Raw genomic sequence first — 57,671 nt, 5'->3', positions numbered from 1 at the left:
TTGTAGCCCAGTACTATGGCGCCAAAGAATTTAATAAAATTGGACCCGCAGTATGGCAGTCCCTTTACATTAGTGTTTTGGGTGGATTGTTATTCCTGCTTTTGATTCCGGCAGCAATTCCCTTGTTTACAATCATCGGACACTCCGAGAATCTGATTGGACTCGAGGTTCAATACTTTGAAGCCATCTGTTATTCCGCTCTCCCCGCCGCCGTTGTCGCGGCGGTCAGCGGCTTTTTTACAGGACTCGGAAACACAAGGATCATCATGGCGATCAACGTTGTGGGACTCATTGCAAATATCATCTTGGATTACGTTATGATTTTTGGGAAACTCGGATTCCCGGCAATGGGCGTAGCCGGCGCCGGCTACGCGACCGCGTTAGCCAATTGTGTGAGCGCGGCCTTTGCGCTTTATCTTATTTTTAAAAAGAAGTTCGAGATCGATTACAAAATCTTTTCCGGCTGGCGCTTCGATTGGGAACTGACCCAAAGATTCCTAAGATTTGGATTACCCAGCGGAATGCAATGGGCTCTTGAGGGACTCGCATTTACGGTATTTCTGATTGTTGTCGGACGGATGCCCAACGGCGATGCCGCGCTTGCCGCGAGCAGTATCGTCCTGACCGTGATGATGTTATCGGTTCTTCCGCCCATGGGTATCGCCCAAGCGGTCTCAGTCTTGGTTGGTCAGCATCTCGGCGAAAAACGACCTGAGCTTGCAGTGGGCAATGTGTGGGGAGGTCTTCAACTGTCGTTGATGTACATACTCCCCATGGGAATTTCTTTTTTACTTTTCCCCACTTTCTATCTCAATTGGTTTTTTAACGACACCAACCCGTTACTTTGGAATCAAGTCAGCACCATAGTTCCTTACCTATTAATGTATGTCGCTCTCTTCACCAACTTCGACAGCATGAATCTCATTTTTTCGTTTTCACTTAAGGGCGCAGGTGACACTCGTTTTGTAACTCTTGTTGCTTTACTTATGCCGTGGCCTTTTATGGTATTACCGACCCTACTTATGAAAGACTGGGACGGGGCCGTATACTGGGCCTGGGGCGCTGCAAGCTTTTACATTATCCTTCAAGCCTTTGTATTCTGGCGTCGGTTTGAGGGCGGAAAATGGAAATCTATGAGTGTAATTCATTGAATAACGTCCATCTACTGAACACTGGACTCGACCTCGTTGAGTCGGAATCAACTGTTGGTTTCCGAGAGAGCCCAATCAACACTTAGGACCTCGACTCGACTTATAAAAATGTCGTGTGTTTCCGATACTTCTTTATAAGAAAAAGAGGGTTATCATGAAATACTTTTCTGTTAAATTCGCATTCATTTTATCGAGCGCTGCGGTTATTACCAACTGCTCTTCGATTCCAGAGATGGAAATTAAACCTTACGCTATGCCCGGCTATACAGTTGAGGAACTTCAAGGAAGTGAATCGGACCGTGATTCTATTTTCCAAATTGAGCCGATGACAGACACTGTGACCCAAGCTGAAAAAGAGCTTGCTCCCGTCAATGAGGAGCCATCGCCGGAGATTGCACTAGATCCAGTTCCCAAGGTCGAAGAAGAAATGTCAGAGGAATTAGATTCCACGCCAGCTCCATCACCCAAAAAGAAAAAATCTGAAAAATCAGCGGCCCGTAAACAGGCTTCAGTTTTTAAAAATGGCTTCTACACCTTCTCGTCCTCTTGCCAAATGAAAACTCAACCTGATGAGTCCAGCCCTGATGCCGGTGCGGTCACCGAGGGAAAAAAGCTATGGCTCGATTCTCATAATCCTCAGTGGCTCAAAGCTTATAAAAAAGCAGGCACCGTTTACGTTCCAGCCAGCTGCGTTCAGTAATCTGACCTACGACACATCATCTCTCGGGTTGACCCGTCCACCCAACAGAGAGATGGTGATGTCATGACTCTTAATACATTATTTCTCGGCTCATCTCTTGATCTTACAAATTTCGCATCCCTGATCATTCGCGTGTTCATCGGAATCTGCTTTGTCATCCACGGCATGGGCAAACTCGGTCTCGTCGGCCCTGGAAATATGGCCGGTTTCGAGGCTTGGCTGAAGAGTCTCAATATCCCCTTCCCAGCCCAACAAGCGCGCGCAGCGATGTTGAGCGAGATCATCGGTGGCGCTCTCATCACCTTAGGATTTCTCACGCGCCTCGGAATTTTAATGTGCTTCTTCGTCATGGTGATCGCTGCCCTCATCGGCCATAAAGGTGGCGGCTATCTAATTACGAATAATCCTCCGGGGAACGAATATACCGTCAACCTCGCGGCGATTTTGCTGGCTCTCTTTCTTTTAGGCCCGGGCTACTACTCTTTAGATGCATTTTTATTTTCATGAGCGACCACGTCTGGATTGATCACTACAAAATCACGTCCTACCTGGTCAATCTTAGAGGTCAAGCGGGGCTCTACGCCCTTCTTAATCTGATTCAAGATGTCGGTTGGATGCACGCTTTACACCTAAGGGTTAAGTTGGACAAAAACGAAGGCTGGGTGTTTACCCGCCAAAAACTGACCATGCAGGAATGGCCCGCTTGGAATCAAACCGTCACCGTACGCACATGGATTAGACCCCCATCGCACGAAGCCTTCCTTTATCGAGATTACGAGATTTATGTGGGCGAAAAAAAATTAGGTGAATGCACCAGCACTTTTACCGTGATGGATATGAACACTCGAAAACTTGCCGTTAAGGACTGGCGCTCCTACAGTCATATTTGGAGGCCCGAGGGACATCTGAATCACATGCCCGAAAAAATTGTCTACACCAACGATTCGGAAAATCTCTCCCAGTTTCAAGTGCGTAATAGCGATATCGATCTAAACAATCACGTCAACAATACAAAGTACGCACAGTGGATATTAGACGCTATACCCATCGATAGGCTTCGCGGTGGAGTTCATCTCTATGGTTACGAGGTGAATTTTTTAGCCGAAGCTAAAACGGGCGACGTGGTGAATGTCCAGAGAGGGCTTGACGAAGTGAAAGACGGAATCTTCACATACAATCAATTCCAGGGAGTTCGCACCACCGATCAAAAACCCATTTTTACTGCACGTCTCAAGTTTTCTGAGACCTAATTCATCAGCGCAATATAGTTCATGTATTCATAGGACTTTAGAGGATGATCGACGGCATTGAGTTCACCCGATGAGGATATGCTATGCATTCTGTATCCCAAACTTTTAAGATGTTTGAAAATTTCCTCACCCGAAGTTCCGGTATCGATCAAACAAGGCTCATTCAATTCGATGCAAATCTGCGGCTTAAATTTAGCGATCACATTTCTTGCGCCTTGAAGCACTTTAAATTCGTAACCTTCCACATCAATCTTGATAAGGTCACACTGATTTATTTTCCGCTGTAGAAAAAAACTATCAAGAGTGATGACAGAGCGTTTTATTTTTTCACCTGAAAATAAATCGCGATGAGCCATTCTTCCCCAACCACTCTCTCCGGCGGGAGGCAAAAGAAACTCAGTTTCGCCAATTTGGTCGCTCAAACACGCCTCAACAAGCTCAATTTTAGAAAAGGCATTCAGTTTTAAATTCTTTTTGAAATTTTCGATGTTTTTAGGAAGAGGCTCGAAGGAATAGATTTGTGCCTGAGGCTCGAGCTGTTGCGCCAAAAAACTGAAATAGCCGAAATTGGCTCCAATATCGCAAAATACTTTAGCCTTGGAGATTAATTTTTTAAGGACTTTCTCCGTCTCGGGCTCGTGGCAACGCTTGATGTAGATCATTCGCTGCATTCGATCCTGAACATCTAAAGAAAGTTTAAATCCATCCTGCATCTCTTGATCGAGAAACATTTGGCCCGAGAGAGTACGAGCGAATACTCTCTGACCTAGAAAGTTTTTTCCTTTAAAGTTCGGAAGATGAGAATAAAGTTTAAGCAGTTCTAGCATTTATTTTTCTGTGATTTTTACGGATTTAATGAAAACTTTTTCCTTGGGAGTACTCATCTCACCTTGATCATTCCCTTTGACCGGAGTTGCTGCAATTTTATCGACTGTAGCCATGCCTTCCTTAATTCTCCCAAAAATAGTGTAATTGGGCATACGGTTGAGATTGGCGGAGTCAAAACCCGTGCAAACAAAAAACTGGCTTCCGTTGGTATTAGGTCCCGCATTCGCCATTGCCACAATCCCGGGGCCGTATTTATGAGGACCATTGAGTTCGTCCTCAAAATTATAACCAGGACCACCGCTCCCATTGCCTTGAGGATCTCCAGTTTGGATCATAAAAGATTTAATAATTCGATGGAATACGATGTCTTTGTAAAATCCCTCTTTCGCGAGAAATACAAAGTTGTTCACGGCCTTAGGAGCATCTTTTGCGAAAAGCTCTATGGTGAACTTACCTTTGTTGGTTTCGATTTCGGCAGTATACGTTTTTTTTGTATCGATCTTCATCGCCGGCGCACTGCTGTAGCTTTTTGCAAAGACTTGAGGACTAAAGACGAAGCTAAAAATTAAAATAAAAATAATTTGCGCTAATGATTTCATGATCTCTCCCTTTTGCGGTGACATTAATACTATGAGATCTCCTGCTAAACTCAAGCGTTTTGCCATAGCGTTGCGCGACGGTATTTCTCGATGACAATTCTCCTGGACTTCCCGACCGGTCTCTAGAAGAATAATCTTAATGCATAATATAACAGCGTATATTAAATTTTTATTTTTCCCGTTACTTCTTATTTGCGGTTTATACATCAGCTTCTACTTCTATAATTCCCACCCTGAGCCCGTGGTCCAACAAAATCTCCCACCAGAGGTCGTTGATCTTCCGATTGTGCCCTTAGAAGAGGCTTTTCCTCACGTTATTCCGCCACGCACGACTCTGTTTACCGAATTGCGCGAACAGGATGTTTCGCCGGTCACAATTCAAGCCATCGTTGATGCGGCAAAACCGATTCAAAATTTGGGGAATTTAAAAGCAGGCATTCGATATCAGATCACTAAAGATCCTCAAAATCCCGAGGATATTTCCTCCATAGAGTTTAGATATTCGGCCACAGAACGTTTATTAGTTAAAAAAGATGAAGCCGGTTTTTGGAAGGCCGAAAAAATTGAAGAGAAAGTAGATCTCCGAGTTGTTTCCTTTACTGGGACGGTCACGTCAAGCTTGTGGGAGTCTGCGATTCGCGCCAACATGGATCCCGATTTGATCTCCGAACTGGCCGATATTTTTGGCTGGGAGATCGATTTCTCACGGGAAGTTAGAGTCAACGATCGGTGGCGCATTACCGTCGAAGAAAAAGTGGTGCGCGGAATGCCCGTCGGATGGGGCGCCATTCTCGCCGCAGAGTATGAAAACGCGGGAACTCCTTACCGAGCGGCGATCTTTCGCGCCAACGGAAAAGAAATGGGATACTTTACTCCTGAAGGCGCAAGTCTCCGCAAAATGTTTTTAAAGAGTCCCATTCGTTACGGTCGCATTACTTCTACTTTTAAACGAAAGCGCTTTCATCCCATCATGCAAGTCTTTCGCGCGCACAACGGCGTGGATTATGGAGCCCCCATCGGCACACCGGTTCGTTCGGTGGCGAGTGGCACTGTCACATTTGCGCAAAGAAGTGGTGGCGGCGGAAATGTGATCAAGGTTCGTCACAACGCCACCTACGAAACCGCTTACAAACACTTAAATGGTTATGCAAAAGGAGTTCGTGCCGGAGCTCATGTCCAGCAGGGACAGGTGATCGGTTACGTTGGGAACACAGGGATGTCGACAGGTCCACACTTGCACTTCGAATTTTATCAGAATGGAAGATATATAGATCCGTTGAGCAAAAAATTTCCTTCGGCGGATCCAGTTCCAGCATCCAGCTTAGACGAATTCAAACAGCAGGCCCGACTTCTCCTTCAGGATCTTCCTCAGTGGCGAGAGACCGCTTCTCAAGACAAAACCGCCACTCAGCAACAATGACCTTGCCCGTCATTTTCCCATAACAATTTTTCCAAAACCAAACTCAACACCGCAGAGACATTGTCTTTTCGCAAGGCTCTGCCTATAAGTGCCCAACCAACACAAAGGAGATTTTATGAAGATGGCTTTGATTCTTTTTTCTTTACTGCTCGCCCAAGGAGCTTCCGCCCAGTTGAATGGATTTAACCGCATTTCTTGCGCCTACAACCAGCAGGGCATGGTCAAAAGACCGGTAGTGACTCTTTCGACAAAATACAAAGGCAATCAACCCGTCGTCACGCTCTCTGTCGCTTACGTCTGGAATGGAAGCAAAGTGATCGAAAATGCCACCGTTACCAGTGCTGGATACACCGAGAACTACGAAGGCTACGGGGTCACCGCGATCACCACTTCTGGAAAAACTGTCGACATCTCGATTTACATTCAAGAGGGCTCTAACGAATCTTGGGTTTCTGTCAATGGTCAGCCTCAAGACCACATGAACAATCTGAAGTGTAACTTCGCAACAGCAGGATAAAAATGATTATCACGGCTCGAGATAGAGACCTCGGCGGGTTTTCCGTAAGACGCCTCCTTCCCTATCATTCTCATCGCATGGTGGGTCCGTTTATTTTTTTTTGATCATATGGGGCCCGCGCAGCTTCCTCCCGGTCACGGGATGGATGTGCGTCCCCATCCTCACATCGGTTTAGCCACAGTGACTTATCTCTTCGAAGGAATGATTGAGCACCGAGATAGTCTCGGGTCATTACAAGTGATTGAACCTGGAGCGATCAACTGGATGACGGCCGGTCGAGGTATTGTGCACTCGGAGAGAACTCCGACGGAGCTTCGTCAAAGTGGATCCCGCATTGAAGGAATTCAGTGTTGGGTGGCTCTTCCTCAAGAGCACGAGGAAACCGAGCCCACCTTTGCTCACCACCCGGCCGACACTCTTCCTGAATTTGAGAAACAGGGAGTTGTTTATAAATTATTGTTAGGCAAAGCTCTCGGTCATGAGAGTCCTGTAAAAGTTCACTCCGATCTTTTCTATATCGACTCTACGATCAACAAAGACATCAAATTCACTTTCCCCACCGAGAATCGTGAAGGCGCGGTTTACGTGATCCAAGGAAGTTTAAAAATGAATGGACAAATCGTAGAGAAAAATTCGCTGGCTGTCGGTGAATCCACTGAAGATATTGAAATCGAAGCGACTTCCGACGCGAGGGTTTTGTTCCTTGGTGGCGCTACCGTCGGGCCGCGATTTATTTACTGGAATCTCGTTTCCAGCTCCGAGCAGAGATTAGCTGAAGCTCAACAGCAATGGAGCCTTGGACCTGGCAATAGTGAACGATTTCCCTCCATTCCCGGAGATGATCAAGAATTTATCCCTCTCCCTACCGACGGCTTGCAAAACCCCAAAGGCACTCCTCTTTGACGGAGTGCTTCTTTTACTTGATGTCAGTTTAACGTAGCTTCCACGGTCATGGAGGCCAACTATGACTTTTTTAATCACCGGAGCCGGACGTGGAATTGGTTTGGAATACACGCGCCAACTTCTCGCCCTTAAGAAAAATGTAATCGCTTGGGTTCGAAACCCTAGCAAATCTACGGATCTTGAAAATCTCCAAAACCAGTATCCATCTCAACTCAAAATTCAAGACGTCGACGTCACTCAAGAGCAGAGTATCATTCAAGCTGTGGCCCAAATAAAGTCGGTCGACGTCCTCATTAATAATGCCGGCGTCCTTTTAGATGGCGAAGACAGCTTCGAAGAGCTTTCTCTCAGAAAAATTGAGGATACTTTTAAAGTGAATGTCCTGGCGCCGATCGCAGTGACGCAAAAATTAATGCCGCTTCTTTTAAAAAGTCCAACTCCAGTTGTAGCGAACATGTCGAGCCTCATGGGGTCCATTAAAGATAACTCAGGTGGCGCTTACTATGCTTATCGCATGTCGAAAACAGCACTCAATATGTTTACGAAGTCACTGAGCATTGACTATCCCCAGGTTAAAACACTTTGTTTACATCCGGGATGGGTGCAAACCGATATGGGTGGACCAAATGCCCAAATTACCATGGAGACCTCTGTGAAAGGTCTGCTCCATGTTATTCTAGAGCCGCAAAAGTACGACAGCGGAGCTTTTGTCAACTACCGTGGGATTGAACTGCCTTGGTAAAAACATCTTTTTATCGACATACATTTAGAGAGTTACAAAAACTTTGTGGCTCTCATCAACTCGTGCCGGACACGTCTCGGCACCTTTACAATTGGTATTATAAAAAGAAAAGACGTGATTTTTGTCAGATTCATAATTTTACCGAAAAAGCCAAAACCTTTGTTCGCGAAAAATTCCACTTTGATCTTCCGGAAATCCATACGGTTCGAGAATCGCACGACAAAACCGTAAAGTTTTTATTTCAACTCCACGACCAGCAAAAGGTTGAAACCGTACTCATCCCGTTTCAGAACAAGTATACGATTTGCCTATCCTCGCAGGTGGGTTGCGCGATGAATTGTTCGTTCTGCTTCACCGGCGAACAAGGATTTAAAAGACACCTCTCTACAGACGAAATTATCGGGCAGTTCCTCCAGGCTCAACTCTGGTTGAGTGAAAAACGTCCTGATGACGATCGTATTCTTAACATCGTCTACATGGGACAAGGAGAACCTCTTCATAACTTTGATGCGGTCAGGGACTCTGCAGAGATCTTTATTTCCCAACACGGACTGAGTCTTGCGGATCATAAAATTACGATCTCCACGTCTGGTTATCTTCCCGGCCTCGAGCGCTGGAAAGCAGAGATGCCGGACGTGAATATCGCTCTATCCCTCCACTCTCCGTTTACGGAAAAACGAAATGAGTTGATTCCGATCAACCGCCGCTTTCCTTTGGCGAGTGTCATAGAAAGAGTGAACGCGATACCGACGGGAAAAAAACGCTTCGTCACTTACGAATACCTGCTCATCAAAGGCTTTAATGACAGCGAGAGGGATGCTCGAACGACCGGTGAACTTTTAAAAGGCAAAAAAGCGTACGTTAACCTGATTCCGTTTAACCCCTTCCCCAGCGCGAAATACGAGCGCCCCTCCGATGAGGACGTTTTAAAATTTAAGTCCTATCTGGACGAGTATAAAATTCCAACTTTGATCCGAACGACCAAAGGAGATCAGATCTTGGCCGCCTGCGGGCAACTCAATACGTCTCAAGCCCATGCCCTTTAACGATCTATTGTAGAATTTATAATTTTAGGCCGCGAAAACAGTTAATTTGCTTGTTTTGACCGGCGAAAACCTTAAGTGAGTGAATCGATTACCAGATGCCTTCAAGGCCATTTCTTTTTGCCAACGAAACATTTATAAACTCGTCAACTCCTACAAAGGATTTAAGTTCATGGTTAGATTATTGGCCCTTTTTATCGCCAGTTTGTTGTTTTTAACGGCTTGTAAAAGTGGTGACGGTGGTGGCGGCAACCCGCCCCCTCTAGCCCTTCCCGATGGATTATTTAATCCCGATGATTTTAACATTCCCCTCTCGGAAGAAAAGTGCGCATCGCCGGGACCGATTGGGCCGAGTTCATCTTGGGTAGAAATTTTTATTCGCGACATTCGCTTCGGAGACGCCGCGTGTGTTAAACGTGATATCCAACTTGGTAAAATCGATGTGAATGTTCCTTTAAAAGAATTTGGGCAATCTGCACCAGCCCTTCCCATTTGGATGGCTCTGCGAAGCTCCTCTCTGTTCTTCGCATCTTCAAAAAACGGAAATTTTGCGGTCGTTAAAACTCTTGTTGAGGCGGGCGCCGACATTAATGTTAAAAACTCGTCGGGAGAAACTCCACTTCATCACGCTCTTCAGAATGATGAAATCTTTATTAGATATCCCAAAGTTGCAGCCTATTTAATTCTGAGCGGCCTTACTGATGATAAATCCTATAATGCCAATGGAGAAACCGCGTTTCACGTTGCACTCCGGAGAAAAAGCGCCGCTCACATTAAGCTCTTCGTCGACAAGAAGGTGGATATCAATATCCCCATGCAAAACGGACAAAAGTCTTTCCTTGTCGCCATCAATAGTGATGTCGATCAATCAACGCTAGAATTTTTACTTGCCAGCGGAATTGATCATCAAATCAAAGATCAACAAGGGAACTCGGCACTTTATCTGGCGATCTCTAAAAAGCACGAATCGTTGGCGCGAGCACTGATTGTGACTCATAAAGTAAATGTGAATGAGTTAAACCACCTCTCCGAGACTCCGTTGCTCCAAGCGATCAGTTCCAATTTAAGCCCAACGATCCATTTGCTTTTAGATAATAATGCAATGGTGGACCTTCGCCCATCAGCGACGACCGCCCTTCACGTCGCTATCGAGAAACAAAACGCAAGTGTGGTGGACCGACTGATCGAGCGTGTGCAGAAGTTCAACGAGCGGAACCAGGCTCAGCAAACGGTAATGCACCTTCTCGCCTCTCAAGGAACAGATCAACAACTGACGCGGGCGATTGCGCGCGGATTTGCGAGGGATGAAAAAGACGTGAATGGCGACACTCCCCTATCTGTCGCTGTCGCCAAAGATCTCCTGGCGCGCACCCAGATCCTTATAGATGCGGGCGCCAATCCCAACTCCCAGGACAACAAGGGACAAACTGTTCTTAGCAAAGCCCGTAGCCGTGCTGTCGCCGAACCGCTCGTCCAAAATAAAGCCTCGCTCAACGTCGAAGACAATAGAGGCTACACAGCAATGTCCAACTTTATTGCTCTTGGAAATGCAGAGCTCGTCAATTACATCCTCGAGAGTGGCGCTGATTTTAAATGGGCGCACAAAGCCAGCGGAGAGAACTACCTCATGGAAGCCCTTCGCAACAATCATCTCAGCATTGCTCAGCAGTTCTTAGAGCGGCAACTCGATCCTAATTCCTTGGATCAAAATAAACAGAATGCCGTATTTTACGTAAAATCCACGGAGGCTCTTGAGCTCCTCGCAAGATACAATGGCAATTTCAATCAGTTGCGGATGGATAAAAAATCTTTTTTCGCTGTGCTGATTCAACGCTATTTAGACTCATCGATTATGGCTTCCCAAGACACCGAGAGTCTGATCATGAAGATTACCGAGCTTGGAGCTGACGTGAACTGGACGACAGTTGATGGAAAAAATGCTCTCCATCTCCTTCTCCCCCAATTCAATACTCCTTTCGACGGCGTCTACCCTGCAGGTCCCAAAAAATTATTGAGTCAGTTGTTAGCTAAAGGGATAAATCTTGGGCAAAAAGAGTTTGTTACCCAAAGCACACCCCTACATTTGGTCAACGATGTGGACGAACTTCAACTTCTTCTTCAGTTTAACCCACCGTTGAAGGCTGTAAACAAAGACAAATATACAGCGAAGGAAGAAAAGAAGTACGAACTCCATTTAGTGGAGCTGGACATCAAAGGCGAAGCTGAAAAGCTTCAACAGCTTCGCGTCACTCTGGAAGAACTGAAGAAACAGAATCCACCAAAGAACGTGGCCATTCAAGATCTCGAACGGCAAATTGATCAAAAAGTACGCCTGCTGAGAGTCCTGGAATTTAGGGCTTCTCATCTCAAGATGATCATCGCCACTCTCGACGGAGTTGGTGGATAATTTTCCCTTTACTTAGGCCGCGAATCGATGAATAACAGCGATTCGCGGAGCAGAGTATGGCCGAACTTTTAAAGAATTATTTAGATCGAAGTTTTGTCGAAAATCTCTCGCTCCAGATCAAAAAAAATTGTGGCCCATTTGATACGAAAAAGTTTAATAGAACAGTCCTTGATTCGACCTGGTCAGATCTAGAGCTCAAACAACGTATTCGCAAAATAGCCCAGCTGCTTTTTGACTTTGTTCCAGGGAAATACGAAGAAAAAATTAACGTTTTAAAAAAGACGATCCCCCACGTTAAAGGATTAGGCGCTCTTCTATTTCCTGATTTCGTGGAAGTCCACGGACTTAAAAACTGGAAAACTTCGATTGAGGCTCTCAAGTTTTTCACTCCCTTTATATCTTCGGAATTCGCAATACGTCCCTTTATTGCTCAAGATCCAGAAGCGATGATGCCTCTTCTCCTCAAGTGGTCGTCGGACAAGAACGAACACGTCCGTCGGCTCTCCTCCGAAGGATGCAGGCCTCGACTCCCCTGGTCCTTTAAGCTTCGAGTCTTTATTGAGGATCCGTCTCCGGTTCTTAAAATTTTAAACAATCTTAAAGACGACAAATCGCTATACGTTCGAAAAAGCGTCGCTAATAATCTCAACGACATTGCCAAAGACCACCCCGATCTCGTTTTAAAAGTGGCTCGCCAGTGGATCGGCAAAAGTGTAGGCACGGACTGGATTTTAAAACATGGCTTGCGTACCCTGTTAAAAAGAGGAGACCAAAAAGCTCTAGAAATTTTTGGACTGAGCTCGGTAAAGCACGTTTCGGTTCCCCAACTTTACGTCTCTGAGAAGCCCTTTAGGATAGGGGGCGATTTCGAATTTTCATTTGATCTTGATTATAAAAGTCGCGAAACTCGGACCCTTCGGGTGGAGTACGCCATTCATTACCTTAAAAAAAATGGATCAACATCTAAGAAAGTTTTTAAAATCAAAGAGTTACTCTTTAGTGAGGGCAAACATTCGATAAAAAAGAAACACTCCCTAAAGCAAATGACCACACGAATTCACTACCCGGGTCAGCATCGTATTGATATTATTATCAACGGCCAAACTAAAGCCTCAAAAACCTTCAATGTTAAATAAAGAAAGCGACGCTCAATGTCTGAGGCGATTCCCAAAAAATCTCTAATCATTCTTATCTTAGGCTCTTTAACTGCGCTAAGCCCTTTTTCCATTGATATGTATCTCCCGGCATTCCCGGAGATCGCGAAAGATTTTAATACGACGGTCGCCAGCGTTTCTCTTTCGTTATCAAGTTACTTCATTGGCCTTTCGTTGGGGCAATTGTTCTACGGGCCCCTTCTCGATCGTTTCGGAAGAAAGAAACCTTTATGTGTCGGACTCGCTCTTTATATTATATCTTCGCTGGGCTGTTTGTTGGCGCAATCGATTGAAGTTCTTATCTGTATACGTTTCTTGCAGGCCATCGGCGGTTGCGCCGCTGGTGTGGCAACAATGGCTATGGTGAGAGATTTATTCTCGACGCAAGAAAGCGCCAAGGTCCTCTCTCTTTTGGTTCTTATTCTCGGAGTATCTCCTTTATTAGCCCCGACAGCAGGTGGCTACATTTCCACTTACTTTGGTTGGCACTCTGTTTTTATCGCTCTGGCCGTCATCGCCGCTCTCCTTCTTCTCACGGTATCAACACTGCTTCCTGAAAGTCATAAGGCGGACCCCTCCGTTTCCTTAAAACTGGGGCCCATATTTAAAACTTTCGGAAAAATCTTAAGGGAACCTCAGTTCTATACCTACGTGTTTTCGGGAGCGGTCGCGTTTTCTGGGCTCTTCACTTATCTCGCGGGTTCGCCGATTATTTTTATGGACGTTTTCGGTCTGAGCGCACAAACCTACAGCTGGATCTTTGCCTTTATCGCCGCTGGGCTTATCGGTTGTAGTCAGCTTAATATTCTTTTATTAAAAAAATACAAAAATGAACAAGTGCTGCAGTTTGGTTTTATCTTACAGGTCGTCGCGGCCATCTGTTTATGCTGGCTGACCTCAATGCGTTGGATTGGTGTTGTGGGAACAGTTGTTTTTCTCTTTACCATTCTTTCGTGTCTCGGCTTAACCAATCCGAACTCCACCGCTCTCGCCATGGCCCCCTTTGGAAAAACAGCCGGGAGTGCATCCGCTCTTATGGGATTTATACAAATGGGTATTGGCGCCCTCGCATCCACGGTTGTAGGGGTTCTCGGTGTTCGAGACATATTTCCTATCGTCGTTGTGATGGCGACCACTTCAACTTTGGCACTTTGCATATTGCTGGTAGGTCGCCGAAAAATTTCGCGCCAAATCATTACCACCTAGACCTATTGATTCCAAAAATTTTCCACTTTGATTTTTGGGAAAATCGCCCCGGAGCCCGTGGCGATTTGTAAACAGAAAATTGAGACCCTCCTATTAAACCGTTTTAAATTCAATTTGGGTCGAATTTAGTCGTTATCGAGCATGGCCTGTTCGTTGCACAACCTGATGCCATGTTATCTCGAGTCTTGAACTTCACGTTCGACGAGATGACGCAAATGGATTTACGTCAAAGGAGTTTTTATGGAAAAAAGAGATTCACAGAATCAAAACAAGAAGATGAGCTCTCACGATGCAGAGAACCAACGGTTTGCGGGATCAAAAGATCAACAATTTGCTGGCGGTAAGTCAGAAAAAGCATCTCAGTACGAAGACGATGACATGGATTCAGATCTCGAAGATGAGTCTGATATTGATGCTCCCTCTCGTCGAGAAGATAAAACTCAGTCTCGCAAAAATGCACAAACTCCTCAGCAACGATAAGAGTCAGTGCATATGAATTAAAAGGGGGCATTTATCGCCCCTTTTTTTTATGGAGGATAGTTATGAAATTTCTATTAACAATTTTTACGATCATGTTTGTTTCTTCCCTATTTATTCTCTCGGCTCATGCCATAGAAACGAGCGTCGCTGATGAAGTGTCGGCCACGAAAACGAATGAGAGAACGAAAAGCACTGAGAGCACGGGTATCAATGATAAAAGCTCAATCTCTGTAAAATCGTATCGGAGTGACTCTCGAGACGACATCATGATGAAGAATAGAAAGATTCAGTTCTCCGATTCGAAAGACCGCCATCCCGTTCCATCTTCGAACTCATCAGGTGAGCCCACAAAGCGATAGTCGTAATGACTTTTAGTTATTTTTCCAGGTCCTTAAGGTCGAGCATACGTAGTCGCGGCGAGGCGCATGCGGCTACGGCCACGGTGATCAGGCAAATGATTCCACCAAAATAAACGGCGGGAACGGTTCCCAGAATTTTCGCCGCAATTCCCGACTCGAGTTCTCCCAGCTCATTGGACGATCCTATAAAGATAGAATTCACTGCAGAAATTTTCCCCCGCATATGATCCGGAGAGAAAAACTGCACTGCCGATGAGCGAATCACCATACTTATACTGTCGAACGAACCGCTCAGTGCGAGAACTCCAAGAGATAAATAAAAGTTTTCGCTCAGGCCGAAGATCAAAATACAGATTCCAAATCCAGTAACGGCAGAAAACAACCAGTGACCTGATCTGCCCTTGAGTTGATGGCGCGCCAAATAGAGACTCATGAGCGCCGCACCCACTGCCGGTGCGGCCCGCAAGGCTCCCAGTCCCTTGGGCCCGACAAATAGGACTTCTTCGGCAAATATAGGAAGTAACGCCGTCACTCCCCCGAATAATACGGAGACCATATCTAAAGAAAGGGCCGGCAATAAAATGGGGTGATTAAATACAAACCTTATACCCGATAAAAACTCATCGCGAATCGAGGCATGTTTATGACGAGTATCTGGAGGAGGTATGTCCTTTTTGACAAGCAACATCGACATACTGGCGCATATGAGTAACACACAAACGATCGACGAAGAAACGATCGCCCCAAAAAAACCAAAAACCAAACCGCCACAGGCGGGACCTGCGATTCGCGCAATCTGCATCGCTGAGCTTGTCATCGCCGTTGCCCGCATGAGCTGATGACGTTCCACCAATCGTGGCACAGAAGCATAGATCGAGGGCTGCGCAAACGACCGTGCCAGTCCTGTTAAAAACGCAGCTCCGTAGAGCAATCCTGCCTGAGTCACCAAACTCATTCGCGCCTCCCATATATGCTCGGCGAGAACTATAGCCCCTGATAAAAAACTCACGTACATGACTCTGCGATAGATCGCCAGTGGACGAGAGCGATCCACAATGTAACCCGCATACAACGCTAAGCCGATGGCCGGAACCGCTTCGGCCAGACCTATAAATCCAAGGGATAAGGGATCTTTAAGTAGTTCGTAGATTCTCCAACCGAGAACTACGGCTTGCATTTGCACGGCAAAAGTAAATAGAAATCGAGCGGAAAGGAGCTTTTTAAAGTCGAGAGGCATGTCGCTCAGCATTTTATGCGAAACCCCAAATCTGTCAATCTCGTCCGTGACGAGACACTCAATTTAGCGCATACTCTTTAACTCTAACGAAAGGATCTCTCATGACTTGCCATTGCGGTAGCGGAATCAATTTCTCTCAATGTTGCGAACCCTTCCTTAAAGGATCCGCGCAGCCTCAGACCGCCGAAGCTCTTATGAGGTCGAGATACACAGCTCATGTGGTTGGTGACATCACTTACATTAAAAACACTTTAACACCTGAAGCCCGCAAACGTTTCGTCGAAAAAGATGTTAAAGAATGGGCGAAATCAGAATGGCTCGGTCTCAATGTGATTGCAGCTCAAGGAAACACAGTAGAGTTTATTGCAAAATACAGAGCTGATGGAAAAGTGATTGAACATCACGAGGTTGCAAAATTTAGAAAACAAGGGGACCGTTGGTTTTTTGCAGAAGGTGACTCTCACACCCATGCGGAGGGACAAGGTCATCACCATCACCCTCCTCAGACACCTATTGTACGAGAGGCTCCTAAGGTCGGTCGCAATGACCCCTGTACCTGTGGTAGCGGATTAAAATATAAAAAGTGTCACGGGGCTGCTTAGGATTAATCTCGCTCAAAGATCAGCGAAACGACCGAGCGACCATTGAGCTCGAAAATGTGAACATCTTTGATTTTGCTAAATCCTATAGAAGAGAGCTCCTGAACAACGGCATTGTCCTTGAGAGCGGATGTCCCCATTCGCTCTAAAACAGAGATATCGTTAGCAGATATAAAACGTTGATCAAGGGTGATCAAAATCTGTTGGACGTGATTGTTTTTTTGAATCGCTCTTTCGAGAACCGAACGATAGACTTTGTTCCCATAAAATTCAGGGTTATCCACCACTCGGTCAACCTTGAGAGTATTTTGCGACAATGTATATTCAATTCCACCGAGGATGGCGCTGCGGCCCGCATGGAAGCCCATAAGAAGTACGTAGCCCTGCTGGCGCTGTTGACCGTTTTGAATCCCGTTCATTGGGGACTGGCTTTCTGCAAATCGGGGGGAGTAGGACCCAATCTTACTAAAGAGCTCAAAACAAACAGGAGCACTTTGCGCCGCCTGAGTTCCAAAAATAGTCACTGTAAACGCCAATAAACTCGTCGAATTCAACTTATTCATTTTAAACCTCTGTACCCCCGAATGAATAACAAGATCTGTACCAAAGATCAGTCCCCCACAAACCCGACCTTTGTCGGTAATTCGAATTCTCCCGAGACCCCTCCTTTCGAGATTGCTAGCATGGACACGTGGAAATAATAAATACCCAACGAGAACTCTGTCGTCGCTGCCGCCAACCCCGATTCGGATGCTTTTGCGAACATATTCAATGCTTCGATCCTCAATTAAAATTTGTAATTCTAATTCATCCTATTGAAGTTCGGCGGCGAATCGCGACGGGGCGAATGGCGCATCTATGTCTGAAGGAATCAGAGCTGATCGAAGGGCAAGATTACACTCACGATAAAAAACTCAACACACTTCTCGCCGATGACCGCTACTCTCCCATAGTTTTATACCCGGGCGCCCAGTCCTTTGATATTTCTCGCGCCAGTCACGACGAAAAACGCGCCCTTTTTCCAAATGGCAAAATTCCTATGATTCTAGTTATCGATGGAACCTGGTGTACGGCGAGAAAAATGATCCATCAGAGCAAGAACATTCAATCACTTCCACGCTTTTGCTTCACTCCAGATAAGCCCTCGCGTTTTAGAGTGCGAAAGCAACCTCGAGAGCATTGTTATTCGACGATTGAAGCCATCCATCACACCCTAGAACTCCTAAGCCCCGCACTAGGCACTCCCACTGGCCAGCACGATGCGCTTCTCTCCGTTTTTGATGTGATGGTGGAAAAGCAAATCCAGCTGGTGCAACAGGCCTTTGATAACCCTCGCCCTAACTCTTACCGAAGGCTAAAAACTCGACTGGTTTAAACTTGGCGATCAGATTCTGATTCGATCGCGTCCCCGAAAAATCGCTGACCATCCTCCCAATCGAATTCGTCATCATAAATATATTCTCTGACTTCGGCCGAACGAAACTGAGCGATGTTTATCCCGTAGTAAACTATCGCGGAACCAATCCCAAAAATAAAACCAACGAAATGGCTCAAATAGCTCACCTCAGGCTTATAGGTTTCCGGAACAAAAATCATTAAAGCTAAAAACAAAGCGTAAGCAAAGCGTCTCTTAAAAATCTTTCTTCGATCGACTAGCAAAAACAAAGTGAGCCATGCAGCTCCCATCCAATAGACAACTCCTGAGATTCCTATCAGAAAAGTCTCCGGTGCCATTGTTTGTAGAACGACCGCGTTAATCAATCCTCCCAGGAGAAGCGCCGCCCATGGGAAAAATAAAAAACTAAAGTGAGCCATAAGTAAATAAGACAGGGGAAAGAATAATAGGGCGTTTCCCAACAAATGATCAAATCCGCCGTGAGCAAAAAGCGAAGTCCATAGCCTCCAGTACTGTCCTTTTGTAAAAACTAAATCCCTCGAGGCCATCATGAAATCATGAATACCTCTGGTGTTGACGACGGAACTCGCTCCCAAGAGCAGTACCAGTCCAATCAGGAGAATCGAAAAGAGTGCTGCAGACTCTTTCGGTTTTTGCGTCAACCAGTTTTCTTTGATTAAGATTTCGGTTTCCATGGTTAAAAGATCGGTCGCTCCTCGAATAAAACAAGGTCCTCGTTGACGTTTCGTGGGATTCTCAACGGAATTCCACAGCTTGCGATATATAATAATTTACTTTGTTAAAATGTTCAGCCATAACTTGTCTATGGAACCAACAAATCTAAAAAAGGATGAGATCCCTCCCATAGAGGTTCCGCCCTCCGCGCTGTCGGAGGAGGCGTTGCACGGAATTATCTCCAATTTTATCCTTCGCGAAGGCACGGACTACGGCTCCGTAGAAGTGTCTTTGGAAACAAAAATAAAACAGGTGGAACGGCAAATTCAAAAGGGTGAAATCATCATCGCATTTGATCCCAACACGGAGACGGTCACGCTACTCACTCAGCAGCAGTGGAAAAAAAATCCTCAATCGTGATACTTTGGTGGTGTAGAATTATGCCCCACGATGGGTTTTTCTTTCGCACAGTCTGTTTGAAGTTCGCTTTATTCGCCGTACGCACGGGTCCCGGCTTTGCAAATTAGGATTTTAGGATTGCGGTAGAACCGCCATCCTTACCAGGAGGAAATTCGTGGAATCCGTAATGTCACAAATCACCAGTAAAGATATTTTGCAATCTGGAACCGGCAGGATGCTGACGTTGTCAGAGGCCATTAAAGAATTTGAAAAGCAGGGGTACACCGAAAACATCGTACCGAAATATGACCATCTCGAATGTCAATCCGGGAAGGTCATCGCTTTTCCAAAAGATTTCGAAGTGGATTGCATGCGTCGAATTGAGAACTCATCGGATCCTGATGATCAATGTATAATCTATGCGATCTCAATCCCCGGAAAAGATTGTAAGGGACTTTATGTAGAGTCTTATGGACTCTACCATGATGAACTCTCAATCGCGATGCTGGATCGACTCAAGCAGAGAGCTACACTCTGCCCTTAATCGACCAACGACTCACACAGGATCAGGTCCTTGTGTGAGTCGAGCGTCTTCCTCCTGCTGCTGCTTCTTCCACATCGAGGCATACTCCCCCTTCTTTGCCAAAAGCTCTCGGTGAAGGCCACGCTCAACAATTAACCCGTCTTTTAAAACTAAAATTTCATCGGCGTCGACGATCGTCGACAATCGATGGGCTATGACTAGGGTCGTGCGATTCTTGGAAACCTCTTTGAGCGACTCCTGAATCGACTTTTCTGTATGAGAATCTAAAGCCGACGTCGCCTCGTCAAAGAGCAGAATCTTAGGATTTTTGAGCATGGTGCGAGCGATGGCGACTCTTTGCTTTTCCCCGCCCGAAAGCTTAAGTCCACGCTCGCCCACTTCCGTATTATAGCCATCTGGTAAACTCATAATAAAATCATGAATTTTAGCCATCTGCGCGGCTCTGCGAATTTCTTCATCGCTGGATCCCGTTTTCCCGTAAGCGATATTGTATCCGATCGTATTATTAAATAAAACTGTATCCTGAGGGACGATACCGATATTCATTCTTAATGAATGTTGAGTCACATCTTTCAAATTTTGATCGTCGATAGAAATGGCTCCCTGTTGAGCATCGTAGAATCGGAATAAGAGCCGCGAGATTGTTGATTTTCCGGCACCGCTGGGACCGACGATGGCGGTCGTCTTTCCGGGACTGACCGTAAAACTGATTCCGTGTAAAATAGTTCTCTTTTCCGAATATCCAAAGACGACATTCTCGAACATCACTTTGCCCTGATGGACCTGCAACTCTTTGGCATCTTTATTTTCTACAATATCGGGACTGACATCGAGAAGTTCGAACATTTTATCCATATCAATCAGACTTTGCTTGATTTCCCTGTAAACAAAACCTAAAAAATTCAATGGAAGATAAAGTTGAATTAAAAAAGTGTTCACTAAAATGAAGTCACCGACAGTCATGGTCTTTTCAACCACACCCTTTGCGGCCAAATACATTAAAAGCACCAATCCAACGCCGATAATAATTCCCTGCCCCATATTGAGCAAACCGAGACTGCTCTGACTCTGAACTGCGGCCGACTCATACCGAGCTAAGGAGGCGTCGAATTGTTTGTATTCGTGCTCCTCATTTCCAAAATACTTCACCGTTTCGAAATTGAGCAGACTATCTACGGCCTTGGTGTTCGCATGGGTTTCTTCTTTGTTCATACGTTGCCGAAATTTTGTTCGCCACTCCGTCACTGCGAGCGTCAAATATACATAGAGAACAATCGTGGTCAAAGTTATAGCCGCAAAAAGAATATTGAACTTAAAAAATAACACCGCGGTAACAAGAAACAGCTCTAGCAGCGTGGGAACAATATTAAATGTCATAAAATGGAGAACAAACTGTATACCGCGAGTTCCGCGCTCGATGACCCTTGAGAGACCTCCCGTTTGACGACTCAAATGAAACTGCAAAGACAAAGAGTGAAGATGTTTAAACGTCTCAAGCCCCACCGTGCGTTGAGCATGCTGCGCTACTTTTACAAAAATCATATCTCGAACTTCGCCAAAGGCCTGCACACTCACCCGCGCCAGTCCATACGCAACGATGATTCCGACGGGGATGGTGAGCAATGAAGACTCCACAGAAAGAGCATCAATAGCGTATTTCAGAAAAAAAGGAACCCAAACGTTGATCACTTTTGCGAGTATCAAGAATAGCATTGCAAAGACCACACGAGTTCTTAGGTTCCAGCGCTGGGCCGGCCAAAGGTGTATTGCCAACTGTCGTAGGGTGTTCCAATGGCTGCGTTCATGTTTTACAGAGGAAGGATCAAATGTATTTTGCATAATGCATGCAGTTTAGCGTGGGAGAAGTTCCAATTCACTCTTTATTTGCTGGTCTAAATGAGTCATCCATGGCGGGTTGGAGACGACAAATGTCCTCGCCTGAACTCTTAAGTCTGTCGGAGCAGAAATAACCGTCCACTGACGGTAATCCACCTTGCTCGCCAGAAAAAAAACCTCCTCGATTCCTGGATCACCGATGGCAATACAGCCCACAGAAACATTTCGGCCATGAATCATGATATCTCCACCTAGATTCGATCGGTTTTCTTTTTTGGCCATTTCACGATCAAACTCATTGGGGTAATTTAAGCGCAAGGATAAATGATAGGAGCTGTTGGGATTCAAATAGGTAATTTTATAAATTCCCTCGGGGACCTGATAATCGCCTTGCTTGAGCTTTGGCCCTGGTTTCCCGCTCGCCGCCAAAACTTTATAGGATTTAATCAGTTTTAATTTCGCTTTTTCGTCACCCGCGTAAAGCTGTAATGATTTTTTATCCTTGAGAAACAGCAGCGTCACCGACTTGGGGGGATAGGAGACTTGAACTTGCGTAAAAGCAGCCTTAAGTCGTTCCTCTGTCGATCGGTGCTCCTCGATGCGCTCTTGAACCGTCTTCGCAGGAAGGCCACGCACTTGGAAAAAATTTCTCAATCCGGGGTGGAATGAAATAGAAACGAAAAGCCCAATGAGTAATAAACCGAGATAAGTTTTAGGCCTCAATGCGTCACTCATGCGATCCATTTTCCCCTTAAAGTGAACTGACTTTCAACTTCAAAAATAAAGATGGCTTTTCTTTTTCTAATGGTTCTTGGCTCACGGACAAAGCTGGGTAATACTATAGCCATGAAAAAAGTGAGATCGTTTTTTTACCGGGTCACCGATGAGTTCATCACAAAATTCAATAAAGATGAAACCACCACATTAGCGGCCTCATTGGCTTTTTATACAGCTCTTTGTTTGGCTCCCACTTTGATTATTTTTGTGACGGTCACCTCTCAGTTTACCTTTGATTTTAAAAATGTGTTTTTAGAGGAAGCCCAACGCTTAGTTGGGGTTGAAGGAGCTCTCGCTTTACAAATGGTGATTGAGAACGCTCAACAGCGCTCCGATTTGCGAGGGTTTGCCGGAGCCCTGGGAATTTTAACTTTATTAATCTCATCGAGTTTCGTTTTTGGTGAACTTCGATTTGCTCTGAATCGAATTTTTCGTTGTCGTACGGAAGAGACCCCTTATATTTCGCTGGTGCACACGACGGTACTGTTTCTTCAAGAGCGTCTTCTTCACGTTATTCTGGCATTAAGCTTTATCTTTATTCTCGCCGCATCACTTATTATATCCTCATATATTTCATCTCCATTTTCTGGAGATCGATCGACGATCATTATAACGGTAAATATATTGATTTCGATTATTCTCTACGGGTCATTTTTTACCGTGATGTTTTTGTATGTTCCCTTTCCACGAGTTCCATTGATGCAAGCCGCCCGGGGCGGTCTCCTAACCTCGGTTCTTTTTGTTATCGGAAAAGAAACAATTGCCATCTACTTGGGCAACAACGGAATGGGCTCTGCCTATGGAGCTGCAGGGTCTGTGATCTTTTTTATGGTTTGGATTTATTATTCGGCTCTGATCACTCTATGTGGAGCGCATTTGAGCTATATATTGAGCCATGTGCGCCAAAAGAAAGTCTCGTGACATGTTTGGGTTAGAACTTTCGTCGCAGGATAAAAATTTTTACTTTTCTCGCTCGACCGTGGCTTTCTTTTTTCTTTTGATCTTCGCGATCACGTCGTTCCCCAGCACGAGTTGGATCAGTAATATCACCAACAACTATCTCCCCATCCATATGGTTCTCGAATTTTTGGGAATTCTTGTCTCGTTCGGAATATTTACCGTGGGCTGGGCGACTTATAAAAACGTGCGCTCCACTGACATCCTCATCCTTGCGGTTGTCAGCTTTATGGTAGGCTGGCTTGATTTTGGACACACCCTTTCATTCTCGGGAATGCCCGACTTTGTCACCGCCAGTGGACCGAACAAAGCCATTTATTTTTGGCTGGCGAGTCGCTTTGCCGGCTCCTTCGGTTTTCTCTATGTCAGTCTATTTAAGCCCGGCGAAAATTTTGACCATCGTCTTCGTGGTTGGCTTATGCTATTTGCGACGTTGTGGATTGGCGGATGGTATTACGTTTTACTTTTCAACATTGACGATTTACCCGTCATGTTTGTGCCCGGCCAGGGACTCACTCCATTAAAAGTAAGTCTGGAGTGGACGATTGTGCTAATTAACCTCGTCGCTGGATTTCTTTTCTTCAAGAAGGCGCGAAACAACGTTGTCAGTTATCACTGGCTCGGGTGCACGTGTTTTATCTTCGCCATGAGCGGTTTCTTTTTTACCAGATATCGAGACTTTGACGACCTCTACAACTTTGCAGGCCACCTTTATAAAGCCATTGGTTTTGTCTTGTTATATCGCGCCGTCTTTATTGAGTGTGTGTCGAACCCCTATCTGGAGGCTCAACGGGCGCGAGACGAAGCGCTCGCGGCCAATACCTCCAAGAGTCGCTTCCTCGCTAACGTGAGCCATGAGCTTCGCACACCGATCGCGGTCATCAAGGGTTTTACCGATATCCTTAAATCGCAGACGCTCGGTGCCGAAATGCGACAATGGGTCGAAGTCATTTCCCGGAACTCCAAACAATTGGGTCTCCTCATCGACGATTTGCTCGACCTGGCCAAAGCCGAAAACGAGAAGATCAGCATTCGTCTTTCTAAATTTAGCGCCGTCGAAATCATCGATGAAATTATTCAAGGATTAAAGCTCCAGGCCGAGAAAAAACAGATTCAACTGACTTTTACCACCGAGGACACACCTTGTTTTATTGTGAGCGATAAGCTTCGCTTCCGTCAGATTCTCACCAATATTATTGGCAATGCCATTAAGTTCACTCACAAGGGATTTGTAGCTGTGAGCCTTAAACGAACCGACGGAGAAATGCTGGAGATCACCGTAACCGACAGCGGGATCGGAATCTCCGCGGAACACATTCAGAAACTATTTAAACCCTTTCATCAGGCTGACGACCCCAATTTGCGCCGCATTGGCGGGACCGGACTCGGCTTAGTGCTTTCAAAAAAAATGGCCAACCTTCTCCATGGTGATTTACTCATCGCCCAAACCGAGATGGGAAAAGGGAGTTCCTTCGTGTTTACATTAAAAAACCAAACTCTGCCGGAAGGCAGCGAAGCTCCCTCCCGGGAGACCGCGACGATTCCTTATGACTTTTCTCATCTGAAAATTCTTGCCGCCGAAGATTCCGAGGACAACCAATACCTTCTCGAGATGTTTATGGCACCGACGAATGCCAATTTAACTTTCGCTAATAATGGACGCGAGGCGGTTGACCTCATGAACCGCGAACAGTTTGATTTAATACTGATGGATATTCAGATGCCGGAGATGGATGGCTTCGAAGCCGTTACTCATATTCGTCAAAAAGGTTGGACCGGACCGATCATTGCTTTATCGGCCCACACCCATCAATACGAACGGGATCGCGCCCTCTCGGTGGGCTTCACTTCGTACCTGGTAAAACCCATATCTCGAGCGAGTTTATGGGAAGCCGTCTCCGTCTATAGCCGAGGACTCAATGCTCCATAAAATCTTCGACGTGAAGCGCTCCGAGCTTTCTCTCTTACTTTGGTCATGGATCTACTTCTTCGCGATTCTTTCCGCCTATTATATTTTACGACCTCTTCGAGAAGAGATGGGAATTGCCGGTGGAATTCATAATCTTCCTTGGATGTATACCGGCACTCTACTTACAATTTTGGTGTGTAATCTACCTTTTGCTCTCCTCGCTAAGAAGTTTTCACGCTCCTCATTGATCACGATCATTTACCGTTTCTTTACTTTAAATCTTTGTTTGTTTTTATTTTTATTTTTTTACTTAGCTCCGGAACAGATCGTTTGGGTTGGTCGTGCATTTTTCATTTGGATTTCCGTTTTTAACTTATTTGTGTGTTCTGTTTTCTGGATGCTCATGGTGGACGTGTTTAATTCCGAGCAAGGCACCCGATTGTTTGGAATTATCTCTGCCGGAGGGACGCTGGGTGGAATTGCCGGATCAGCCGTCACCGCCTACTTCGCAAGTCGCATCTCTCCCTACTATTTGCTTTTAGCCTCGATCTTCTGCATTGAAGTTTCTATTCTCTGTGCGCGAAGAATTTCTAAACTTTCTAAATCGCGGGCGAAAAAAGAAATTCCAACCGAGGCGGTGGGCGGCTCTTTAATGTCAGGTTTGACCCATACTCTTAAATCCCCATATCTCTTAGCCATTTCGGCGTATGTCTTGTTATTTACAATCACCTCGACGACACTCTACTTTCAGCAAGCCGAGATCGTAAAAGCCAACTTTTTAACCCCTCAAGAGCAAACCACCGCCTTCGCAAAAATTGACCTTTGGGTCAATATTCTAACTCTGGTTTCACAAATGTTTTTGACCAGTCAAAGCCTACGCCTGCTTGGAGTCACTCTGACTTTAGCGATCATGCCACTACTGACCCTCGCCGGTTTTTCGATTTTAGTATTTTTGCCCACGATGACCGTCCTGATGATTTTTCAAGCGGCAAGACGAGCCGGAGAGTTTTCGTTAGCCCGACCTACTCGTGAAATCCTATTCACCGTCGTATCTCGCGAAGACAAATACAAAGCCAAAGGATTTATTGATACCGGAGTTTACCGATTGGGTGACCAGGTCGGTGCGTGGTCGCAAGCTTTGATTTACTCTCTCGGACTTGGAATCACCGGAAGCTCTATGGTGATATTGCCGATCACTGGCGCATGGCTCTTGACCACGTTTTGGTTAGGGCAAAAATATAAAAGACTTGCGAAGCCTAAGTCGGCCACATCTGTTGAAGAAGTTCAGAACCGAAACGTTCAATTTTAGCCTCTCCCACACCGTAAACATTTTTAAGTTCATCCAGGGACTGCGGATTCACCACGGCAAGATGGCGCAGAGTTTTATCGCTAAATATAATAAACGCGGGGGTATCTAGCTCTTCCGCTTTTTTCTTTCTCCACGCACGAAGATCTTGAAACCGTTGCTCTTGTTCCCCATTTAAAACTGCGTCTTCAGATTTATCTCTTTTGAGTTTCCCTTTTTTAGCGCTGGCGGGCTTAGCATGCCCCAACTTCAGTGGCTTGATCGGAGCCTTAATTTTACGATCCGACTGAGGATCACAAACATCACAGTGCCCACAACTCACAATTCTTTGAGAGTCTCTGTAGTAGGTCAAGATTTCAGCGTGACGACACTCTCCACCTTCCGCATAATTCACCAAGGTATCAAGGGTCTGCCAGCGGGAACTTTTGATGTTGGCGGGCGCATCGGATCGCTGAATAAAAAAGGACTGAAGCCCCTTATCTTTTTTGGAATAAAGCATAAGACACGTTGAGGGCTTCCCATCTCGGCCCGCTCGTCCCATCTCTTGATAGAGCGAATCGATATTTCCCGGCATCTGAAAGTGAACCACTAACCGCACGTTGGGATGATCGATCCCCATCCCAAATGCGTTTGTCGCTACTAATATTCGAGTCTCACCACGCTGGTAGGAATCCTGAGCTTCCGTTCTTTGTTTAGGAGTCATACCGGCATGGTAGTAGCCGACTCCCGAAAACTTCTGCTGAAGGATGTCGGCGACCTCTTCGGTGATTTTGCGAGTTCCACAATAGATTAAGATTCGGCCCTCAAGATTTTGCGTAAGACTCTGAAACAGAAATTGATACTTCTCACCATCATCGGCACACGTCTCTACTTGATAATACAAATTGGGGCGATAGAAACCGTGAATATGTCGTTCGGCCCGCTGGATCCCCAATTGGCGAGAAATGTCATTGAGCACGGCCGGTGTTGCCGACGCCGTCAGAGCCAGAACCGGAACATCGGGACGGAGTTGTTTGAGGACTCCCAGAAGGGCGTATTCAGCTCTAAAGTCGTGCCCCCATTGCGATACACAGTGGGCTTCGTCAATGGCGAAAACGGCAATATTTTTATTCATAATCCACTGTTGAAAACCAGGCTTTTGGGCCCTTTCTGGCGAAAGATAAAGAATAAATGTTTTCGACTGCTGTTGTTGACGAAACACTTCGCGTTTCTCATCATCAGACTGACCTGAGTACAAACATCCCGCAGGAATATTTTGGCGATGAAGTGATGCCACTTGATCCTTCATCAGTGCGATCAAGGGCGAAATCACGATCACTAATTTTTGTTGTGCGACGGCGGGGAACTGAAAGCACAAAGATTTTCCGCCCCCGGTCGGTAGAACGGCCAACACGTCTTTCCGGTTAAGAACCGCAGAGATAATCTCTCTCTGCCCCGTGCGAAAAGCCGTAAGGTTAAAATGTTCCTGGAGTGTGTTCTCGAGACTCGTCATGGTTTAATGTCGCAATTCAGTAGCAAATCATGTTCTTGGTTATGGTCGACCATAATAAGGCCATATCTACTAAAAAACAATTCCCGTCTCGGAATCCACCGATCTTTGGGTGTTTTCATTGACGATAATCAAAAGATTCTCCATATATGATTCATGAAGACGATACTGCATCTCTCTGACCTTCATTTTGGCAAAACCCATCCGCCCGCCCTAGCGGCCCTGGAGCGCTTTTTGAAGAGTCTAGAGAAAAAGCTCGATCTCATTATCGTCAGTGGAGATTGGACGCAGCGAGCCCGAAGATCCCAATTTAAAGAAGCGGCCGACTTTATCGATCGCATTCAAACGCCAATTGTGTCCGTGCCCGGGAATCATGATATTCCGTTGTATGACGCCTTAATACGGATGGCTAATCCTTTTTCGCGGTATCGAGAGTTTATTAAGCCTCGCACTCTCTCGGAGTTTAGCGACAACAGTGTCGCCATCGTTGGACTTAATACGGTCACTCGCTGGCGGACTGTCGAGGGACACATTTCACAAAAAGACATATTGCGAGCTCAAAAAATTTTTAAGGAAGCCTCGCCCCAAGCTCTTAAAATTATAATCACCCACCATCCGCTGTCGCGGGGACAAAAACATACCAAACTTCGCCCGAAAAAATTAGCCGACGAGCTGTTCGAACTTCAACCTCATCTTGTACTTAGCGGTCACTATCATCGTACCACCGTCGAACACATTGAGCGTAGCGAACATAAAACTCTTCATCTGGCTGCTGGGAGTGCGATCTCCAATCGCCTAAGAGGAGGAGTGAATGAGTTTCATCTGATCGAAACACATCCATCAGAAATTCACGTTACGAATTACTCATTAAAGGACGAAGGCTTTTTAGCACTCAAAAGCACGGACACCTATAAATTATAAAAAAAATGCCTCCCCGGTGAGGGAGGCATCAACATGAGAGTGTTGCCGAGAGTGGTGAATTAGAACCAGTATTTAACGATACCATTCATAGAGAATGTATCAGGTCCACCGCCACTGCTAATCAGGTATTTGGCGTTTAAACCAAGAGAGAGATACTCTCGGGCTTTTTCCTGAAGTGGGATATCGAATCCGACGACAGGCATGACACCTAGATAAATATTGTCATCACCAAGAAAGGATTCGAAGATTGGGCCAGCACCTAGTCCCACAAAGCTATCTCTGAGAAGGACAATATTACCACCGAAGTTGTAAGTCCCCTTCATCAATAACTTTGTACGAGTAAGATCCTCGCTCGTTCCCGCATCTTCAATTTCGTTGGACGACGATGAGAGCTCCATACCCAATCCGAAAGGAATGTAGGGTTGGAATCCTACATCTAAACCATATTCTGCTGCCGATTGAAAACGACCCTCAGGATCAGCGAACCCTGCGATAATACCAACGTGGGGTTTCCACTCTTCAATGCCTTGGGCATCGGTAGGTTTTGGAAAAGTCCCTACACTTTTGTTACCGGCATCTGTTTGTGCATTTGCCATTGCAGAAATGAGTAGAACAATAAACCCGATGGAAATCAGTTTCATGCTCGTACTTACCCAGTTATAAATCGTGTTCGCTGTCATTGTGCCTCCTCAAGCGCGTTTCTTAAACTTTACTCGTTTCTGCAATTGCAAAACGAAGTCCAACTTCACTTAAAGATTTTTTGCCAACGCAATGAGCAGAAGTTCGATAAGATCAATTTAAAGAGGTGAAGACGCAATCAAGACCATAGTTGTAAGGCAATTCTCCCAAGAAATATCGGGGCATTTCTCCTCTTGCTCGTGGACTCAGGCTCCTATACATCTCACTCATGCTTATTGCTCATCCCACCCAACATCGTGATAAAAAAATAGTCGTCATCATCGGGGGTGGGTTTGCCGGTCTTAACGCGGCAAAAACCTTAAGTCGAAATTCAGACACCTACGTCATTCTCGTCGATCAGAGAAATCATCATCTGTTTCAGCCTCTTTTGTATCAAGTGGCAACGGCGGGCCTCAACGCCGCAGACATTGCGGTGCCTATACGGAGTCAGTTTGCTCATATTAAAAATGTCGAAGTTCATTGGGCGAAGGTCACCGACGTCGATTTAAAGAATCGGAAAATCAGTTCTAAAATCGATCAGTGGGAACTGGCCTATGATTATTTGATCATCGCCTGCGGAGCTCAGCACAGCTATTTTGCCCATCCCGAATGGGAAAGCTTTGCTCCTGGACTCAAAACATTAGAACAAGCCACAGAGATTCGTCGCCGAATTTTATCGACGTTTGAGAATGCGGAAAATGAATTAGACCCCGAAAAACAAAAACCGCTGTTAAATTTTGTGGTTGTGGGTGGAGGCCCGACCGGCGTTGAACTGGCTGGAGCTATCGCCGATATCAGTCGCACAGTTCTCATCAACGACTTTAAACGCGTCGATCCTTCTCAAGCGAATATTATTCTTGTAGAAGCGGGCGATCGAATTTTGTCGTCTTTTTCTGAGGATCTTTCTGCAAAGGCCGAAAAAGATTTAAAAGAACTGGGAGTGGATGTTCGAACCTCCTCTCGAGTGAATAATATCACCGCGGAGGGCGTGCAAATTGGCGACACCTTTATTGCCTCTCAATGCGTGTTCTGGGCGGCGGGTGTGCAGGCGACACAATTAAATATTCATCCTCCGCTCGAGATGGATCGGGCTGGGCGTATCTTAGTCAATAAAGACCTCACTGTTTCCGAATTTAAAAATGTTTTTGTCACTGGAGACATGGCCGCTTTTGACATCGCACCCGGGAAAACTCTCCCCGGTTTAGCTCCTGTGGCCATACAGCAAGGTCGACACGCAGCTCAACTCATCAAAGCGGATCTTCGTGGCCAAAAAGACAGACCGGAATTTAAGTACAATGACAAAGGTCAAATGGCGACCATCGGTAAGAATAGAGCGGTTTTAATTTCGGGAAAATTAAAACTCTCTGGACGATTGGCCTGGCTCGCTTGGTTGTTTGTTCATGTTTTTTACCTCATCGGCTTTAAGAATCGCGTGGCCGTAATGGCGCAATGGGCGTGGTCTTATTTGTTTTCTAAGCGCGGAGCGCGATTGATTACCGACCGGGAATGGCGACTTAAAAAGTAAGCCCCGACCAAAGTTTTAAAAGTACGTCCAGCGGCGACTAATGTTTTAGAAAACTGCCAAAAATTACGATACGTTATCGTGCCGTGGATTCTTTTTTTTATATTTAGTTTTACCGTCTCTCTTTCTCCGGCGGAGGAGTTGCCAACCCTTTTGGAAAACACCGCGAGTGTCGAAAAAATTGAGGCCGATGTTTTATATGAAAAATATAAAAATCTTGTCACTCGAATTTTAGTTCGCGGTCAAAAGAGTACAGATCGGAAGAGTCAGGGAACGGCTTTTGTAGTCAACGGAAATGATGGGATTTTGATGACGTCCTATCGACTAGTTGCTGATAAAGTCACAAACGCTTCCAAATACAATGTCTCAATCAGCTATCTCAATTCAGAAATACCCGTTGATATCATCTATGTGGATATCGTGACGGACCTCGCGTTACTAAAGACTTCTCAGGGAGTCCAATTTCCGAGTCAACTTAAAATTTCTAACTTAGCGCTCTCCGCCTCCGGCGAAATTATTTACTCAATGGGTTTCCCGATCGATCAAAAACTCAACATCATGATCGGAAGCTTTGTAGGCACAGTGCATATTGGCTACTCCAAAGTGAGCCAAGCGACACTGGCTCTCGCGCCAGGAATGGAGGGCGGTCCTTGTTTTAATGACAAAGGTGAAGTCGTTGGCGTCAATCGAACTTTAGAGAAGGACTCCACCACCAACACGACCCTTTCCACGCTTACCAATCTCTCCCATATTCACTCCATGCTTAATAATGGGCTCAAGAAGGGTTCCGACAAATTCTATATCTCTAAAGTTCCATTGATCGAACAAATTCTATACAACATCAACTCCTACGAAAAGTTTTATCAGCGAAATCCTACACAAACTCATCCAGAGTTCAAAATTGAACACCTGAACTTCTCTTTTCCAGTAAGTGGCATCCATTGCGAAAAAAGTGTTCGTGGGAAAGAAAAAGCGACTTATCTCGCCTGCAAGAACGATAGTGTTTCCTACTTAGGAAAAAATCTTCGCGCATTTTCGTTCTCAACTGAGGCTTATCTCAATATAGTCTCTTCCATCGCCAAAAATGAAAATGCATACTCGTTTGAAAAAAAATCCGCAGAGATCGAAAGAGAGCTTCGCGGCTTCGTCGATAGAAGACCCTCGTCGCAATCACCGAACGCCTCGACTCTGGGATCCAAAATGTACTGTAATTTTCACCACATTAGAAACAAAAATGATACCCACATAATCGCGCGATTGTGTAGTCGCCCAATCCCCAACTTCCCCGGCCTATATGTTACATTTGTAAAAACAGATGTGATGGATAGCAAGCAACGAAGGATTTCTTTTAACACCACAATTCAATCCATGAGTATGGAAAAAACAGCCTCAATCTTAAATTATTTTTGGAATAGTATCTATGAAGACAAAAAAAATTAGGATTGAAATAAAAAATAAAGAAGGAGTTGTGCTCTTTAAAAGAGAGGCCAGCCAATTTCCTTTGATCATCGGCCGAAAGGCTCCGGCGGATATCATCATTGAGAATGCTTTCGTTTCGAATTCGCATTGTCGCTTGAGCAAGGTCGGAGAAAAATTCCTATTCGAAGATTTAAATAGCACCAACGGCTCGTTTGTCGGACGCAAAAAAGTCGAATCTTTTGAGATCGACGACCTTGCCAATATCCGAATTGGGACCGAAATCTTTCTGTTCTTCTCTGTTCCTGTTCAAGACCTCGAAATCGAAGAGAAAACTCGGGTACCGATTCCTCCTACAACGAGAGACGATATTTTAGTTCGGCAACCCCAAGCGTTTACGCTTATGGAGCACAACTACAAACGTTATCAATTTTTTAGGGAGGTCGATCTCGATCACTTTCTCCTTCCTTTTATGGATCTAAGCTATAAAAGCTTTCTCACTTTGTACTTTATGGCAGGAACACTGTTTGCGACTCTATTCCAAGTGACTTTTGAGCAGAGATCTCCAGTACTCGCAGCAATAGATACGTTAATTCACCTTACGATCTTCCTTTTAGTTATGCTAGTTCTGGCCGGACTTCTTACTCTGCCGGGATGGCTGGCAAAGCGTGGAAGCTCGTTTAAAAGGATCTACTTTGTTCTCATCATTTGGTTTCTAATTGTGCACTTTGAAAAATATGTGCTTTTACCGTTTACGGTTTCGTCGACGACAGGTCTTGTGTTTAAGATCCTTTGCCATTCGTTTTTGATTCTTGGTGCTCTTCTCGTGCAATACGTGTTTTTTGGTTCTATCATCGATAGGAAAGTAGTACCCCGTTTGACGTTATTGCTCTTAGGCATGCTCATTATTCCCGCTGCTTTTGATCTTATTGACCATAAAAATTTAGATCAAAAATCTCTAAGAGAAATTTATGAGCGTGACGCTGTTGGTTTTATCAGTCGGGTGCCGATGCCAGAGCAGTCGGTGGACGAAGCCACCGCGGCGCTGATGGACTTTGATAAAACCCTTCGCGCCCCGGCTCAAACCAAATCTAATCAATAGTTCTGAAGTAGAAACGTGCGGATTCTCCGCGATGGTGATCGTACATCTTGAAATCGGTTTGGAAATTATAAGCTTTCTTTATCACACACTCCCAAGATTCTCCGGGCTTCATGTTATCTCCATGGGCACAGGGAGCTCCGGCAGTGATATGTAATTGGTGATCCACGGAATCCTCATTAATGATTCGCAAAATGTCTCCCAAACGGGCCTCTACCGGCTTCTCCGGGGAGTTCCAAGATTTGTCTCCCGTACCCATGGGAATTCTAAATTCCACTGTATCCGCCAAAACCACATTTAAACTCAATAACCCCAAAATCGAAATCAATAAAAATTGAATCATACGTTAACCCTCCAGGACTCCCAGTCTAGGCGAGTGCGACGAAATTGTTAAAGGCTGCGACCTCCCGTGCATTATTTACAGACGAGTTTTCAAACCAATATCCAACTAGCGCTTGAGAGGTGCACCAACTTGCACTAGAAAGGGCTTACCCCCTTGAAAAACCACATTGGAAAGAAAAGAAATGCGATTTCTAATCCTTTTGATCATCTCTGCTGTCTACGCGCCATTGGCTCAGGCCGATGCACTAAGGGCTTGCTATGATTTATGGAGAAAACCAGCCACGATCTTCGACCGGCGGAATAGCCTATTCACCAGCGCCTCCGCACGTCTGACGGATCTCGCTCTTAACGATCAGTTGATACATCAGGAGCACCCATTGCTTCGGCGAGAAGGTCTTCTTGTGGAAAATGGAGGCTTGTGTTCCTACGTCTCGGCGCTCTATGCCATCCATGGACTTCATGCCCATCACGGATTTCCCACCCAGGGATTTGTCAACGAAGGGGCTGCGCAAAAAGTAAAGGGACTCTTGCGCTTGGCTTTAGATTTTTATAATCATGACGGGCGTTTTGGAAGCAATCTCGACCTCATCGCAGGGGTTATCAATAAAAACATTGCCCAAGGTAATACCGGTCTAAAGCTCAACGCCACCCATCGGCAATTTCAAATTCGCGAACACGAAATACTCCCAGAAAAAAACGCAGTCCATTTGGTCGTTGTTAACTTTGGATTGGAGAGACACACCATTGTTATCCTAGACATCGATATCGCCCATCAAACACTGACCTACCTCGATCCCCACAATCCTCGCTTTCCAAGAACGGTTTCTTATAAAATGGGGACGACACGATATGGAGATGGAGTGATTCTGGATTACGGTATCGGTTATGGACTTGGGCAAATTATCGAGTTATTAATAATGCGTGCTACACCCTCCTCCTGACTTTCGACAATCACTTCACTCTCATGCCAACTTTTGGCTATGGAAATTACGATCGCGGCTCAAATTTCAAAGAAACGGGTACAAAGAGAAGACTTTAGCTGCGCCCGCGCCCGAGGTTCAAAGACTATTAGATAAGTATCTCGTTCGGCATCAGTCTTCGCTCTCCACCTATGCCCTTCACAAAAACGCGCAAACCCTCAGTTGGCTCGAAATAATTTTAGACGAAATCACACTTGAATCGATCAAAGACGTTGTCGATGCCGGCTGCCAAGACTTTATTCGACTCCCTTCCCTCCGAGCCTTCTTGCGAAGTAAAAGTTCAGATCCAACGATTACGGGAATCGAAATCGATGCCTACCCGATCTTAAATGACTTCCACTCCCGTTGGGATCGTGCTCACTATTATATTTCCTTAGAGAAGGACCAAGCCCGTTACATCGCCGCCGACTTTTTCGATTGGAGCGGAAATGCGGATCTCGTTTTTAGTTTTTTTCCATTTGTGTCGAACTACCCAGCTTTAAAGTGGGGATTGCCGGTAAGATTTGCAAGTGCCACACAGTGGATTGACAGTTTTCAAAGGGTCCTTAGACTTGGTGGGTTCGCCGTGGTGGTTCACCATCTTGCCGAGGAGCAAATTGTATTTGATGAAGCTCGCAAGAATTTAAAGAGCTCTTTGCACCTCTTAAAACGTAAATCTTTCGAGAACAGTCTTCTTGGTAACGCTCAAGCCTTCGTTAGTCTATACCAGCTAAAATAAAGTCATCTGCTGTCGTTCAGATTCGGCCCTGGCCTCGTAATAGGCACACATATCGCAGTCCGTTCCTGATCGTGGAGGTAAATTGGAGTTTAGACATTCTTTGATTTCTGGAATCAGAGGCTCCACCCAAGAATAGTCGATGTCATAGGGTAATACCGAAATATCAAAATCTAATCGCGAATCAAATCGTTTGCGATCTGTTTTGCCGTTACAGTAGACAAAATATCCCGTGGCAGCGACCTTAAAGCCATTTTTTTTAAAGAGCCACGCGTAAAATGCCATCTGTCTTTTATATTCAATTTGCCATTCGGCATCGAGCGACACCGGTTCAGTTTTAGATGTCGCTTTGTAATCGACGATGATGAGTTCTTTTTGAGAATTAATCCAGATGTCGTCCACTCCGCCGGTAAAGATCAGATTGCTATTCTCGTCGTGGTACTGAATCCCTCGGCGAAGCGAGTCGCGCCACGCCTCGAGCTCTTCGTGAGCATACGGCACACCATCGATTTTGTGAGCGATCATGAGTGGATGTGGCATTTTACATTCGCGATAACTATCAAACTCATTTTTTAATAAAGTATCCACGGCAGAGTTCAAATTGAATGGGAAGCCCGGAGGCTGACCGATACCTAAACGTCGATCATTATAAAAACACCGGGGGCAGTTCAAAAACAAATCCACTTTACTGCGGCTGATCTTGTAAGGTTTATCGGAGGTGGGATCAAAAACGTTGCGAGCTCTCTTGGGATTATAGAATTTGGACATTCCCTTAAAATATATAAAAACTCACCAAAATCAATGGAGTTATTTGGTTGCTTCTCCTTGGGCTGAAGGATAATGATAGAAACTGACGCGGGGGCGAGTCCATGAAAATCTCATTCACATTACAAATTCTTATCGCTCTAGGCTTGGGCCTCATCACCGGACTTTATCTGGGCCCCGAGGCTAAGCCTCTAGGAGAACTGAGCCAATTGATCATTAATATTATCAAGATGACTGCCGCCCCGCTGTTGTTTTTTGCGATTCTTGGCGCTGTCGTAAAAACTCATGTGCAGATGAGAGACGGAATAAAAATGGTCTGCATTGCTCTCCTCAATGCGGCACTCGCAGTGAGCTTAGGGCTTTTCCTATCACACCTATTTGACGTTGGATCCGTATTAAAGCAATTGGCGCTGACCATTGATACTACGCAGTCTCAAATGCAAAACGCCGGGGAAATTCATTTTTTACAAACTTTTATGAGCTATTTTCCCAAAAGCTTTATCGCACCTTTTGTGGACAATTCGATTATACCTATCATTCTGCTCGCAATTTTTATTGGCGCGGGACTTCGCTCTCTGAGAAATTCACAAAGTACACCGCTAATTCTCGAGCCCCTCATCACCGAATTCTTAAGCCTGTTTGAACGACTCATAACTTGGCTCGTGAAGTTGACCCCGATCGCCGTTTTTGCAGCGGTGGCGAAATCCGTAGGAGAATACGGGCTAGCGCCGTTACAAAGTTTAATTTATTTTGTCGGCGTTGTACTCTTGGGTTTTTTGCTTCACGTGGGAATTGTCTATCAAGCTTGGATTCATTTCGTCGTAAAAATGCCCCTTCCTCTTTTTTGGCGGGAAGCCAAAGTCCCCATCATCAATTCCATCGGCACCAATAGTAGCCTCGCCACATTACCTCTCACTTTAAAAGCTTTGGATCGACTGAAGGTTTCAAGATCGGCTTCGGCTCTTGGAGCCTGCGTGGGTACAAATTTAAATAATGATGGCATTATTTTGTACGAAGCCATGGCTGCAATTTTTATTGCCCAAGCCATTGGAATTGAACTTTCTCTCTCCCAGCAGCTATTGACGGTACTGTCCTGTATGGTCGCCGCCATGGGCGTTGCCGGAGTGCCAGAGGCGGGTTTTATTTCACTCTCCTTAGTGCTCGCCACCGTGGGTTTACCGATGGAACTTTTGCCCCTTCTTCTCACTGTGGACTGGATTCTTGCGAGAGCCCGTTCAGTGGTCAACGTCATTAGCGACATGACCGTATCACTTGTGCTTCATCGTTTTGAAACACCAGGGTCAAAAAACTAGCCTAGACTCGTAAACCCAAATAGACTTATCCTAAGAGTCTGTAAAAACTGAAATTTACTACGTTAGGGTTGAAGCATGGTTGCTACGGTCGGTCGATACAAATGGATTTTGCTGGTGTTGGCATCAGCGTTTACGATGATTCTTTTACAGATTTCATTTTTAACACAAGAGATCGTGTCTCCAGCGTCCGAGGAAACGATCCGCAATAATCTGGATGAGCGAACCACACTGTCTCAAGCTTTGGCGCCTTATTTTGAGAAAATGGAGTTCCCCACGGAACTTGTTTTAAAAAATCTCAATGAGGACCACGAGGACGAAGAAAAATACACCGTAGAGTACACGGTTGATAACGCTCTCCAAAGCCAAGCCGATAAACTTCTGAGCCAATATAAACCGGATTACGGCGCGATTTTTATGATGGACGCGGAAACCGGAAAAGTGATCGTTTATTCCAGCTTTCAGAGAGATGCGCAAGAGCCCGTGAATCTCATTAAACGAGCCTCTTACCCTGCCGCTTCGGTTTTTAAAATTGTAACGGCAACGGCGGCGATCGACAAAGCCGGCTTACAGCCCGGTCACAAAATTCAGTTCAATGGAGGGAATTGGACGCTTTATAAGAAAAATGTCATGCTCGACAAAATCAATCGCTGGACGCGCACCGTTTCACTTCGTGAGGCGTTTGCGAAATCCATGAACACTCCTTTTGGAAAAATTGGCCTGAGTATTTCGCCCACTGATCTTGAGGACTACTCCACTCGCTTTATGTTTAATCAAGTCATTCCCACAGATTTTCCAGTGGATACGGGGACCGCAGTGATTCCTTCGGAAAAAACTTTCGAACTCACAGAGGCGGCCTCTGGCTTTACAAAACACACTCGTATGAGCCCAGTTCAAGGGGCTATGATCGCCGCTTCTATCATCAATGATGGTGCTATGGTCGTTCCGTATATGGTGAGTTCTCTTCGCGACAAAGACGGAAATATCGTCTACCGCGGCGAAGGACTCGAGCGTGGAAGCGTGATGTCCACAGCCTCCGCCGAAAAAATTCGCGAAATGATGAGCGAAACTTTAGTGACGGGAACTTCTCGAAAAACTTTCCGCAATTTAATTCGCAATAAAAAATATCAACAGATTGAGATGGGTGGGAAAACCGGTCACCTCACTGGAGATAACCCTCAAGGCAGTGTGGATTGGTTCGTTGGTTATGCTTCCGATGGTGACCGACATATTGCGATCGCTGCACTCACCGTCAATAAAAAATACTGGACGGTCAAGTCATCTCACTTGGGGCAAACACTCTTCAAAAAGTATTTTGATCCCGCCGTACAAGTGGCCAAACTAGGCCCAGTGAATTACTAACCGATAGGACGTGCCGGAGCGCCCGCGACGGTGGTGCCGGCATCGACATCTTTAGTGACTACAGAATTGGCTCCGACGGTACTTCCCGTTCTTAGAACAATATTCCCGAGAACCTTGGCACCGCTTCCCACCAACACACCATTTTCAAGGGTAGGATGTCGCTTTCCACCCTCGCGATTCACTCCACCTAACGTCACTCCGTGATAGATCATGCAGTCGTCACCGATCTCTGCGGTTTCTCCGATGACGACTCCCGAACCATGATCGATGAATAATCGTTGCCCAATTTTCGCTCCGGGATGAATCTCAATCAATGTGATCCAGCGCGAGAATTCGGCAATGAGCCGTGCCAAGAAATAAAGTTCAAGATTGTAAAGTTGATGAGCCAAACGATGAAAGAATATCGCTTTAGGGCCGGGATAAAGTAAGGCCACTTCGATCAATGATTTTGCGGCTGGATCGTTCTTCCGGTATACATTTAAAAATTCTACGAGTCCCACTGCTTCCCTTTAAGGTAAAAATAACGATCAAACAACTGAGAGTGCTGAGACCAATTAGCGTCGTGGCTCGCAATGCTCATGGCCGATTGAATCGAATCGATTTTACTATCCATGTCGTCCAACATCCATACGACGTAAGCTTCCAGAGTCTGTGGGAGCTTTGGAGAGCCATATTCATACTTGCCATGATGGCTAAGTACAATATGTTTGCAAAGATCTTTCAGCGCGCTCGGAAACTGCGGAATTTTTGATGCTTTTCTTTCGATCAATTCTACACCCATGGCCATATGCCCGATCAAACGCCCCTGATCCGTGTAGGAAATACCACCTTGATCGATTTTAAATTCCCAAATTTTACCTATGTCGTGAAATACCGCACCAAAAAGGACGAGATCACGATTAACCGCAGGATATAAGGGTGTCACAACGTTGGCGAGGCGGCAAATCGATACGATGTGCTCAATGAGGCCCCCCAATTTTGCGTGATGAACCGATTTCGCCGCCGGTGAAATCATAAGTAATGGCTTTATCTCCTCGTCGGTGATGGTATCACTCAAAAGTTGTCGGACATGATGATCTTTGACCGAAGCGACTATACTCTGGAGTTCGAGGAAGATGGCCTCTGGCTCCACGTTTGATTTTTTTAAAAATTGGGTCATATCCGTATCGCCGCTAAATCGCTCTAACTTGTGAATAATAAATTGCATCCGGTTTTGATAGAGTTGCACGACACCGCGCACACTCACGATGTCTCCCGATTCGAAAGCCCTATCTATAGCTTCGACATTATCCCAAATTTTTGAGTCCATATCTCCGGAACAATCACTCAACAGCAAGCTAATATAGGCTTTGCCTTTTTTATCTTTTAAAAGAACTTTGTTTCGTGCAACGAATTGGGTGGCGACCGCCTGCTTATCTTTAAGATCGGCAATAAAAATTTTTGCGACTTTGTCTGGAGTCGAATCTGAAGACATTAGGACCCCACTCTGCAGAGTTTCTGCAAAAGGCGACCGTCTCGCAGTTTAAAATAACCGACGCGCAAAGTGGTTCCCTCGAGAACGGTCAGCAAATAATCACCGCCGAGCACATGAATGTAGTGCGAACTAAAATTAGAAACTGGAATCCCCTCGGCACCAAATTCGGAAAGACGTTTGTTAAACACCAGTGATTGACCGCATTCCATTCCGAAAATGTTATTACCGACCGTGATGGGTTCGTACTGGCTTATAAAAAACATTCGACTTTGCCCAGGAAGGTCCTCGGAAGGTGCAATCATCATTTTAAAATTCTTATGCCGGGCCGTGATGATTCCCGCAAGATCCAATACCCTTTGGGACGCACCGACCGTTTTTGTTTGATCTATCTCGGGCCCTTTAAAAGAAACGAGAAGATCCACGAACACTATTTTAAGAGGAGTCTCTTTATTGAGTCCATATTCTGATTTTACTTTATCGAGAACTTCGATAGGAACACGAATATCACCACTGCGATCCGCTTGAGCCATCGCGGAGATGAAACTCAAAAGAATAAAAACAATTCCTCGCATTACTGCATCCTAAGAAGAGGGATATAAGTATTAGATTCGCGAAGACCCGCATAGACACTCTGTTTTTCTGAACCGTCACCCGCTTTTGCTAAATAGGCGTGGAGAGGTGCCACCGAAGAAACTTTGTCTTGATACTGTCTTAAACATTTGGTGTCTTTGAGTCGGCTACAAACTTTGATCGCCACTTGATAAAATAACTTATCTGTTGCCCCTTGCTGCGCAGCTACATCGAGAGAAACGCGGGCTTTTTCAAAGTCTCCAATTTTATATTTAATGAGCGCTTGGGCCACCAGAGGCATCGAGTTTGTCGGACTCTTTTGCGCCCAACCCTCGGCAATTTGCGTGGCCTGAATATCATTATTGGTTTTATAAGCACAAATAAATCTCACGAAGTACTGGTCGTCGTTTTTCATTACATTGGACAACTCATTGCACATCGGTTGAAAAAAGCTCCAGCTGAGACCGCGCCAATCCAGCATCGTGATATGAGTGTGGTCCGGCGTCTGATCAGGATCCACCATCAGAGCGTTTCGCAAATACCGCGTCACCGTCGCAAGGTCTTTTCCCAAACGAAGACTGGCGTAAGCCTGCATAAAAAGAATTTCCTGCTTACCATCGTGATAACGATTGGCTAACTGTCCTGCGAGAGTGAATGCACTCTCAAAGCTCGCCTTACTTTTCGTTTTCATGCCCTGGAAAATGTAAGTTTCTAAAAGATAAAGATAAGGAATGACATTATTCTGCTGAAGCTGTGTGGCTTGAGACAACAATCTCGCCGCATCGGAATACTGCTCCGTTGCGAGATGCGCAAAACCGCTGTTTACAATCGCCGGGAAGTAGCTCTCGTCGGTTTTAAGGGCTTCGTCATAATATCGATTCGCCATTTTATACTGGTTTTCATAAGCGTAAGTTAAACCGATCAGAGTATGGGCCAGCACCACGTTTTCTTTTTTGTACTGCCCTCCGATCACCTTCTCGAGCAGACTTCGCGAAGCCATGGGTTGGTTTTCGACTTGGGTATACAAAGGAGCCAATTCAAAAATGAGATCCGCATCTTTAGAATTCAACTGCTGTGCTTTTTTAAAGTATTTGAGAGCCTCCGACCATTCCCCTATTTTTTTATGCTCGAGACCTTTATCGACAAGAACTAAGAATTGATTCTTGGCTGGCTCTGGGCTGACCGAAACTTCTTTTTTGGGTTGCGGCTTGAGTAGCATGTACGCAGCGCTGAGACCAATCATCACGACAACCCCATAAAGCCAAAACATCAAATGGTTATTGGAACGCTCGTGGTGAGACGCTTTGGGCGGAGGCGGGGGCACCGGCGTTTCTCGAGGGCGCTCGAGCTCGACACTTCGAGACGTCTCTATGTTGTGGATGGGAGTACTGGTCTGGTCCATGGGAGTAGGTGTGTGACTGGTAATATCCAAAGTTCGCGTAAAACTGGTATTGCCCTCAGTTTTGGTAAACGTGAACTCCGAGGCCTCACTCTTTTGTTTTTTAAGCTTTTCAACGGCGGCCGTAAACAGCGCCTGACTCTGCAACGGTCTCCACCGGTCCATCGGAGAAATAGACTCATGAAAGGGTTTAAACTCTGTGGATGTAAGTTTAAGAACAATTTCGTTAAACGAATAGGGACCGAGGATTCGACTATCGACTTTAACCAGCCAACAAGGGTCATTATCACTAAAACGCCGATTAAAATCTGCCATATAAAAAGCCTACATGGCAAACAGGGTCAGGACAAGTCCTAGCTCCCTGAATTCATGCTGAAACTTATTGCAGCTTGCGCGAAAGGCATTACGCGCGACGTGTTTTTTCGACGAAATGAAGGAACTCCTGCTGAGAGCCCGCCAAAGTATAGAATGGATTCCGCTCGCTGATGACACCTTTGAGCTCCGTCAGGGATTTTCCCATGAGCATATGGGCCGCGATGATAATTGTCGATGTACGGCCAATACCGGCTAAGCAATGAACCGCGACCACCTGCTTATCTTTTTGAGCCTGTTTGAGAATCTCCACAAACTGTTCCACCTGAGGCAATGTCGGCGCCCCTAAATCCTGAATACTGAGGTGATGAAGTTTAAAGTGTTCGCCTAAGATATCGGTATTGTGATGATCTTCTGGGAGACTCACAATCTGATGGATCCCCTTCTGCTTTAGAAAGTCCACTTCCTGATTGAGGCGCGAAGAACTGACATTGAATTTGAGATGACCGTCACGGATTTCCACATTTTCTAAAATTTGAGTCCGTTCTGCGAGACGAAAGAGAATTTCCTGGAATCGCTGATGATCCTCGAAGACTTTTAAGAATTCCGGACCTGTCACATGATCATGTTTATAAAATTTAAAGATTTTGGGCCCGTAGATTTGCAAATGGTGTTTGAAGGATTCTAAAGAAACCGGTTTCCCCGAATGCTGCCCAACCCATCCCATCAGAATCGCCTCATCAAACGGTAAGTCAAACCAATGATAGGAATTAAATCCTGGGCGCGCCATTCCCGCAATCGATCCTTCTTTAAACCACCAAAAAGATTTCATTTTATATCCTTATTCCCTATTCACTAAAATATTATGAATTGCGATTCAACTGAATTTCCCCCTCACCTTGATCAGTCATGAATGATTCACCACTCAGTTAACGCATTGAACAATGTAGAGATGTAATGCACTTTCTTTTGCTCTTTGTTTTACTCAACAGAATTAGATGATATTTAAAAAACCTAATCTTACAGAATTGCAATCCACTCTCGTCATTAGTTTTGCCATAACTTTCCTCAGGCACATCTTGGATCTAAGTTTGGATTTTCCTTTTATCGCATGGCTAGGAGAAGGCGATAACTACATTCAAATCGTTGCAGAAATTTGCAAACTCAGTCACATGCTTAGCGAAGGCTCGATCATCGGTATCGACCATAATACAATGTTTGGAGCCTCTGAATTTTTCCTGCGACCTAATCTTATAACTTATTCACCGATTATATTTTATTTCGCCTGGCTTTTGGGTCCTCTGACTCAACTTGGAGCTATAACTCTTCTCTATTTTCATATGGTGTTCTTTACTTTTATAGGAACTTATTCTCTCGTCCGTATTTCGAGGTATTATCTTAAGTTGAGTTGGACCGCTTCACTTTTTCTGTGTTTGAATTACTTCCTAGGAATTGCGGCGACCGTCGCCATAGGCATTTTTGTAACTTTCTATTTTTATGCCCTGTTGTTTCCTATAGGACTGTGGTTGCGTCTAAAGTGTTACGATCGAAACTCAAAGCTTCACTCATTTGCTCTGAGTTTGATTTATTTATTCATCTATCTCGGTGGGTATATCCCTTTTTCCCTGATATCGATCATGATGGTGGAGCTGACAGCGATTGCTTGGAGTCGAATTTCTCCTTCGGTCGAGAATAAGGGAAATAGGTCTAACAAACTTTTCTTTTCACCACTGATTTTTGCAAGCGCTATCGCAGCCCCACTCTATCTCTGTTACTATGATTACGCCAAATTTGTATCTATGTATGCCTATTATAAATATGGTTATACAGCCCTGGAAAATGCGTGGAGGCTAAAAGATCTTGCCTCGATCGTTGGTCCTTCAATTCATATTAAAGGCTTTCCGGCAGATCAATTGCCAACCTGGGGAATGGGAAATATAGTCGTTTTAATCCTCGGGTTGGTTTGTTTACCGAAGATGCATATTTCCAGAATGCAGAAGAAAGTATTAACCTACAGTTTCTTCACTTATCTCTTCTTCTTCTGTGTTTGCCTAGGAGACCATACTCCAGCAGCGAGACTATTTTTCTTGATCCCTGGCGTTGGAAAAATGCATATTTACCAGAGATATTTAGTTATCCTATCCATCTATTTCTATTTTTTCTTGGCGATTCTTTTAGACCAATCGCTAAAAGTAACTGATCAGATACGGTGGTGGAGTACGCTTCTTATCGTTAGCTTTTTTTGCATGGCTACCACAGCGATCATCTTTAGCAATGCAGAACAATTAACTTGGTTTGGATTACCAACACTAGGAAAGGAAATGCTTACGGCAACCTTCGGACTGGCAGTGGTCACAATATCGAAACGAAAAGACAAAGCCATACTCGTTTATATTGCCGTTTTTACAGTACTGTTTTTAAAGTTTCATTGGAGCTTTCTCAGCGACAGATCTAATTTAAATCTCCGGGCGAAACAGTCCCTCGATCTCTCTGAGCCATTTAATAAAAAATTGGCGGAGGAAGTCCGTTCACTAGGGAAAAAAGATTTATACAGAGGTCTTAATGTTTCCCGGTATTTCCACCGCAATCTGCTCATTGCGAATTACCCCTGGGTCGTCCAAAGGCACCTTCCCCTCGCGGACCTCAGAGGTTACGACCAACACTTGTCCTCGCCGATTGATTTTAAGTACGACAAACTCAATACTCTGATTGTAAGGTCGGACGACGGGCCACAAATCCTCGATGTGCTGAACGAAAAACTCTGGGTGGCTAAAAGTCATATTGATTTCCTAATTATCGAAAAGGGCCGAGAGCTTCCCAAAAATGATTTTTTTGATTCGTACAGTCAACGAGTTCCATTAAATAGCCCTCTCGAACTTGCGATCAAACCCACGGGTCTAGATACCCGTTGCACCGGGCTCATCTGCGGACAATGCGAGAATATCGACAAAAAGATTACATTGGATCTCGAAAAATTTAAAAGTGATTATATCAGTTACAAGTACGGGGCCGACTGCGAATCCCCCACGATCACTTACCAACAATGGCCGGTGCGGCGGCTTGGATTTTATGTGAATTCGGTCAATGTCGAGCCTATTTTAGTGGACGGCTTCTATACTCTAAAGCTTCCTCGAGGTGAGGGTAAACTCGAGATTATCTATCAACATAAATTTCTTTTAGCCGCGGTTCTCATCATTCAGATGGCCATCGTCGCTCTTGTCATCCTAATTCTCAATGAGTTCAGAAAGAAACTGAGCGGGATTAGTGGCGGAAGTGCCGTCGGCCTGTAAGGACCATGTTAATATTATGTTTCTTCGCGGCCTCTATAACTTCGGCATCTTTCACCGATCCGCCGGGTTGCACAATCCACTTTATGCCGTATTGAGCGGCGATCTCCACCGAATCCGGAAATGGGAAAAAGGCATCACTGGCTAAGATCAAATTTTTCGCCTGAGGATGGAACTCTTTGGCACGATCGAGAGCTTGGCGAACGGAATCCACACGATTCACTTGGCCCATCCCCAATCCCAAGGATTGGCTTTGGCCACAGACGCTAATCGCATTGCTCTTAAGCATTGCGCACGTTTTCCAGGCGAAGATAATATCTTTTTCTAGTTCTGCTGACGGTTTTTCCCCTAAAAATTGCCATTGGGACCGATCTGTATCCACTTGATCTTCTTCCTGAACCAGATACCCACCATCGATCGAGCGAACTGATTTTTCGTTTTGAATTTGAGAGAGGGCAGGCCAGCTCAGCACGCGTAAATTCTTCTTCTGAGCAAATACAGCCAGAGCCTCAGGTTTTATTTCTGGAGCGATCACACACTCTAGAAAGGTTTTATTGAGAAGGTTCGCTTCGGCTTCACCGATAGGAAAGTTCACGGCGATGATTCCGCCAAAAACACTCACAGGATCTGCCTTTAATGCTTTTTCCAGCGCAAAAAATGGTTTTACATCGCTAGCGACTCCGCACGGATTGTTATGCTTAATCGCGACGGCGGCTGGATCTTTAAAGAGGCGAACGGTGGAAATAGCGGCCTGGAGATCGAGAATATTATTGTACGAGACTTCTTTACCCTGGAGAATCTTCGCATTGTGCAAACCTTCTTCTGAAGTTTTGTACCACCAGGCTTTTTGTTGAGGGTTTTCACCGTAACGCAAAGTTTGCACCAACGATGCACTGATCTGTAAGCTTTCTCCGTGCCCTTGCTCTAATTCTTTTTTGAATTGATCTGCAATCACCCGATCGTAAGTGGCTGTATGGTCAAAAACTTTTCCTGCGAGCTTTTTACGATCCTCAAGTGTGAGCTCACTTTTCTGCTGAATCCAGGCATAATCCGAAGGATCGCAAACAATACTCACATATTTAAAATTCTTAGCGGCCCCGCGAAGCATTGATGGTCCACCAATATCAATGTACTCAATTAGATCATCCCCAGTCACTCCCCGGGCTTGAGCTTCAGAGAAGGGATAAAGGTTGGCCACCACGAGATCAAATGGCACAGCACCATGTTGTTTTAATAAATTCAGATCCTCACTCAAATGCGCTCTGTAGAGGAGCCCCATATGAACCTTGGGATGAAGAGTTTTAACTCGGCCATCCATACACTCTGGAAAACCAGTATAATCCGAGACATCTTGCACCTCCATCCCCGCATCACGTAACGTCTTAGCGGTCCCACCGGAAGAAACCACTCGGGCTCCCGCTTGGGCATAAGGACGAATGAATTCAACGATCCCAGTCTTATCAGAAACACTCACCAAAATATTTTTAAACATGCCCCGAATCTAGTCCGAAAACCCCACAGTTGGTACCCGGTACCTTTTGCGGAAGCAGCGTATAAATATGGGTTAAGAAAATTTATACGCTGCTTCCGCAAAAGGTACCGGGTACCAAATGGTTAGCGGATGTTGACGCGGGCGAGAGCGTATTTGATGTCGTCGTTGGTGATGAAAAGGCCGGCACCAAAGAAGTAACCGTCGTTTCCAGCTCCATTAAATAGGTCTCCGCCCCCTTGCAGGTAAAGACCATGGAAAACATTGAATCTCGCATAGGGACGAACATGCAATCTTTCGAAATCAAAGGCGTCCACGCCGATCTTTAAGCGGCGACTGAGCATGTAGTATTCGATCCCCGCCCCACCGGAGCTCTCAATCACACCACCTTTAATTCCAAAATTATAAAAGTACTTACCGAATAAAGCGGTGAATTTAAGCTTGTCAGGATCCTGAACCAAAGCTCTTTCTGTACTCGGAACTCCATTGGTCACCGTGGTTGTCGTACTCTCACGCTCCGTGGCCTCAGGAGTCGAAGTGATGGCTAATTCATAAAAGCGGTCAGCTCCTGGCTGAAGTGTGATTCCGACATAAGTTCGGTACTTTTCAAAGTCAGACATATAGTTGCTGTTAAAGTCGAAACTGCTCTGAAGTTTATTCGCAGAATCCAATAAATTGTTCACACCGTTGATCGCCGTATTGAGTTCGTTGACGGTCTCTTCGTCGTTGATCAAGCGTCCAATGGTCCCTTTACCGGAATTAATTTTTTCAGAAATCTCATCGACATTTTTCATTGTGTTATCAAGTCGAGCGACAACACGCTTCCACGACGCTTTAAAGCCAGTGTCGGATTCGTCGTTCACCACTTCGTCCAAGGTTTCCGAAATGGCATGAACGTTATCGACGATCTCGCCAAATTTTTCGCGCTTATCACGCATGAGGCCCGCAAGATCTCCGGTTAAACTCTCAACGTTTTTAATGATTTTTCCTAATGGCTTCTCGTCATTTCCTTCGGTCGCATCGCGAAGATTATCGGCCACAACAGAAAGCGACTTTGTGATTTTTCCCACCTCGCTCATCAGCTTATCGATACTCGCGGAGTCCTCGATACCCACAATACGCTCACCGTTCATTAACAGTGGATCCGCGGGGTCGCCCGGTAAAATTTCGATATTTTTATCACCTAAGATTCCGTTCGGGCGAATCTGAACTTTAGAAGACCGCGAAAGCTTAACATCCGGCTGAACAACAACGTCCACTCGAGCCATACCAGATTCATCTAAAGAAATTTGCTTGATCACGCCCACGCGAATCCCAGCGACATGGACCGGTCCGTTTTTAATTAATCCGGAGGCGTTGTCGAGTGTAAACCAAAGTGGCTTGCCGCCCATAAATCCGGAACTTTCGCTGACCTTTAGAGACATGGTCGCGATCAGCCCAGAAACCACCAGAACGAGAAGCCCAACTTTGAACTCAGGAGTCTTAAACAAAGGATTCATGAACGGCGCACTCCCATACCCACGAACTTTTTAACAAGAGGGATCTCAGTGTCGAAAAACACTTTCGGAGGGCCGTGCAAAATAACTTTACCGCTGTCCAACATAACGATGTAATCCCCGATGCGAAATGCCGCCGGTAAGTCGTGCGACACCACTATACTTGATGAACCTTTGTTATGATTATGGGTGTTAAGTATCAGATTATCCACCATTTCTGTGAGAACGGGATCAAGCCCAGTCGTTGGTTCATCGTAAATAAGTATGGCTGGATCAAGAGCTAGGGCACGAGCTAAACCGCACCGCTTTCTCATACCTCCTGAAATCTCGGAAGGCAATTTGGAGTAATGCTTTTCATCAAGACCGGCCAGTTTTAATTTATCGTAAGCAATCTCAAGCTTTTGCGTCTTGGAAAGATCTCGACGGTGCTCATTGAGCGGAAACATCACGTTCTCCAGTACAGACATATCGTCAAACAGGGCCGCATACTGAAACAAAACACCGAATTTCATACGCAATTCGATGGCTTCGTCGTGAGAGAGATGAGTCAGATCACGACCAAGAATTTTGATCTGTCCCGACGTTGGTTTAACTAGACCTAACATGTGCCGGAGCAACACACTCTTCCCAGTTCCCGAAAACCCAATAATCACCGTAATTTTTCCCCGCGGAATTTTGAGATCAATTCCGTTGAGAACAAAGTCGGTCCCGTTAAATGATTTTTTAAGATCCACAACTTCCACCGCTAAATCGCGAGTGCTGAGATCCTTATCGTTTTCTTTAACCGCCACTGCCCACCAACTTGTAATAGAAGTCGATCAAATTCATCATGAAGAAGTCGACGATAATAATCATCACCATGCTCAAAACCACTCCGCGATTTGTTGCATCACCTACGTCGCGAGCGCCACCCTTAGTGTAAAAACCACGGTAGGTGCAAATGGCACCAAAGATCAATCCAAACACGGCGGCTTTGATTAAACCTTCGTTAATGTGATTGGGATTTAACCACAGTGTGGTTTTCTCCCAAAAGATCGCCGGGTCCAAATCTAAAACGTAGATACATAAAAAGTAAGATCCACCTATCGCTACGAAATCAAAAATGCCGGTAAGAAACGGCATCGTGATCACGGCCGCCATTATCCTTGGAGACACAAGATAGCGAATAGGATCAACACCCATGACTTCGATAGCATCGATCTGCTCAGACACGCGCATAGATCCCAAATTAGCCGCCATTGCCCCACCCGCTCGTGCCGCAACGATAAGACCAGATAGGACCGGTCCTAACTCTCGAGCAATCCCCATGGCCACCGTGGGTCCCACAAGATTGACCGCGTTGATCAGTCGAAAACCCAAATAAATTTGAAAAGAAACGGCCATCCCGGTGAACGCCCCAGTCAGAATAATAATAAAAACGGATTGATTGCCTACAAATTCCATCTGTTGAATGAGATCCGTCCAGCGCATCGGTCTTTTAACAAAAACTCTGAGCGCTAAAAATGTAAAACGCGCCAGCTGACCTAATTCAAATACGAATTTTGAAAAACTTCCGATGACACTATTGAAAGTGTTGTCGAAAATACTATTCACCTTTGAACGCACTTGAGCCCAAGCCATTATTATATCTCACTTCCAGTGAACACACGGGGGACACGTTCGGACAATCGTGTTAACACATCCCACACAATCGTTCCGCTATTCATAGCCACTTCGTGGGGAGAAATTGTTTCACCAAAGAGTTCCACATCTTTACCCACCGGGTTGTCGATGCCGTTGAGGTTTACTAAAATATAATCCATACAAACTCGACCCACGATCGGAACTCTTTTTCCATCCACCGCCATTTGACCACGATTGGACAATTGCACGGGTACGCCATCGGCGTAACCAATCGGAACAATACCCACAACAGTTTTTTCTTTCGCGGTCCAAGTCCCACCATAAGAAACCGACTGATTTTTTTGAACCGTCTGCGTTGTCACTATTTTAGATTTAAGTTGCGCGACTGGGTAGAGCGGCTGACTTTGGTCTTGGGAATCAGGATGAATGCCCCACAAAGCAATCCCAGGGCGCATCCCATAAAGAAATTTATCCCGACAAAGATCTGAATTGAGAGCATTTAAAAATCCATGGGAGTTATAAACGTGCTTTGTAAGATCATCTAATCGGTGCTTCTGGACGATTCCATGGAACTTTTCAATCTGCTGAAATGAGATGCCATCAGCTTGAGAGAGATCTTCGGCACTCATCAAATGCGTGCAAACCCCCGTGAGCTTTAAATTTTTATTATCACGAACATACTGTAATACCTTTTCCACATCTTCGGGAACAAATCCCAATCGATTCATTCCTGTATTAATTTTGAGATGGAGGGATACCGTTTGTTTTGCCAGTGCTTTAAGATCTTCGAGCTGTTGGAAATCGCTCACCACCGGGTACAAGTTATGATGGAGAATTTCTCGAACCGCCTCGCGGCCAGTAAAACCAAAAGTAAACACATCGGGCTTTAAGACTCCCGCACGGCGAATGCGTAAACCCTCCTCGATAAGTCCGACTCCAAACCGCTGACACCCTAAGGATTCTAGATATTTTACGGTTTGAATGTCACCATGACCGTAAGAGTTTGCTTTGACCATAGGACAAAGAAACTGCTTTGCGAATACGCTCTTCGCAATAAATTCGAAATTCTTTTTGAGGCGATCTAATCGGATCTCAACGAATGTCGGTCGGTATCGGTTTGTATCCAAGCTGAGCCTCGGTATTGTCGTAAATATTGACTTCGAAGGCTCCTGCTTTATCACAAGCACTTTCACTGGTATGCAAAAGACTCATTGAATCATTGCTCGCTTGCGGAAATTCGCTCACACCTGCTCGAACGCTGATGGTCTTAAACTGTTTCTCGTCGATGGCGGCCTTCATGATGCTAAGTAAACGTGCGGCTTTTTGTGCGCTAGGACTTCCCGCGGTGTGTGGAAAAATTACAGAGAACTGCTGATCAGAAACTCGCCCGATCACATCGGTCACTCGCGTAAAGCGCTTGAGAATCTTCGCCGCCAACTGAGTTGTTCGATTAAACTCATCTGCATCTTTTCCAGTGACAACGAAAGTTATAACCGAAACCGGCAGATTTAAACGTCGAGCTCGAGACACTTCCACTAAGAGCTTTTCGTAGAATCCCTTACTTCCCAGACAAAAGGTTTTACGCTCGTAGGGAACGTGGTCAAAAATAAGTTTGGACTTGTACTGATTATCCAGCAGAAGCGTTGCCAGTCGGCAGTAATCGAAAACTTCCCCCTGCTTTTCAACGTCAAGCTCACTGAGGCAAACCACGAGCCCAAATATCGCACCCTCATCATTTTTGAGAATGCAGGTGGTTGTTTGTGATTTTTGAAAAACTTCCGAGAAAAATTCTTTAAACATTTCCGTCGCCGACGGATTTCTTAGAAACTGCTCTTTAAGAGACGTCACCAAGTGGCCGTAACCGATCCCGAGATCTTTTTGTTTTTGGGTTAAACCCATGGAAGCAAACGCGAGAGAAAAAGCTTCATTGGCGGCGTCATGTTTTAATATCGCGACACCTCCGCCGGTCAACTTAGAGATATCGCGAGCGGTATGGTCGTACACCGACTCTTCGGTCTTCTCTTTGAGTAATTGTGTGAGTAATAGGTCCTTCGTTTCCAACGAGGCTCCCACCATCGCCGGCATCGTATTCTTTATGACTTCCGTGGCCAGAACAACCGGTGCGGCGGCGGTCTCCTTCGTCTCTTTGACGAGTGAAAGCATCCAGCGCTCAATCGCTCGATCCACACGCAATTGGAATCCTTTGATCTGTGTCACGGGATCAACACAGAAATCATAAAGCCATCCCTGCTCCACGAGAGCGATCATCGCGTCCTGCTGATGCAACTCTCCGGTCGCCATCACCAAAATTTCCTGAGAAACTTTTTTTATAGCACGAACCGTGTTGCGCAGCTCGTCCGTCATCGGAACAACAACAACGTGAGGAAGTGCGAGATAAACGGACTGTTGCATCAGATCAGCACTTGTAAAGAAGTGGGCATCATAACCTTGGTGCGCTAAAGATTCTTTGAGCCACCGAGCTAGGCTCACGTTGGTATTATACACAAAAATGGAAAAGTCTTTTCTATACGTCTTTAGATCCATTGACATCTCTCTTAGGTTTACGAATTTCTAAAGGCGCTTGAGTAGACTCGTTGGCCGTACTGGTTCCGGTGATGGGTAATGTGGACTTACTCTTAAATTCCTTGATGAAGGACTCAATATCCGGATTACGTGGAGACAAATTGAATTCCTCTGCCGTCTTGACGACGTGACTTGGAGTTAAAGGAAGTGCTGCGGTGGATTTGAAGGGATCAAAGGTCGTTTGGATTGGATCAATGATGCGACGAAGATCGCGCAACTCTCCCTCGAGGAGCGTGAGGTAAGAAGAAGGGCGTCCCTCCTGTTTCATTTTTTGAACATAACCGAGACTATTGATCACTTGAGATCGCACTTTGTCGTTCACTTTGATTTCGCTCGAGTCCGCCGCCGCAATTTTTGAGGCTGGGGAAGCTGCAGTCTCTTTTGCCACCGCCTTTTCGGGAGTAGTCGCAGCGGCAGCCACTTCCACGACCTGAGGCTGGTAATGACTGATCTGCTCGAGCTCCAAAAGTTCGTCGTAGGCTACGGGCTCTGGTTCACCCACATCTTCTCCGGACTGAGCGCGCTTCATGATATTAACAGCATTATCGATACGACTGAAGATGGACTTAAGAAGCGTGTCTTGAGCAAAAAGAGCAATTCCAAGTAGGAATAGCGCTAAAAGTGCCATCGTTAAAAATACCGATCCACGAGGAATGTTGAGCATCGGGTTCGATGCTGTTTTTAAAAGATAGAGCTGGATGTCGGGATGAAAAACAAAGGCGATATACTTTGATTGATCCAAAGAAAGAAATCCGGTCTGCGCCTTCGTCAAATGTTTTTTATGACTCTCGACGTATTGAGCGAGATTCACATCTTTACTGGTTGAATAAATTTCGCCAGCAAACGGAGATATTGCCGCGTAGGCCTCGCGACTTGCACCCCTGGCCAAAGCGTCGCTGAAAAACATCGGATCAAAAAAAATCGCGTAGAATTCCATTTTCTTTTCGCTCTTGCCGGGGATGATGTAAACCGCGCCTTGCTCGCGTTCCTTGTAATTTACAAACTGCCATGACGGGCGAACCACAGATAAGGATTCGAAAGGGACTTGTTTTGTGAGGGCTTGAGCGTCGCTACGAATCCCTTCGACTCCTTCTTGCCATTGAGCTTTCCATCGTCCCCCGTCGTTGATGACGTGAGCTAAAAGTCGAACGTGATTTCCTGCCAATTGCGCAACGGTTGGATTTTCGATGGCAAACAGAGACTGAGCGGCTCTTAATCTTTGAGCCAGATAAAATCCCATCTGATCTAAAGATTCAGATTCTTTCTGCTGAGCCATTTCCTTATATTTTTGTGAAAAAACGCTATAGGACTTCCATGAAACGATCAAAAAAGCGCCGCTCAAAAACGCTCCCAGAAAGATCAAAAATTTAAGTCTTATCTTCATCAAAATCCCCCGCAATCCTTATGTTAGAGCTGGTCTTAGCCTTATGACAAGCTTCCATTTAAAGCAGATACGTCAGCACTCATTGTGAAGATCATTGTTCATTAGAAGAGGTTATCGACAAAGGTCTAGTTCTCAGCAGCATCGATAACAGTTGACAGTTTTTGGGCTAAATCACAGTATCCAGTCATATGATTATGCGCTCCGAATTTTATCTTCGCGTCAACTCTGGAACGGACTCTTTGTATATTCAGAAATGGGCAGAAGCTGATCAAAATCAACCTCATAGCATTCCCCACGCCGTGGTTCTGCTCACTCACGGGGTGGCTGAGCACTCCGAATGTTACAATTCACTGGCCAGTGAATTGGCGGGTGAGGGCTTTGAAGTTTATGGCTGGGATCTTCCCGGCCACGGTAAGTCCTACGGAAAGCGCGGGTACGTTAAAAACTTTCAGGAGTATACAAGCACTCTTCACCTTGTCTTTCAGGAGATTCGCCGCACCCATCCTCAAACTCCGGTGATTTTATTTGGTCATTCTCTGGGGGGACTGATAGTTCTCAACTATGCTTTGGAATATCCCGAGGCCACATTTGATGCTCTATGCTTGAGCTCACCGGCACTAGGAGTCGCACTCGAAGTTCCAAAGATTAAAGATCAAGCGGCGCGTCTCTTGAATACATTTGCACCCAAAATTACCATCGCCCACGAGATTCATTTTCATGACCTAAGTCGTGACGAAGCCTTGGTCGCTAGTTATTTTAAAGATCCCCTTCGGCATAAAAGATTTTCAGCGCCACTTTATTTAGGAACTTTGGCTGCCATGGAGCAAGTGGCAGAGAAGGCCCATCATCTTAAGAAGCCAATCTTTATCCAAGCGGCAGGTCAGGATCGAGTCACGGATACGACGGCGACAGAGAGGGTATTTCCCCACATTGGATCGAGCCATAAATCACTCAAAATTTATAAAGACAGCTATCACGAAATCTTCAATGACCTCGATAAAAAAGAAGTCATTGACGATCTCCTCACCTTTTTAAGAGAATTTTTAAATGACTCCAAAAATAAATAAGATTCTACTCGCCGTACTCACGTTCACCCTTTTCCGCTGCACGACAGAAATTGTTCCTCCCAGCAAATACGAAAAAGAAATTGAAAGTTGGAGCCAAGGCGAAATCGAATATTCCGGTTTTAACAATAATTTTAAGTTTAAAGCAACCATCATGAATGAGAGCGTGCAAAACGCTTACAATGATAGACGTTTTGAAATTTATAAATGGGACGAAACCACTCGCCAAGAAGAGCTTAGAAAACTTCAAGAGAACAATTCTAAGGCGACAACGGTATTTATGAGTTTCTTTACTCCTTTACGCTCCGACGACAATCTCTCCAACGCAAAATCGATCTGGAAAATATATCTCGCAACGCCGAATGGTCGATACGAGGGAAAGACCATGCGCAGTAAAATGAGCCCGACAGAATTATACGTTCTTTTTCCCTATCACAATCGATGGGCGACGGCTTACGAGGTTACGTTTCCAGTTTCTTTGCAGGAGGCTCAAACCCATGAGGCGACCTTTATCGTAACCGGGCCTATGGGCACAAAAGAAGTTAAGTTTCCACCGCGCCATTAGGAGTTTCCCATCATGAATGTTTTAATACTCCTTCTCTCTCTGACTTTCGCTCAAGCGCAAAGCTCCACGGTCGAAAAAGGAAAATTTCTAGAGCATATGAAGTCCGGCCTCCCCAACATGCTCTGTGCCGAGGAGAGCTATTTTAGGAAGTGCTTTGATATTTCTAAACGCGATTGCGAAAAACAAGCTCAGAAAGAGACCAAGACCTGCCTAAACAAACTCGAAAAAGAAATCCCTAAAGTGATTAATCAGCCCGACGAAGGTTCTCGGTGGGGAGCTTCTTTGGGAAGCTGCACAGGTCTTGCGCTGGAAAAAGTTTTCAAGAATCAGCGCAAAAATACACCGACCTGTAACGACCCTTCCAAATGGATGGGAAAATAGTTTTGTTCAAAGCCGGCGTAAGACGATTCTCTTGGGCCAAAACGATTTCCTTTCAAATACTAACGGTCCTACTATCGCTGATTTCTCTGGAACTCATTGGCTCAGTTCTCCTCCGGTTTGTTCCCAAGCTTTCCGTTTCCGCTCTTTCGCATATGTATTCCTCACCTCCGTCGCCAACGGCCTGGGGATACTCTCCGAGTTCTCCGAATCCTCGATCCGACTGGGCCGACCGCTATCAACTGATCCCTTCGGCCAAAGTTGAATACTCGCGGGGGGCCTATGGCACGTATCGCGATCTGCCTTTTCCTATTCTGGTCCACCCCGGGTATGTGGTGAAAAGTAAATGGGACGGAACACTCATTTTTAAAAATGAATTTACCATCGACCAGTTCGCCCGCCGCATTTATTCTCGAAAAAGCCAGGAGACCTCAAAATATCTACTCTTCCTCGGTTGCTCCTTCACTTTTGGCGAAGGTCTCGCGGATGCGGAGACACTTCCATTTGCAACTTATCAGAGCCTGAACAATGTCGCGGTTTATAACTATGGCATTAGCGGAGCTTCCCTCGGGCATTTGTTGTTTCGAATGAACGTCATTGAAAAGTCGGAGATTTTAGAAAACGAGGGGTGGATCGTGTATCCGTTTTTAGATCAGCACATCTCCCGACTCATCGGCAGACTGTCAGTTCTAGGAACTGGTGATTTTAAAAAATCACTGCATTTTAAATTTGATGATAATGACCAACTCACGACGGATGGACGTTTCGAAGATGTGTGGCCCTTAAGAGTTTGGATCTACCAATGGCTGAATCGCAGTCACATCGTCCAATTCTTTGGAATTGATTTCCCGTTCCGTTGGAGCGACGAAGATTTTACATTCACCACTAAAATTCTAAAACAGCTTCAGAGGCAAGCGGAGGAAAAGCTCAATGCAAAAGGTCTTATCCTGGTTTTTTTGCCAGGGCAAAAATTAAGCAAGGAGTTGATCCCATATCTCGAACACGCAAAAATAAGGTACTTAGACTACTCGCGATGGGACATCAAAAAACTCAC

The 57,671-nt window shown here is 45.4% G+C and carries 57 protein-coding genes (1 of these 57 running past the window's edge); 34 read left to right on the top strand and 23 right to left on the bottom strand.

Features of this window, described 5'->3' with window-relative positions; translation table 11 throughout:
* The 4 genes from K2Q26_10920 to K2Q26_10905 form a co-directional block, all read left to right on the top strand.
* On the top strand, positions 1 to 1,151 hold the 3' portion of the coding sequence (locus tag K2Q26_10920) for an MATE family efflux transporter (protein ID MBY0316025.1). Its footprint begins 223 nt before the window's first position; the window shows 1,151 of its 1,374 coding nt (coding positions 224-1,374); its start codon lies beyond the left edge, outside the window; its stop codon occupies positions 1,149 to 1,151.
* 154 nt (positions 1,152 to 1,305) lie between these two features.
* Positions 1,306 to 1,851, top strand: coding sequence for a hypothetical protein (locus tag K2Q26_10915; protein ID MBY0316024.1), 546 nt, complete (start codon positions 1,306 to 1,308; stop codon positions 1,849 to 1,851).
* Positions 1,852 to 1,914: 63 nt separating this feature from the next.
* Positions 1,915 to 2,358: a DoxX family protein gene (locus K2Q26_10910; GenBank protein MBY0316023.1), complete on the top strand. Its 444-nt coding sequence runs from the start codon at positions 1,915 to 1,917 to the stop codon at positions 2,356 to 2,358.
* Entirely contained in the window at positions 2,355 to 3,101 is a 747-nt protein-coding gene (locus K2Q26_10905) for an acyl-[acyl-carrier-protein] thioesterase (GenBank protein ID MBY0316022.1), read from the top strand. Before K2Q26_10910 ends, K2Q26_10905 begins: the two co-directional genes overlap by 4 nt.
* Here the strand turns inward: K2Q26_10905 and K2Q26_10900 are convergent.
* Entirely contained in the window at positions 3,098 to 3,928 is an 831-nt protein-coding gene (locus K2Q26_10900) for an FkbM family methyltransferase (GenBank protein MBY0316021.1), read from the bottom strand. The genes K2Q26_10905 and K2Q26_10900 overlap by 4 nt on opposite strands.
* Entirely contained in the window at positions 3,929 to 4,435 is a 507-nt protein-coding gene (locus tag K2Q26_10895; GenBank protein MBY0316020.1) for a peptidylprolyl isomerase, read from the bottom strand. It abuts the gene before it with no gap.
* 232 nt (positions 4,436 to 4,667) lie between these two features.
* Between K2Q26_10895 and K2Q26_10890 the strand changes: the two genes are divergently transcribed.
* From K2Q26_10890 to K2Q26_10845, 10 genes are all read left to right on the top strand, one after another.
* Positions 4,668 to 5,948: a M23 family metallopeptidase gene (locus K2Q26_10890; protein ID MBY0316019.1), complete on the top strand. Its 1,281-nt coding sequence runs from the start codon at positions 4,668 to 4,670 to the stop codon at positions 5,946 to 5,948.
* A 115-nt stretch (positions 5,949 to 6,063) separates the two neighbouring features.
* Positions 6,064 to 6,465 carry a hypothetical protein gene (locus K2Q26_10885; GenBank protein ID MBY0316018.1) on the top strand — a complete coding sequence of 134 codons (402 nt, stop codon included), beginning with the start codon at positions 6,064 to 6,066 and terminating at the stop codon, positions 6,463 to 6,465.
* 108 nt (positions 6,466 to 6,573) lie between these two features.
* A complete protein-coding gene (locus K2Q26_10880; GenBank protein ID MBY0316017.1) occupies positions 6,574 to 7,368 on the top strand; it encodes a pirin family protein in 795 nt (264 codons plus the stop codon).
* Positions 7,369 to 7,429: 61 nt separating this feature from the next.
* Entirely contained in the window at positions 7,430 to 8,110 is a 681-nt protein-coding gene (locus K2Q26_10875) for an SDR family oxidoreductase (protein ID MBY0316016.1), read from the top strand.
* Positions 8,104 to 9,156 carry a 23S rRNA (adenine(2503)-C(2))-methyltransferase RlmN gene (gene rlmN / locus K2Q26_10870; GenBank protein MBY0316015.1) on the top strand — a complete coding sequence of 351 codons (1,053 nt, stop codon included), beginning with the start codon at positions 8,104 to 8,106 and terminating at the stop codon, positions 9,154 to 9,156. The genes K2Q26_10875 and rlmN overlap by 7 nt, the downstream gene beginning before the upstream one ends.
* A 169-nt stretch (positions 9,157 to 9,325) precedes the next feature.
* The gene (locus K2Q26_10865; protein MBY0316014.1) at positions 9,326 to 11,560 is read left to right on the top strand and encodes an ankyrin repeat domain-containing protein; all 2,235 of its coding nucleotides are present in this window, start codon (positions 9,326 to 9,328) and stop codon (positions 11,558 to 11,560) included.
* Positions 11,561 to 11,616: 56 nt separating this feature from the next.
* Complete coding sequence (locus K2Q26_10860; protein ID MBY0316013.1) at positions 11,617 to 12,696, top strand: DNA alkylation repair protein; 1,080 nt, start codon at positions 11,617 to 11,619, stop codon at positions 12,694 to 12,696.
* A gap of 15 nt (positions 12,697 to 12,711) precedes the next feature.
* The gene (locus K2Q26_10855; protein MBY0316012.1) at positions 12,712 to 13,920 is read left to right on the top strand and encodes a multidrug effflux MFS transporter; all 1,209 of its coding nucleotides are present in this window, start codon (positions 12,712 to 12,714) and stop codon (positions 13,918 to 13,920) included.
* Between the two features lie 240 nt (positions 13,921 to 14,160).
* Positions 14,161 to 14,400: a hypothetical protein gene (locus tag K2Q26_10850; GenBank protein MBY0316011.1), complete on the top strand. Its 240-nt coding sequence runs from the start codon at positions 14,161 to 14,163 to the stop codon at positions 14,398 to 14,400.
* A 62-nt stretch (positions 14,401 to 14,462) separates the two neighbouring features.
* On the top strand, positions 14,463 to 14,759 hold the full coding sequence (locus tag K2Q26_10845) for a hypothetical protein (GenBank protein ID MBY0316010.1): 297 nt from the start codon (positions 14,463 to 14,465) through the stop codon (positions 14,757 to 14,759).
* A gap of 16 nt (positions 14,760 to 14,775) precedes the next feature.
* Here K2Q26_10845 and K2Q26_10840 read toward each other — a convergent pair whose 3' ends face one another.
* Complete coding sequence (locus tag K2Q26_10840; GenBank protein MBY0316009.1) at positions 14,776 to 16,008, bottom strand: MFS transporter; 1,233 nt, start codon at positions 16,006 to 16,008, stop codon at positions 14,776 to 14,778.
* A gap of 89 nt (positions 16,009 to 16,097) precedes the next feature.
* Here K2Q26_10840 and K2Q26_10835 point away from each other — a divergent pair, with 89 nt between their 5' ends.
* Entirely contained in the window at positions 16,098 to 16,598 is a 501-nt protein-coding gene (locus K2Q26_10835; protein ID MBY0316008.1) for an SEC-C domain-containing protein, read from the top strand.
* A 2-nt stretch (positions 16,599 to 16,600) separates the two neighbouring features.
* Here K2Q26_10835 and K2Q26_10830 read toward each other — a convergent pair whose 3' ends face one another.
* Positions 16,601 to 17,158: a hypothetical protein gene (locus K2Q26_10830; protein MBY0316007.1), complete on the bottom strand. Its 558-nt coding sequence runs from the start codon at positions 17,156 to 17,158 to the stop codon at positions 16,601 to 16,603.
* Between the two features lie 128 nt (positions 17,159 to 17,286).
* Here K2Q26_10830 and K2Q26_10825 point away from each other — a divergent pair, with 128 nt between their 5' ends.
* Positions 17,287 to 17,970 (top strand): DTW domain-containing protein, encoded by a 684-nt coding sequence (locus K2Q26_10825; GenBank protein ID MBY0316006.1) that lies wholly within the window; start codon positions 17,287 to 17,289, stop codon positions 17,968 to 17,970.
* On the opposite strand, the gene K2Q26_10820 is transcribed toward K2Q26_10825, so the two are convergent.
* Positions 17,967 to 18,686, bottom strand: a complete 720-nt coding sequence (locus tag K2Q26_10820) for a rhomboid family intramembrane serine protease (protein MBY0316005.1) — start codon at positions 18,684 to 18,686, stop codon at positions 17,967 to 17,969. The genes K2Q26_10825 and K2Q26_10820 overlap by 4 nt on opposite strands.
* A 130-nt stretch (positions 18,687 to 18,816) precedes the next feature.
* Here K2Q26_10820 and K2Q26_10815 point away from each other — a divergent pair, with 130 nt between their 5' ends.
* Both K2Q26_10815 and K2Q26_10810 read left to right on the top strand, forming a co-directional pair.
* Positions 18,817 to 19,086 carry a YheU family protein gene (locus K2Q26_10815; GenBank protein MBY0316004.1) on the top strand — a complete coding sequence of 90 codons (270 nt, stop codon included), beginning with the start codon at positions 18,817 to 18,819 and terminating at the stop codon, positions 19,084 to 19,086.
* A 154-nt stretch (positions 19,087 to 19,240) separates the two neighbouring features.
* Positions 19,241 to 19,609, top strand: a complete 369-nt coding sequence (locus tag K2Q26_10810; GenBank protein ID MBY0316003.1) for a hypothetical protein — start codon at positions 19,241 to 19,243, stop codon at positions 19,607 to 19,609.
* 12 nt (positions 19,610 to 19,621) lie between these two features.
* On the opposite strand, the gene K2Q26_10805 is transcribed toward K2Q26_10810, so the two are convergent.
* Together K2Q26_10805 and K2Q26_10800 are read right to left on the bottom strand one after the other, a co-directional pair.
* Positions 19,622 to 21,448 (bottom strand): ABC transporter ATP-binding protein/permease, encoded by a 1,827-nt coding sequence (locus tag K2Q26_10805; GenBank protein MBY0316002.1) that lies wholly within the window; start codon positions 21,446 to 21,448, stop codon positions 19,622 to 19,624.
* A gap of 12 nt (positions 21,449 to 21,460) precedes the next feature.
* Positions 21,461 to 22,180, bottom strand: a complete 720-nt coding sequence (locus K2Q26_10800; GenBank protein ID MBY0316001.1) for a L,D-transpeptidase family protein — start codon at positions 22,178 to 22,180, stop codon at positions 21,461 to 21,463.
* A 111-nt stretch (positions 22,181 to 22,291) separates the two neighbouring features.
* On the opposite strand from K2Q26_10800, the gene K2Q26_10795 reads away from it, so the two are divergent.
* From K2Q26_10795 to K2Q26_10785, 3 genes are read left to right on the top strand one after another with little or no spacing between them, the layout of a single operon-like run.
* Complete coding sequence (locus K2Q26_10795) at positions 22,292 to 23,143, top strand: YihY/virulence factor BrkB family protein (GenBank protein MBY0316000.1); 852 nt, start codon at positions 22,292 to 22,294, stop codon at positions 23,141 to 23,143.
* A gap of 1 nt (position 23,144) precedes the next feature.
* Positions 23,145 to 25,109 carry a response regulator gene (locus K2Q26_10790; protein ID MBY0315999.1) on the top strand — a complete coding sequence of 655 codons (1,965 nt, stop codon included), beginning with the start codon at positions 23,145 to 23,147 and terminating at the stop codon, positions 25,107 to 25,109.
* Positions 25,099 to 26,397: a hypothetical protein gene (locus tag K2Q26_10785; protein ID MBY0315998.1), complete on the top strand. Its 1,299-nt coding sequence runs from the start codon at positions 25,099 to 25,101 to the stop codon at positions 26,395 to 26,397. The genes K2Q26_10790 and K2Q26_10785 overlap by 11 nt, the downstream gene beginning before the upstream one ends.
* On the opposite strand, the gene K2Q26_10780 is transcribed toward K2Q26_10785, so the two are convergent.
* Positions 26,345 to 27,886, bottom strand: a complete 1,542-nt coding sequence (locus tag K2Q26_10780) for an ATP-dependent DNA helicase (GenBank protein MBY0315997.1) — start codon at positions 27,884 to 27,886, stop codon at positions 26,345 to 26,347. The genes K2Q26_10785 and K2Q26_10780 overlap by 53 nt on opposite strands.
* Positions 27,887 to 28,039: 153 nt before the next feature.
* Between K2Q26_10780 and K2Q26_10775 the strand changes: the two genes are divergently transcribed.
* The gene (locus K2Q26_10775; GenBank protein ID MBY0315996.1) at positions 28,040 to 28,804 is read left to right on the top strand and encodes a metallophosphoesterase; all 765 of its coding nucleotides are present in this window, start codon (positions 28,040 to 28,042) and stop codon (positions 28,802 to 28,804) included.
* 59 nt (positions 28,805 to 28,863) lie between these two features.
* Here K2Q26_10775 and K2Q26_10770 read toward each other — a convergent pair whose 3' ends face one another.
* Entirely contained in the window at positions 28,864 to 29,484 is a 621-nt protein-coding gene (locus K2Q26_10770; protein MBY0315995.1) for a hypothetical protein, read from the bottom strand.
* Between the two features lie 227 nt (positions 29,485 to 29,711).
* Here K2Q26_10770 and K2Q26_10765 point away from each other — a divergent pair, with 227 nt between their 5' ends.
* The 3 genes from K2Q26_10765 (at position 29,712) to K2Q26_10755 (ending at position 33,522) form a co-directional block, all read left to right on the top strand.
* The gene (locus tag K2Q26_10765) at positions 29,712 to 31,007 is read left to right on the top strand and encodes an NAD(P)/FAD-dependent oxidoreductase (protein ID MBY0315994.1); all 1,296 of its coding nucleotides are present in this window, start codon (positions 29,712 to 29,714) and stop codon (positions 31,005 to 31,007) included.
* Positions 31,008 to 31,085: 78 nt separating this feature from the next.
* Entirely contained in the window at positions 31,086 to 32,444 is a 1,359-nt protein-coding gene (locus tag K2Q26_10760) for a serine protease (protein MBY0315993.1), read from the top strand.
* 28 nt (positions 32,445 to 32,472) lie between these two features.
* The gene (locus tag K2Q26_10755; GenBank protein MBY0315992.1) at positions 32,473 to 33,522 is read left to right on the top strand and encodes an FHA domain-containing protein; all 1,050 of its coding nucleotides are present in this window, start codon (positions 32,473 to 32,475) and stop codon (positions 33,520 to 33,522) included.
* Here K2Q26_10755 and K2Q26_10750 read toward each other — a convergent pair.
* On the bottom strand, positions 33,512 to 33,862 hold the full coding sequence (locus K2Q26_10750) for a hypothetical protein (GenBank protein ID MBY0315991.1): 351 nt from the start codon (positions 33,860 to 33,862) through the stop codon (positions 33,512 to 33,514). The genes K2Q26_10755 and K2Q26_10750 overlap by 11 nt on opposite strands.
* A 181-nt stretch (positions 33,863 to 34,043) precedes the next feature.
* Here K2Q26_10750 and K2Q26_10745 point away from each other — a divergent pair, with 181 nt between their 5' ends.
* Together K2Q26_10745 and K2Q26_10740 are read left to right on the top strand one after the other, a co-directional pair.
* Positions 34,044 to 34,802 (top strand): hypothetical protein, encoded by a 759-nt coding sequence (locus K2Q26_10745; protein MBY0315990.1) that lies wholly within the window; start codon positions 34,044 to 34,046, stop codon positions 34,800 to 34,802.
* Complete coding sequence (locus K2Q26_10740) at positions 34,783 to 35,559, top strand: hypothetical protein (protein ID MBY0315989.1); 777 nt, start codon at positions 34,783 to 34,785, stop codon at positions 35,557 to 35,559. Before K2Q26_10745 ends, K2Q26_10740 begins: the two co-directional genes overlap by 20 nt.
* Here the strand turns inward: K2Q26_10740 and K2Q26_10735 are convergent.
* Positions 35,551 to 36,324 (bottom strand): PD-(D/E)XK nuclease family protein, encoded by a 774-nt coding sequence (locus K2Q26_10735; GenBank protein ID MBY0315988.1) that lies wholly within the window; start codon positions 36,322 to 36,324, stop codon positions 35,551 to 35,553. The two genes, K2Q26_10740 and K2Q26_10735, sit on opposite strands and share 9 nt — an antisense overlap.
* A 101-nt stretch (positions 36,325 to 36,425) precedes the next feature.
* On the opposite strand from K2Q26_10735, the gene K2Q26_10730 reads away from it, so the two are divergent.
* Entirely contained in the window at positions 36,426 to 37,634 is a 1,209-nt protein-coding gene (locus tag K2Q26_10730; GenBank protein MBY0315987.1) for a dicarboxylate/amino acid:cation symporter, read from the top strand.
* A gap of 75 nt (positions 37,635 to 37,709) precedes the next feature.
* Positions 37,710 to 38,993, top strand: coding sequence for a penicillin-binding protein (locus K2Q26_10725; GenBank protein ID MBY0315986.1), 1,284 nt, complete (start codon positions 37,710 to 37,712; stop codon positions 38,991 to 38,993).
* Here K2Q26_10725 and cysE read toward each other — a convergent pair.
* From cysE to K2Q26_10700, 5 genes are all read right to left on the bottom strand, one after another.
* Positions 38,990 to 39,493, bottom strand: coding sequence for a serine O-acetyltransferase (cysE, locus tag K2Q26_10720; protein MBY0315985.1), 504 nt, complete (start codon positions 39,491 to 39,493; stop codon positions 38,990 to 38,992). The two genes, K2Q26_10725 and cysE, sit on opposite strands and share 4 nt — an antisense overlap.
* Complete coding sequence (locus K2Q26_10715; protein MBY0315984.1) at positions 39,481 to 40,467, bottom strand: HD domain-containing protein; 987 nt, start codon at positions 40,465 to 40,467, stop codon at positions 39,481 to 39,483. The genes cysE and K2Q26_10715 overlap by 13 nt, the downstream gene beginning before the upstream one ends.
* The gene (locus K2Q26_10710) at positions 40,467 to 41,039 is read right to left on the bottom strand and encodes a hypothetical protein (protein ID MBY0315983.1); all 573 of its coding nucleotides are present in this window, start codon (positions 41,037 to 41,039) and stop codon (positions 40,467 to 40,469) included. Before K2Q26_10710 ends, K2Q26_10715 begins: the two co-directional genes overlap by 1 nt.
* Positions 41,039 to 42,751, bottom strand: coding sequence for a tetratricopeptide repeat protein (locus tag K2Q26_10705; protein MBY0315982.1), 1,713 nt, complete (start codon positions 42,749 to 42,751; stop codon positions 41,039 to 41,041). Before K2Q26_10705 ends, K2Q26_10710 begins: the two co-directional genes overlap by 1 nt.
* An 88-nt stretch (positions 42,752 to 42,839) precedes the next feature.
* Positions 42,840 to 43,580 carry a dual specificity protein phosphatase family protein gene (locus K2Q26_10700; GenBank protein MBY0315981.1) on the bottom strand — a complete coding sequence of 247 codons (741 nt, stop codon included), beginning with the start codon at positions 43,578 to 43,580 and terminating at the stop codon, positions 42,840 to 42,842.
* Between the two features lie 259 nt (positions 43,581 to 43,839).
* Between K2Q26_10700 and K2Q26_10695 the strand changes: the two genes are divergently transcribed.
* A complete protein-coding gene (locus K2Q26_10695; protein MBY0315980.1) occupies positions 43,840 to 46,038 on the top strand; it encodes a hypothetical protein in 2,199 nt (732 codons plus the stop codon).
* Here K2Q26_10695 and purH read toward each other — a convergent pair.
* The 7 genes from purH to K2Q26_10660 form a co-directional block, all read right to left on the bottom strand.
* Positions 46,010 to 47,527 carry a bifunctional phosphoribosylaminoimidazolecarboxamide formyltransferase/IMP cyclohydrolase gene (gene purH / locus K2Q26_10690; GenBank protein MBY0315979.1) on the bottom strand — a complete coding sequence of 506 codons (1,518 nt, stop codon included), beginning with the start codon at positions 47,525 to 47,527 and terminating at the stop codon, positions 46,010 to 46,012. The two genes, K2Q26_10695 and purH, sit on opposite strands and share 29 nt — an antisense overlap.
* Positions 47,528 to 47,649: 122 nt before the next feature.
* On the bottom strand, positions 47,650 to 49,023 hold the full coding sequence (locus K2Q26_10685) for an MlaD family protein (protein MBY0315978.1): 1,374 nt from the start codon (positions 49,021 to 49,023) through the stop codon (positions 47,650 to 47,652).
* A complete protein-coding gene (locus K2Q26_10680; protein ID MBY0315977.1) occupies positions 49,020 to 49,811 on the bottom strand; it encodes an ATP-binding cassette domain-containing protein in 792 nt (263 codons plus the stop codon). Before K2Q26_10680 ends, K2Q26_10685 begins: the two co-directional genes overlap by 4 nt.
* On the bottom strand, positions 49,801 to 50,640 hold the full coding sequence (locus K2Q26_10675; protein MBY0315976.1) for an ABC transporter permease: 840 nt from the start codon (positions 50,638 to 50,640) through the stop codon (positions 49,801 to 49,803). Before K2Q26_10675 ends, K2Q26_10680 begins: the two co-directional genes overlap by 11 nt.
* 2 nt (positions 50,641 to 50,642) lie before the next feature.
* Positions 50,643 to 51,770 carry an alanine racemase gene (alr, locus tag K2Q26_10670; GenBank protein ID MBY0315975.1) on the bottom strand — a complete coding sequence of 376 codons (1,128 nt, stop codon included), beginning with the start codon at positions 51,768 to 51,770 and terminating at the stop codon, positions 50,643 to 50,645.
* Positions 51,736 to 53,187 (bottom strand): diguanylate cyclase, encoded by a 1,452-nt coding sequence (locus K2Q26_10665; protein MBY0315974.1) that lies wholly within the window; start codon positions 53,185 to 53,187, stop codon positions 51,736 to 51,738. The genes alr and K2Q26_10665 overlap by 35 nt, the downstream gene beginning before the upstream one ends.
* Positions 53,168 to 54,610, bottom strand: coding sequence for a hypothetical protein (locus K2Q26_10660; GenBank protein ID MBY0315973.1), 1,443 nt, complete (start codon positions 54,608 to 54,610; stop codon positions 53,168 to 53,170). The genes K2Q26_10665 and K2Q26_10660 overlap by 20 nt, the downstream gene beginning before the upstream one ends.
* Positions 54,611 to 54,804: 194 nt before the next feature.
* Between K2Q26_10660 and K2Q26_10655 the strand changes: the two genes are divergently transcribed.
* From K2Q26_10655 to K2Q26_10640, 4 genes are all read left to right on the top strand, one after another.
* Positions 54,805 to 55,677 (top strand): lysophospholipase, encoded by an 873-nt coding sequence (locus K2Q26_10655; GenBank protein MBY0315972.1) that lies wholly within the window; start codon positions 54,805 to 54,807, stop codon positions 55,675 to 55,677.
* On the top strand, positions 55,658 to 56,239 hold the full coding sequence (locus K2Q26_10650; GenBank protein MBY0315971.1) for a hypothetical protein: 582 nt from the start codon (positions 55,658 to 55,660) through the stop codon (positions 56,237 to 56,239). Before K2Q26_10655 ends, K2Q26_10650 begins: the two co-directional genes overlap by 20 nt.
* 12 nt (positions 56,240 to 56,251) lie before the next feature.
* Positions 56,252 to 56,620, top strand: a complete 369-nt coding sequence (locus K2Q26_10645; protein ID MBY0315970.1) for a hypothetical protein — start codon at positions 56,252 to 56,254, stop codon at positions 56,618 to 56,620.
* A partial coding sequence (locus tag K2Q26_10640; GenBank protein ID MBY0315969.1) for a hypothetical protein occupies positions 56,605 to 57,671 on the top strand: 1,067 nt, incomplete at its 3' end. The genes K2Q26_10645 and K2Q26_10640, both read left to right, overlap by 16 nt.

The sequence above is a fragment of the Bdellovibrionales bacterium genome (assembly GCA_019750295.1).
Lineage (GTDB): Bacteria > Bdellovibrionota > Bdellovibrionia > Bdellovibrionales > JAGQZY01 > JAIEOS01.
Note: the sequence above shows the minus strand (reverse complement) of the source record. Positions and strands in the feature narration are given on the sequence as shown.

Coding starts and splice junctions, on each gene's coding strand:
- K2Q26_10915 (MBY0316024.1), top strand. CDS start 1,306: ATGAAATACTTTTCTGTTAAATTCGCATTCATTTTATCGAGCGCTGCG.
- K2Q26_10910 (MBY0316023.1), top strand. CDS start 1,915: ATGACTCTTAATACATTATTTCTCGGCTCATCTCTTGATCTTACAAAT.
- K2Q26_10905 (MBY0316022.1), top strand. CDS start 2,355: ATGAGCGACCACGTCTGGATTGATCACTACAAAATCACGTCCTACCTG.
- K2Q26_10900 (MBY0316021.1), bottom strand. CDS start 3,928: ATGCTAGAACTGCTTAAACTTTATTCTCATCTTCCGAACTTTAAAGGA.
- K2Q26_10895 (MBY0316020.1), bottom strand. CDS start 4,435: ATGAAGATCGATACAAAAAAAACGTATACTGCCGAAATCGAAACCAAC.
- K2Q26_10890 (MBY0316019.1), top strand. CDS start 4,668: ATGCATAATATAACAGCGTATATTAAATTTTTATTTTTCCCGTTACTT.
- K2Q26_10885 (MBY0316018.1), top strand. CDS start 6,064: ATGAAGATGGCTTTGATTCTTTTTTCTTTACTGCTCGCCCAAGGAGCT.
- K2Q26_10880 (MBY0316017.1), top strand. CDS start 6,574: ATGGGGCCCGCGCAGCTTCCTCCCGGTCACGGGATGGATGTGCGTCCC.
- K2Q26_10875 (MBY0316016.1), top strand. CDS start 7,430: ATGACTTTTTTAATCACCGGAGCCGGACGTGGAATTGGTTTGGAATAC.
- K2Q26_10865 (MBY0316014.1), top strand. CDS start 9,326: ATGGTTAGATTATTGGCCCTTTTTATCGCCAGTTTGTTGTTTTTAACG.
- K2Q26_10860 (MBY0316013.1), top strand. CDS start 11,617: ATGGCCGAACTTTTAAAGAATTATTTAGATCGAAGTTTTGTCGAAAAT.
- K2Q26_10855 (MBY0316012.1), top strand. CDS start 12,712: ATGTCTGAGGCGATTCCCAAAAAATCTCTAATCATTCTTATCTTAGGC.
- K2Q26_10850 (MBY0316011.1), top strand. CDS start 14,161: ATGGAAAAAAGAGATTCACAGAATCAAAACAAGAAGATGAGCTCTCAC.
- K2Q26_10845 (MBY0316010.1), top strand. CDS start 14,463: ATGAAATTTCTATTAACAATTTTTACGATCATGTTTGTTTCTTCCCTA.
- K2Q26_10840 (MBY0316009.1), bottom strand. CDS start 16,008: ATGCTGAGCGACATGCCTCTCGACTTTAAAAAGCTCCTTTCCGCTCGA.
- K2Q26_10835 (MBY0316008.1), top strand. CDS start 16,098: ATGACTTGCCATTGCGGTAGCGGAATCAATTTCTCTCAATGTTGCGAA.
- K2Q26_10830 (MBY0316007.1), bottom strand. CDS start 17,158: ATGAATAAGTTGAATTCGACGAGTTTATTGGCGTTTACAGTGACTATT.
- K2Q26_10820 (MBY0316005.1), bottom strand. CDS start 18,686: ATGGAAACCGAAATCTTAATCAAAGAAAACTGGTTGACGCAAAAACCG.
- K2Q26_10815 (MBY0316004.1), top strand. CDS start 18,817: ATGGAACCAACAAATCTAAAAAAGGATGAGATCCCTCCCATAGAGGTT.
- K2Q26_10805 (MBY0316002.1), bottom strand. CDS start 21,448: ATGCAAAATACATTTGATCCTTCCTCTGTAAAACATGAACGCAGCCAT.
- K2Q26_10800 (MBY0316001.1), bottom strand. CDS start 22,180: ATGAGTGACGCATTGAGGCCTAAAACTTATCTCGGTTTATTACTCATT.
- K2Q26_10795 (MBY0316000.1), top strand. CDS start 22,292: ATGAAAAAAGTGAGATCGTTTTTTTACCGGGTCACCGATGAGTTCATC.
- K2Q26_10790 (MBY0315999.1), top strand. CDS start 23,145: ATGTTTGGGTTAGAACTTTCGTCGCAGGATAAAAATTTTTACTTTTCT.
- K2Q26_10785 (MBY0315998.1), top strand. CDS start 25,099: ATGCTCCATAAAATCTTCGACGTGAAGCGCTCCGAGCTTTCTCTCTTA.
- K2Q26_10780 (MBY0315997.1), bottom strand. CDS start 27,886: ATGACGAGTCTCGAGAACACACTCCAGGAACATTTTAACCTTACGGCT.
- K2Q26_10775 (MBY0315996.1), top strand. CDS start 28,040: ATGAAGACGATACTGCATCTCTCTGACCTTCATTTTGGCAAAACCCAT.
- K2Q26_10770 (MBY0315995.1), bottom strand. CDS start 29,484: ATGACAGCGAACACGATTTATAACTGGGTAAGTACGAGCATGAAACTG.
- K2Q26_10765 (MBY0315994.1), top strand. CDS start 29,712: ATGCTTATTGCTCATCCCACCCAACATCGTGATAAAAAAATAGTCGTC.
- K2Q26_10750 (MBY0315991.1), bottom strand. CDS start 33,862: ATGATTCAATTTTTATTGATTTCGATTTTGGGGTTATTGAGTTTAAAT.
- K2Q26_10745 (MBY0315990.1), top strand. CDS start 34,044: ATGCGATTTCTAATCCTTTTGATCATCTCTGCTGTCTACGCGCCATTG.
- K2Q26_10735 (MBY0315988.1), bottom strand. CDS start 36,324: ATGTCCAAATTCTATAATCCCAAGAGAGCTCGCAACGTTTTTGATCCC.
- K2Q26_10730 (MBY0315987.1), top strand. CDS start 36,426: ATGAAAATCTCATTCACATTACAAATTCTTATCGCTCTAGGCTTGGGC.
- K2Q26_10725 (MBY0315986.1), top strand. CDS start 37,710: ATGGTTGCTACGGTCGGTCGATACAAATGGATTTTGCTGGTGTTGGCA.
- K2Q26_10715 (MBY0315984.1), bottom strand. CDS start 40,467: ATGTCTTCAGATTCGACTCCAGACAAAGTCGCAAAAATTTTTATTGCC.
- K2Q26_10710 (MBY0315983.1), bottom strand. CDS start 41,039: ATGCGAGGAATTGTTTTTATTCTTTTGAGTTTCATCTCCGCGATGGCT.
- K2Q26_10705 (MBY0315982.1), bottom strand. CDS start 42,751: ATGGCAGATTTTAATCGGCGTTTTAGTGATAATGACCCTTGTTGGCTG.
- K2Q26_10700 (MBY0315981.1), bottom strand. CDS start 43,580: ATGAAATCTTTTTGGTGGTTTAAAGAAGGATCGATTGCGGGAATGGCG.
- purH (MBY0315979.1), bottom strand. CDS start 47,527: ATGTTTAAAAATATTTTGGTGAGTGTTTCTGATAAGACTGGGATCGTT.
- K2Q26_10685 (MBY0315978.1), bottom strand. CDS start 49,023: ATGAATCCTTTGTTTAAGACTCCTGAGTTCAAAGTTGGGCTTCTCGTT.
- K2Q26_10675 (MBY0315976.1), bottom strand. CDS start 50,640: ATGGCTTGGGCTCAAGTGCGTTCAAAGGTGAATAGTATTTTCGACAAC.
- K2Q26_10665 (MBY0315974.1), bottom strand. CDS start 53,187: ATGGATCTAAAGACGTATAGAAAAGACTTTTCCATTTTTGTGTATAAT.
- K2Q26_10660 (MBY0315973.1), bottom strand. CDS start 54,610: ATGAAGATAAGACTTAAATTTTTGATCTTTCTGGGAGCGTTTTTGAGC.
- K2Q26_10655 (MBY0315972.1), top strand. CDS start 54,805: ATGCGCTCCGAATTTTATCTTCGCGTCAACTCTGGAACGGACTCTTTG.
- K2Q26_10650 (MBY0315971.1), top strand. CDS start 55,658: ATGACTCCAAAAATAAATAAGATTCTACTCGCCGTACTCACGTTCACC.
- K2Q26_10645 (MBY0315970.1), top strand. CDS start 56,252: ATGAATGTTTTAATACTCCTTCTCTCTCTGACTTTCGCTCAAGCGCAA.